Source organism: Aeromonas sobria, from assembly GCF_006243315.1.
In the GTDB taxonomy this organism is placed as follows: domain Bacteria; phylum Pseudomonadota; class Gammaproteobacteria; order Enterobacterales; family Aeromonadaceae; genus Aeromonas; species Aeromonas sobria_A.
Genome location: NZ_NKWE01000023.1, coordinates 297 through 57,967, shown reverse-complemented (window position 1 = coordinate 57,967; position 57,671 = coordinate 297). Strand labels below are relative to the sequence as shown.

Here is a 57,671-nt window from a genome sequence, read left to right as displayed (position 1 = left end):
CCATCCATCACCTTGTTCCACAAAGTAGTGGTCGCCTCGGTGGCATCCGCCAGAAATTGTTCATCGCCTTCATACGGGGTATAGTTTTGCTGGATGAAATCACGAACGTTAATTTCATGTTTCCAGTTTTCACCGGTAAAACCTTGCCACGCCTGGATATAACTATCCTGATCCAATTGCACATCAATTTTCATTCAATAAACCTCATTCACGATTCATGACATTACAGTTGAAATATTCAGACACACTCGGTCTGACGGATCTGTTGACCCAGACGAATGGCATCCAGCGCGATCATTTTCTCTTCATTGGTCGGAATGACCGCTGCAAATATTGTCGAAGAGTGTGTAGAAATAACCCGGCATCCCATGGCATTGGACTGTTTATTTAACTCCCCGCTCATGGCAATGCCAAATACCTGCAGGCGCTCGCACACCAGCTGTCTGATAAAAGTGGAGTTCTCGCCAATACCGCCGGTGAAAATTACCGCATCCAGCTGGCGCAATGAAGTAGCATGGCCGCCGATATGGCGGGCAATACGGTGAACAAAGGCATGGATCGCCAATTTCGCCCCTGGATGACCTTCGTGATAAGCCGCCTCCAGCACTCGCATATCGGAAGAGAGACCAGAAATACCGAGCAAGCCGGAGTGCTTGTTCAAGACCCGCTCAATATCTTCGATGGATTGCCCGGTCTTGCTGGCAATATAGGCCAGCGCGCCGAAATCAATATCGCCGCTACGGCTGCCCATAATCAGCCCCTCCAACGGCGTCATCCCCATCGAGGTATCGACGCTCTTGCCATCCTGTACCGCGCAAATAGAAGCGCCATTGCCCAGATGAGCAATCACCAGACCGGCATCGTTACCATTTAGCCCAAGGAAAGAGACTGCCTGCTCGGCGACATAGCGATGAGAGGTGCCATGAAAGCCATAACGGCGCACACCGTAATCCTGCAAATATTGGTAAGGCAGCCCATAGATATAAGCTTCTGGCTTCAAGGTCTGGTGAAATCCGGTATCAAATACCGCAATCTGGGGTTGCGCCGGAAATAGCTGACGAGCAGCCATCACACCGCTCAGATTGGCGTGATTGTGCAGTGGTGCCAAGGGTGACACCTGCTTTATTTTGGCCAAGACATTTTCGTCAATGATCACCGCTTCGCTAAATTCACTGCCACCATGAGCAATGCGATGACCAACCAGCGCAATGGCATCCAGCAAGTCTCGTTTTTTCAATTCTGCCGCAATGGCAGCCAATGCACAGGTGTGGCTATTTTCGGCTAAGGGAGTGACGGGCTCTTTATCTACTTTCAATTGGGGATGTGCCGTCTCAATACCATCCGCCATACCTGATATCACCACTTCACAGGATTGACTATCCAGTACGGAGAATTTGACCGATGAGGAGCCGCAATTGATAACCAGAACCAACGAATCAAACTTCATTACATTGCCTCGATATAAATAGGGTCGAGTCACTGCAGTCAGGGCATTTCACCATAAACAGAAAGTCAAAAAATGGCGAGCCTTACCCAGGGTCCAAATAATTAGACCAACGAAGAACTGGTTATTGCTCATGTCTGACTGCACCATCCAGACCCCGCTAAGGGGCCTGAATGGTTAATGACTTGCAGAAAAGGTTTTCAGAACAGCTTGGAAACAATATTCAGGATGGTCAGCACACCTATGATGGTGACAAACAGGTTGCTGGCCTGACCTTTATATTTTGCCAGTGCTGGCGTCTTGCTCACCGCATACATCGGCAACAGGCAGAGCAGAGAGGCGATAATTGGCGCACCCATTGCCTCAATCAGGTCAAGGATGTTGGGGTTGACATAAGCGACCAGCCAGGTGGAGCCCATGATGAACAACATACTGATCATGTTCAGCTTTTTCGATGAGACCTTGGTCTTGTCACCTTGATAGCCAAACTTGAGGATCAAGCCGTTTAACCCTTCCAGCGTCCCCAGATAGTGACCAAAGAAAGATTTGAAGATGGCAACCAGCGCAATAATAGACGCCGCATACTCTAGGGTGGTGGCAAATGTAGACTTGCTGCCAGTCATCGAGGAGAAGTGGTTGGCCAGATAGGAGAGCACCGGAATATTCTGGGCCTTGGCCTCTGCCATGTTTTGCGGTGACAGGGTAAACAGGCAGCTGAAGGCGAAGAACATCACCACGGCAACCATCAACATGCTGGCACCGGAGATGATTTTGGAGCAGCGCTTCTCGGTAAAATCGCGACCGAACTCGTGCTCATACTCTTCCCGCTTGGAGACGATGAAAGAGGAGACAATCGGTGAGAAGTTGAAGGAGAAGACCATGATGGAGATGCCAAGCCAGACGGTTACCAGAATACCATCGTGACCCAACAAGGAGATTTCACTCAGATTGACCTGGTCAAATACCGCACTGTTCCAGTAAGGGACCAACGAGAGAGAGATGACAATCAGACTGGCAATAAAAGGAAACACCAGATAGCTCATCACGCGAACCATCAGATCTTTACCGAAATAGATGACGAACGCCATTACTAGCAGGAGCCCAAGGGCGACCACACCCCGATTGAGCGGCACCATTTGCAGTTGATGCTCCCAGAATGCCATAAAGGTATTGGTGATCGTTACACCATATATCCAGAGCAAGGGGCAGATGGCAAAGAAGTAGAGGAAAGTAATGACCACACCGCCCATCTTGCCAAAATGCTCTTCGACGGTCTCGGTGATATTAGCGGAAGGATTACTACCGGAGAGGCACAATCTGGCGAGAGCCCGATGACAATAGAATGCTATCGGATAGGCAAGCACCATCATAATCAATATCGGAATTAAGCCACCATATCCAGCCCGGATGGGGAAAAATAGCACCCCGGCACCGATTGCTGTACCAAATAGGCCCAATCCCCAGGTTGTATCTGTTTTACGCCAAGCGCGGGTATTTTCTTTTTCTTTGCTGCTAGTAACGACACTGTCTAATATCATGACTGCATTCCTTACAGGCTAAATTGACGAATATTGTTCTGTTCGATTATCTCGACTATACGGGTCAGATCGATATTGCCACCCGAAATAATGCAGACGGTTTTTTTACCTTCAACATAATGCTGTAGTTTACCGCTTAGCAGAGCTGCAGAAGCGAGTGCACCGGCACCTTCGGTGATGATTTTATTGCGCTGGATCATATCGACCATGCTGTGACGAATATCATCCTCAGAAACCAGGACAATATCATCAACCAGCTGCTTGACGATTTCAAAGGTCATAGAGCCGGGTCTTGCTACATCACAACCATCTGCCAAGGTGCTGCTGGTTCTATGATTAGTGATGGTGCCGGCATAGAAAGAGGCTGCCATACCGTGCACATTTTCAGATTGCACACCGATAATTCTGATTGTCGGATTGATTGATTTAATCGCCATCGCCACACCGGCAATCAAACCACCACCACCGATCGGGACAATGATGTTATCGACATCATACAGATCTTCGATAATTTCCAAGCCAATGGTTCCCTGGCCTGCAATCACTTTGGCATCATCGAATGGGGGAATAAATACCCGCCCTTCCATTTCTACAATTTCACTGACTTTGGCAATGGTGTCATTGAAACTATTGCCATGGAGGATCACTTTGGCTGAGTAATCACTGGTTGCCGCAATTTTTGATTTGGGGGCACAGCAGGGCATAACCACCTTGGCATCAATACCAAGCATGGCACTGGAGAGTGATACGCCCTGAGCATGGTTACCCGCCGAACAGGCCACAACGCCTTTTTTTCGGTCTTCCAGACTTAATGAACTGAGTTTATTGAAAGCACCACGAATTTTAAAAGAGCCTGTACGTTGCATGTTTTCCAGCTTGAGGTAAACCTCACCATGACAACGTTCACTGATGTAATTTGAGGGTAGTTGCGCGGTCTTGTATATATGATTGGTCAGTCTTTTTTTGGCTTCAGTAATATCATGAAGACCAATGGGCAGATTGCTATACATCTTCATCGCAAATCTCTTTTTATTTATTAATTTGTAGGGTTTTACTTCACAGGACGCAGGGATACTAGGTTTTATAAACTGCAATTAATGTGAGCATCAACACAAAAAAACATGCAAAGAGACTAGCTCATTGTGAAATTATCAAAAAATGTGACAGCAGCAACACTCGAATCCCAAAGGATTAGAAAATATAATCAGGCACACTGAGATTATATAATTAACAACTAGCAAACAATGCATTAAAGATTAGGTTTTTTAATGCAAAAAACGCCCTGCGACTCAATCCATACATATGAGCACAGATATCCTGCTCGCGATGTGTGCACTGCCTGGGTCGCTGGCAAATAAAAAAGGGAGCCAATATGGCTCCCTTTTCAGCGATATGAACACCCGCTTACTCGGCGGCGGCGTCATCCTGCTTGTACTTGGCGGCAGTTTCCTTGATCAGGGCCTGCAACTCACCGGCCTGAAACATCTCAATCATGATGTCACAGCCACCGACCAGCTCACCTTCAACCCACAACTGGGGAAAGGTCGGCCAGTTGGCAAATTTTGGCAACTCGGCGCGGATATCCGGATTTTGCAGGATATCAACGTATGCGAACGGCTCGCCACAGGACATCAGAGCCTGGGAGGCCTGGGCAGAGAAACCACAGCTTGGTAGCTTTGGGGAGCCCTTCATGAAGAGAATGATGGGGTTATCAGCCAGCTGCTGCTTAATCTTTTCAATAGTTTCCATAGGTGCCTCACTAGAGCGATTTCGGCAGTCATTCTACTGCAATCTTGTCCGAGTACAACCCGACAAAGGGCCGACAATGATCGAATTACCCAAAGAACAGACGCGGGCTTGATCGCGATCATGGCGCCAATCAAGAGTTGTTAGGCCATCTTTGATGCTGCTACAATCCCTTGGCTTTGGGCTACCCAGCCCCATCATTTTAAAAACAACTCTTTTCAGATATAGAAAAGAGTATGCAATGTCTTGCAACCGTCGCTTTCGCACGGACCAGCCAATGGAGAGTAGAAAATGGCATTCGAACTTCCCGCTCTGCCCTATGCAATCAATGCTCTGGAACCGCACATCTCCCAGGAAACTCTGGAATATCACCACGGCAAGCACCACAACACCTATGTGGTCAACCTGAACAATCTGGTGCCGGGTACCGAGTTTGAAGGCAAGTCTCTGGAAGAGATCATCAAGACCTCCAGCGCTGGCATCTTCAACAACGCCGCCCAGATCTGGAACCACACCTTCTACTGGCACTGCCTCTCCCCGAATGGCGGCGGTGAGCCCACTGGCGATCTGGCCGCGGCCATCAACAAGGCGTTTGGTTCTTTCGCCGAATTCAAAGATGCCTTCACCAAATCTGCCATCGGCAACTTCGGCTCCAGCTGGACTTGGTTGGTGAAGAAAGCAGACGGCTCTCTGGCCATCGTCAACACCTCCAACGCCGGTTGCCCGTTGACCGAAGCGGGTACTACCCCGCTGCTGACTGTTGACCTGTGGGAGCACGCCTACTACATCGACTTCCGCAACATGCGTCCGAAGTACATGGAAACCTTCTGGACTCTGGTCAACTGGGAATTCGCGGCCAAGAACCTGGCTGCCTAATCAGCCCCTCTTGCCAAAACGCCCCGCTCTGCGGGGCGTTTTTTATGGTGAGTGCCAAGAGACAACCGCGCCATAAATACAAAAGGCGCCCAGCGGCGCCTTGTCTCTTCACTGATCGAGATTACTGATCCAGCTCATCCATATACTCATCGAGATTGGCATCATCAGCCTGTTCTGTCTGCTCTTGCTTGAGCACGCTCTGGCGGCCTGTCACCTTGTTCTGGTTTATCTGCAGATAGAAGTCTTTGGTCAGCGCATAAGGATCGAGGGCATTGTCGATGATCCGCTCCTGATCGATCAGTTTGGCACGCGTCCCCAAGCCATCGAGCATCCAGTGGGTAAATCGCAGCGGCAAGGTCAGCAAGGCATAAGGGAAATAAATGGTATCAATCGTATCGCCGACCAGCTCACGGGTGGTGGTCGGGCCGTAGACTGGCACCATGATGTAGGCACCGTCACCGATATCGGCCTTGCCCAGCACGGTATCCATCTCCAGCTTGTTGCGCTCGAGACCAGCGTGTTTGGCCACATCGAAGATCCCCAGCAGACCGACCGTGGTGTTGACGGTAAAGCGCCCCAGGTTGGTGCCCGCCCCTTTCAAATCGCCAGTGATCAGATGGTTCACCATGCTGCTCGGCTCATTGAAGTTTTCAACCAGATTCTCGATGCCATCCTTCATGCCCACTGGCACATAGCGGGCGTAGCCATGCACGATGGGGCGAGCGACATAGGGCTCCAGCACATCGTAGTTGACCGCCCACATCGCCCGGTTGGCCCCCTGGAATGGGTCACGAGGATCGGCTGCCGTACTGGTAGCGCCCGGATTATTCATGCCGGGATTGAGATCCAGACTCTCTGGGCCTGGTTTCGGGGGGCCACCGGCACACCCAGCCAGCAATAAAGCTGACAGGAGGGTTCCTGAACGAAAATGCATATGGGAGTCCTGACGTTTTATTTTGATTTATCAGAAGTATAGATAACCCGGCCCCATCCAGGGGCCGGGTTATCCAAAGGCATATTAGAGGGCGTGATCGATACGGATGTCAATCGGCGCGGTGGGGATATCAGCCGTCTTGACCGGCACGGATACCCCTTCAAAGGCCCCCTCTTTATTCATTACATTACCGCCTCGGGAGAGACGTGCCTTGAACTGCAGCTCCGGGTAGGCGGCCAACTTGCTGCCTTCCATCATGGCATCGCCATCACCCAGCGAGAGGGTGACCGGCAGCGCTGGTCCGGCGATACGCTTCACCGCGATGGGCATGGGCGGACCATTGGGCACCACCGCAAAGACGAACAGATGGGCATCTTCCGGCATCTGAATACCGGCCGCCAAGGTGATGTGGATGGGGAACTCCCCCTCCTTCACCGCAAACTGCTGCCCTGCCACATCGGGCTCACTGGCTGCGCCAGCGTTTGTCACCTCGATGCCGCGCTGCTTGAGCTGCGCACGGGCATACTCCATGGAGCGCTCGACCATCACGTAGCGAGGGGTTCCTTTCTCCATCAGCGGCAGCATGAGTTGCCAGCGGGTCAATGCTGTCTGGAAATCCTCTTTTTGCAGCGCCATAAAGGCATAGACTGACCGAGCTTCGATGTTGTCCGGATCCTGGGCGATAGCGGCCTGCAACAGGGCATCGGCTTGTGCCTCATCCCCCGTCATCATCAACGCCTGGGCGTAGGGTACCGCCACCAGTGACTTTTGTGGGGCAAGGGTGTAGGCCCGCTCCAGCGCTTCACTGGCCATCTCGGGGTCATTGCCATCGAGCGCCATCCGCCCCAGTAGCAACCAGCCGCGATAGTCATTCGGTTCAGCCTTGAGACGGGTACGCAGCGCCAGCGTGAAATCCAGCAGATCCTGCTCGGTCACCTGGGCATCGCGCTCCACCAGAATACGATTACTGAGCTCGCCAAGACGGCTACTGGCATCTTGCCAGCGGCTCACCTCCTGCCAGGAACCCAGTTTGTAGTAGAGCCCAAGGCTCACCACCACCAGCACCACCACACCGGGGATCCAGATCAGACTCCTGCCACTGCGGGCGGTCTGTTCCACATCGGGAATATCATCCAGCAGGCTTCGCTGCAGCTCGACCAGCGAATCGGACTCTTCAGCCAATACACCCTGCTCGCGCTCTTCGCCAATCTCCAGCAGCCGCTGGCGATAGAGCTGTTTGTTGAGCGCCGAACGACTGATGCTCTGCTTGCCTTCACCACGCCACAGCGGCACCACCAAAACCAGACTCACCAGCACCAACAGGGCCGCGATCACTATCCAAAAGGCGGTCATTGTTTCTCTTCCTCTTTGAGCAACTCGGCCAGACGACGCAGCTCCTCTTCACTAAGGCCATTATCCGTTTTCTTGGTCAACACAGGAGCGCGGCGGCTGCGCATCACGACCACGGCGCCGCCGATCAGGATCACCAGCAAGGGGCCCAGCCACAGGATCAGGGTGGAGGCCATCAGGGGCGGGCTATAGAGAATAAAGTTGCCATAGCGGGCCACCATGTAATCCACTATCTGCTCTTTATCCTTGCCCTCGCGCACCATCTGGTAGGTCTTGTCACGCAAGTCCTTGGCCAACCCCGCATTGGAGTCGGCGATATCCTGGTTCTGGCACTTGGGGCAGCGCAGCTCCTTGGTTAACTCACGAAATATCTGTTCCTGATTATCGCTGTCGAAGGTATAGACATCGATGGCGGCCATGGCCGGGGCTTGTATGGCCAATCCCAACACCAGCAGCAGGGATGCAATCACTACTCTCATCCGGTTCACCTTCACTTCATGGCATCAAAGATGGGTTTGAGGGTCGACGCCCAATTCTCGGGGTTGATATCCCCCACGTGGCGATAACGAATGATCCCCTGACTGTCGATAAAGAAGGTCTCCGGCGCGCCGTAGACCCCCAGATCCAGCCCCAGCATGCCGTCCGGATCATAGAGGTTGACCTGATAGGGGTTGCCCAGCTCTGCCAACCATTTGATCGCCTTGTCGCGCTCATCCTTGTAGTTCATGCCGATGATGGGAACACCCTGCCCCGCCAGCTGCTTGAGGTAGGTATGCTCGCCATAACAGGTCGGGCACCAGGTGGCCCAGACATTGAGCAACATAGGGCGGCCGGTCAGGATGGTGCGATCATGCTGCTTGTCCAGATCATAAATGTCCTGCAGGGTGAACATCGGCACCTCCTTGCCCACCATCACGGATTCGAGCTTGGTGGGATCGGAATAGAGTCCTTTAAACAGAAACACCGCCCCCAGCAGGAATACGATAAAGGGGATCAGGAATAACCAGGTCTTCTTGCTCATGCCTTGGCCTCCTCTTCACGACGGCCGAAACGATAACGCTTGTCGAGCATCGACAGCACCCCACCGATCGCCATAAAGACACCGCCAAACCAGATCCAGCGCACGAAGGGCTTGTAGTAAATCCGTACCGCCCAGGCACCGTTATCGAGCTGCTCGCCGAGCGCCGCATAGAGATCACGGGTGATACCGGCATCGATGGCGGCTTCGGTCATTGGCATTCGCGACACTTTATACATCCGCTTCTCTGGCTTGAGCAGGGCGACCTGCTTGCCATTTTTGTGCACTTCCAGCACGCCCTTGAAGCCATCGTAGTTAGGGCCGTTCTTCTCTTTGATCCCGGTGAAGACAAACTCGTAATCCGCAAACTGCACCCGATCACCGGCCTGCATCCGCAGATCCTTCTCGATGCTGTAGTTTTGGGTGCAAGCGATCCCTATGATGCTGACCGCCAGCCCCACATGACCCAAAATCATCGCCCAGTGGCTGTTACCCAGCTTGCGCACACCGACTGCAAAGCTGTGCTTGTGGGTGGCACGGATCCAGGTCTCCTGCACGCTGGTGATGATGATCCAGGCACCCAGACCAATCCCCACCGCAGCCCACGGCTTGAAGGTCTCGGCAAACGTCAGCGGCAGCACCAGCGCAGTGGCCAGACTCAGCGCCAACGCGAAGATCACTTTGCCTTTGAGCTCCCCCAACTGCTGACGACGCCAGCGGAACAGCGGGCCAACCCCCAACAGCAGGGCAAACGGAATGATCAACCAGCTATAGATGTGGTTGAAGAAAGGTGTACCGATGGAGATGCTGCCCAGCCCCAGCTCCTTGTGGACCAGCGGCAACAGAGTGCCGAGCAGCACGGTCAACAGCGCCGCCATCAGCATGACGTTATTGGCCAGTAGCAGCGTCTCGCGGCTCCACAGCTCGTGCTTGCCGTGGCTCTTCACCTGAGAGCCTTTAAAGGCAAACAGCAGCAAGGATGAACCGACCACCGCCAGCAGGAAGCCGAGAATAAACAGACCGCGGGTCGGGTCAGAGGCAAACGCATGCACCGACACCAGCACCCCGGAGCGCACCAGGAAGGTCCCGAGCAGGCTCAATGAGAAGGCAGAGAGCGCCAGCAGCACAGTCCAGGCCTTGAAGCTGGCCCGCTTTTCGCTCACCGCCAGCGAATGGAGCAACGCTGTACCCGCCAGCCAGGGCATAAAGGAGGCATTTTCTACCGGATCCCAGAACCACCAGCCGCCCCAGCCCAGCTCGTAATAAGCCCACCAGGAGCCCAGCACGATGCCGAGAGTCAGAAACACCCAGGCCGCCATGGTCCAGGGGCGAGACCAGCGCGCCCAGGTCGCATCGAGGCGACCGGTCATCAAGGAGGCAATGGCAAAGGCAAAGGCCACCGAGAAACCCACATAGCCCATATAGAGCATGGGCGGATGGAAGATCAGACCCGGATCCTGCAGCAGCGGGTTGAGGTCGCGACCATCCACCGGGAAATAGGGCAAGGTGCGGGTAAAGGGATCAGAGGTAAACAGCACAAAGGCGGTGAAACCAATCGAGATCAGCCCCAATACGCCCAGCACCCGCGCCACCGCATCCAGCGGTAATTGGCGACTGAACATGGCCACCGCCGCAGTCCAGCCCCCCAGCGTCAGCACCCACAGCAGCAAGGAGCCTTCATGAGCACCCCACACCGCCGAAATACGATAAGCCAGTGGCAGCAAGCTGTTGGAGTTAGTGGCCACATACTGCACGGTAAAATCGTTGTCGATAAAGGCCCAGGTCAGGCAGAGAAACGACAGCAACAACAACAAAAACTGGGCATAGGCGAGCGGGCGGGCCGCCGACATCATGCCAAGGCGTCCCCAGCTGGCGCCAAGCAGCGGATAGCTCCCCAGCAGCAGGGCGGTAGCAAAGGAGAGGATCAGCGCAAACTGACCTAATTCCGGGATCATGACGGGATTCCTTTCAATTGAACGGTGACAACAGCCGCATCACGAACGGCAAGCAGAGCAGAAAAGGCAAACACCGCAGGGATCACGGCTTGGCCCCCTTCAACTGCGCCTCGGTATATTCGGGCTTGAAATGCATGCCATTGGTGGCATCGGCCACTTCCGGCGGCATGTAGTTCTCATCATGCTTGGCCAGCACCTCGAACGCCTCCACGGTCGTGGCATCCTTGAGGGTGCCCTGCGCGACAATGCCCTGCCCTTCGCGGAACAGATCCGGCAGGATGCCGTCAAACTCGACGGTCACCAGATGACCACCGTTATCCACCAGCTTGAACGCCACCTTGAGGCTCTGGGGATCCCGCTGCACCGAGCCCGGCACCACCAGTCCGCCAATGCGCAGACGCTGCCCCTCTTCCGGCTTGATCTTGTCCGGTCCCTTGCCTTGCACCAGCTCGCTCGGGGTATAGAAGAGGTCGATATTCTGGCTGAGGGCATAGAGGATCAGCCCAATCACCAGGGCGCAACCTGTGCTGATCGCCAGAATAATAGTGAGGCGTTTTTTGCGTCTCGGGTTCATAGGGTGTTCTCCATCTGCCGGGCCGCCATGCGACGAGCCTCACTGGCCTGTTTGCTACGCAACTCCCCCAGCAGGCTGCGGGTCTTGATACGAGTCGAAATGATGATGCCGATCAGGCAAGCGAACGTGACACCAAACGATAACCAGACATAAAAGGCGTAACCGCCCATCGCCATAAAGTCACTGAAAGAGGCAAAGTGCATGCTTACTTCTCCTGCTCGGCAAGCTGTTTGACCCAGGGGCGGTGCCACTCCCGCATCAGCAGCTCATTGCGAAACCGCATCAGGGTCAGGGCGCCAAGAAACGCGGCAAACGCCAGGATCATGATCAGCAGCGGCCACAGCATCTCGGGGGAAATGGAGGGTTTATCAAACTTGGTGATGCTGGCCCCCTGATGCAGGGTGTTCCACCACTCCACCGAGTAGTGAATGATCGGCAGATTGATCACCCCCACCAGTGCCAGAATGCCAGCAGCACGGCCTGCGACCACCTTGTCACTAAAGGCGTTGTAGAGGGCGATGACCCCCAGATAGAGGAACAACAGAATCAGTTCGGAGGTCAACCGTGCGTCCCACACCCACCAGGTGCCCCACATGGGCTTGCCCCAGGCGGCACCGGTAAAGAGAGCGATAAAGGTGAACACGGCGCCGACCGGCGCAATGGCCGCCACCGTCATATCCGCCATCCGCAGTTGCCACACCAGACCGATAAAGGCAGCCACCGCCATGGTGGAGTAAGCCCCCATGGAGAGAATGGCGGAAGGCACATGGATATAGATGATCCGGAAGGAATCCCCCTGCTGGTAATCCGCAGGCGCAAACGCCAATCCCCAGACGGTCCCTATCACAAACGAGAACAGACTAATCACCGCAAACCAGGGCAACAGAGTACCGGCCAGCTGATAGGCCCGCTCCGGTTTGGCATAAGGGTGCAACCATTTCCACATAGCTCACAAAACCTTTTGTTATTAATCGTTTGGCGAGGCCTACCATACCGACCACGGGGCGGCATCAAATACCCCGAAAGCAATAAGCGGCACTATCCTTGATCCATCGCAACTTTATTTTTCAGAACAATGATCCGTACGGAGCCACCTCTCTCTTGGCCAACCCATCATCAGTTGAGACTGACCCGCAATGCCGCCGACACGGCCAGCGGCGTCAGCGTCAGGGCGCCAACCAACATGGCTGCCAAGATGGCAAGTTGTCCGCCATAGGGCAAGTGCATTCCCGCTGCATCGATGGCAGAGGTAGCAAAAATCAATACCGGAATATAGAGCGGCAGGATCAGCAGGCTCAGCAAGACACCGCCCTTGCGCAATCCAACCGTCAGGGCAACGCCCACCGCCCCCAGCAAACTCAGCACCGGCGTGCCCAGTGCCAGCGTCGCGACCACCGCCAGATAGGTGTTCATATCCAGCGACAGCAAGATCGCCAGCAAGGGTGAGATCAGCAGCAGCGGCAATCCCGTCAGCAGCCAGTGAGCGACCACTTTCGCCAGCGCCAGCAATCCCAGCGGGTGCGGCATCAACATCATCTGCTCCAGCGCGCCATCACTGAAGTCATCGCGAAACAGCCGCTCCAGCGACAACATCGCCGCCAACAGCGCCGCCACCCAGATAATGCCGGGGGCAATGCGAGCCAACAGCTTGGGCTCCGGGCCAATTCCTAACGGAAACAGGGTAATAACGATGAGGAAAAACCACAGCGGATTGAGAATGTCGGAACGCTGGCGCAGAGCCATCAACAGTTCACGGCGGATCAGGTGCATTGCGGCGCGCAACATAGGGTTACTCCTGCAACAAGGGCGTCAAGGAGAAGGGGGTCAGCGACAGGGTTTTCAGCCGTCCCTGCATCAGGGTCAGATCCTGATGGGTAGTGAGGATCACCATGCCGCCCCGATCTGCGTGGGCCAAAAACAGCTGTTCCAGCACCTTGACCCCCTGCTTGTCGATGGCGGTAAAGGGTTCATCCAGGATCCAGAGCGCCGGTTTGGCTGACAACCAGAGCCGCGCCAAGGCCACCCGACGTTGCTGACCAGCGGAAAGCTGTCCGGTTGGATGCTCTTCAAAACCGGCGAGCCCAACCCGTGCCAATATCTGCCACAGGTCGGCATCCGCATCTGCAGGATGATGTAACTGCTGGTAGAAGGTCAGGTTTTCAAAGGGCGTCAGGGCCGCTTTGACACCGGGCTGATGGCCCAGATAGAGCAGATCGGCATGATACTCATCACGACAGTGACGAATATTCTCCCCATTCCAGCACACCTCACCGGCAAACGGCTGTGACAGCCCGGTCAACAACCGCAACAGGCTGGTCTTGCCAACCCCGTTGGGGCCTTCAATTTGCACCAGATCGCCGGGTGAAACCGAGAAAGAGAGATGTTCAAACAGAGTGCGATCTTCGCGCACGCAGCTCAGATTGTGAACTTGAAGCAGCATGGGGATAGTTTCAGAGACAATGAAGCGGCCTGCATCTTAACACAGTATTGAGATACGTCTTTTCAAAGATGCAACAATTGAGCGGACTGGCGATCAGGATCACAAACCAAAATGCCCCCGCCACCAGCCACTTAACGCGACCAGAAACAGGGCCGATCCCGCCATGCAGATCCGCCTTTCTGACTCCTCACCCGCCATCTTGGTGTGGAGTGGTTGGGGGCTGGATGGGGGAAGTTGGATGGGGAGAGCTGGCATATCCGGATGCAAGCGTGTGTAATAGCCGTTTGTTTTCAGCAGGCGCGCGCACTTCATGCAACTCAAACCCCTTCTCAAGGGCCGCTTTCAGCCCCACTGGCAGGCCAGCCACGATCTTATCGTGCAGGTAGTTCAATCCTGCATCACGGAGTGGCGCCTTATCCCCGAGGGGGAGCCTCTTATGCATCAGGGGGAGCTGTTGCGGGATCTGGTGCTGGTGCCGAGCGGCCGCATCGCCATGGGCCACACCGCCATGAACGGCCGCCGCTTTCAGCTCGGCACCCTGGAATGCGACAATCAGTTGTTTGGCGAGATGGAGTTCTTCACCGGCTATCGCTGCCAGCTCGACATCATCGCCGAGGAGCCTCTTGAGGTTGCCCGCATCGACGGCGAGCAGCTGGAGCAAGCGCTGGTTGCCCACCCCAAGGTGGCGCTCTTTTTTGCCACCGCCATTGCCATCGACTATCAGGACACTGTGGATATCTTCACCTGCCGCATGCTCTACCCCATCAGCTACAACATTGCCCTCGACCTCTATCACAGCCACTGCCACGACAACCCGGTGAGCGGCTTTCGCAAGGGGTATCAGGAGGCAGAACGCTTCGGCACTACGGACAGGGTCTACCGGCGAGCAGTAAAGGAGCTGATGGATCAGGGGCTGGTGGCGCGCGGCGAGGAGGGATTACAGATCCGTGATCTGGCGGGGCTCAAAGCGTTTCTGGAGCAGCCATAAACAAAGCAGGCAACGCCCGTCAACAAGTCGCAATAACAGGATAAAAAGAGGGGCGGTCGACACCGCCCCTCTTGCTGTTTACTCTCCCGCTCAGGCCAGACAGGGCTGGGGCCGGGCCATCCGCAGCGAAGCCACCAGCATGGCGAGGATCACGCCATAGATAAGCGGGATGGCGTACATCACTGCCTGTAAGCCAATCACCTGCTCGAACAGGGCGCTGATGGCCGGGCTGAACATAGCCCCCGCACTGCCGCTAATGAGGATATAGGAGACGTTCTTGCTCGATGCCTGGCGCACAAACGATACCCCATAGGCGATAAAGGCGTTGTAGAGCGCCGCGCAGACAAAGCCGTAACCATAGGTGAGGTAAGGCAGCTGACTTAGATTGTCGGTGGTAACGATCAGGGCCGTCATCCCCATCGCCAGGGTGATGATCACCAGCAGGAAGGTGCGGATCGCAATGCGGGTCACGATAGCGGTCGAAACCAACGCGCCGAGCAGGGCCGCCGTCCAGTACTGGGTGATGATGTTGCCCGCCTCCTCGAAGGGGATGCCAAACTTGTTCTTCACGAACATGGGCGCCCAGGTAAGGAAGGTGTAAAGCGCCAGCATGCCGAGAAAGAGTCCCAACCCACCGCTGATGATGCCAAGATTCCACTCGGAGTGCTCGTTACCGGCACTCTCGCCGCCCGCCTCGCAGCTGCGGAAATTGGTCAGCACCGCCACCAGCATGGTCGCCAGCGCCACCACGCCGACCGCCAGATAGCTCCAGCTCCACGCCATGGCGTGGGTCAGGGTGTAAGTGGTGATGAGCGGGAAGACCACCCCGGCCACGTTGAAGGTGGCATCCTGCACCACCAACATGGTGCTCTGCATCCGCTCCTTCCAGACGCTCACCACCAGGGTGCCCGCAATGCAGAGCCCCACCCCGCCACACAGGCCAATCACCGTCATTGCCGCCATCACCACATAGAGCGAGCCGGTCAGATGGAGCGATGCCGCTGCCAGCGCGATCAGGCCATAGCAGAGCAGCGTCATCCGCTTGAGCCCCACCTTCTCGATGAGGAAGAAGGCGGCTATGGTGCCCGCCAGCGCCCCGCCGTTAAGCAGGGAGAAGATGGAAGCCACCTGATTGACATCGGCGCCAAACTTGGCGGCGATGGGTTCGATCAGCATGCCGAACTGAGTCGCAAAACCGGCCATCACAAAGTTGGCCAGGAAGCTGATGGCAGTGAGGGAGAGCTTATTGTTCATATTGGATCTCTCATAAGGTACAGGGTGCGGGCAGGGCTGGCTGAGCGGCGGCGCTTACAGCGCGGTATGCAGCGCCAGCTCGATCATCTGGTTGAAGGAGAGCTGCCGCTCTTCGGCCGTGGTCTCTTCACCGGTCAGGCAATGGTCGGAGACTGTCAAGATGGCGAGCGCCTCGATCCCTTGCTGATGGGCCAGCCCGTAGAGACCGGCCACCTCCATGTCGATCCCGAGCACGCCGAACTTCTCCAGCGCCGGAATGAGGTTTTCGTCCGGATCGTAATAGAGATCACCGGTGAAGATATTGCCCACCTTGACCGGAATGGACTTCTCCTGCGCCATGGTGAACGCCTTATGCAGCAGGGCGAAGTCGGCCGAAGTAGCCATCTGGTAACCGGCGCTGCGCTTGGCATTGGTGGGGGAATCGGTGCCTGCCGCCTGCGCCAGAATGACGTCACGCATCTGCACGTGACGCTGGGTCGCCCCCAGACTGCCGATGCGGATGATGCGCTTGACCCCGAAGTCATTCACCAGCTCGTGGGCGTAGAGCACCATGGAGGGGATCCCCATGCCATGGCCCATCACAGAGATGCGCTGGCCATTGTAGTAGCCGGTGTAGCCCAGCATGTTGCGCACATTGGTCACCTCGCGCGCATCGGTCAGAAACGTCTCGGCGATATAGCGGGCCCGCAGCGGATCCCCCGGCATGATGACGGTCTCGGCGAAATCGCCCGGGTTGGCATTGATATGAGCGGTCATTATTGTTGTGCTCCAGTTTGACTCGTGTGGATGGGCGCATCCTAGCCCCCGCCCGGTCTCCCCTTGCAGGACAAAAGTCCTGTTGCCCCGATCGAGATCCCAGTTCCAGCAACTTGTTGTCTGCTACGTTGCATGCCGCATGCTTTTAGACGTTGCTTGCTACGGCTTGCCCATCACTGTCACCCGCCATTCCTGACATACCGGACAACCAGTATAAAAAAGCGGGAGGGCGACTGCCCTCCCGCTCGATAGCCCCTGCTACTGACGCAACAGGCCGATGACATTGTTGGTTCTGCCGGTTAGCACCCGCACAGCGCCAACAATGGGCCGGGTAGCTAGCTCAGGTCATGCAGCGCCTTGCCAAGGGGAGGCGTGAGGCGCAAGTCAGAGAAGTGCACCGCCAGCCCCTGTCGTTCGGGGGTGCAGCACATCACCCCGATAAAGCAGCCCTCGCTTGGCGGGAACGGGGCGAGGCGCAGCAGCGGCCACACCTTGCCATCGGTGGAGTATTGCAAACGCAGGCAGTCGGCCAGCCGGGTCAGCCGCAGCCAGAAGCGGCGCGGATTGCCGCTGAAAATACCGGTGGCCCAGTCAGAGCGCGGATTAGTCAGCACGCTGCCGATCATCGGCTGGGCATCGTTGTATTCGATCCCCGCTTTCAGCCAGTGCGCATCGTCTTGCAGCAACATCAGCCCCGCCTGATCGTAGAGGGTGGTGAACTCCCCCTCGACGCAGACCTGAAAGGTAAACTCCCCCGCCACCTCACAGCCATAGAGATGCCCACTGTGGCGCTCGAAGCCATACCAGGTGCTGCGCCAAAAATCGGTCTGCTGGTCTGTCACCACCTGCAAACCGTCGCTGGTCTGGTGCCACTCGGCCGGTTCATTGAGCCAGCGCCACTCTTGCTCTTCCATCATCCTGCTCTACTCCCTTTTATCCCGCGTACTCCCGCACAAATGCAGCTCGCCAACCCCTCGTCCGGTAACGACAGGTTATGGCTGCGCCGCTGCGGAACCCATAAAAAGGAGTCAATAGTGTCGCTATTGCAGCCCCGATACAAGCTTCGTGCACCCACCCTGCATCTGGCTTGGCAATCGGGCAACAAAAAGGGGAGCCATGCTCCCCCGTTGCAAACCGTGGCGCCGTTACTTGCTCTTTTTGAACAACATGGCGGTGTATTTGCTCTCTTTGGTACGTGGAAAGTAGCGATCCTTGTAACACTGCTTTTCACTGCTCTCGCAGTGCACACCATTGCTCAAGGTGTAGCTGCCCATATCGACCCCGTCGGTCGAACCGAACATTTTCACCAGTTTGTCTTGCGCTTTGTCGCCCAGATGGACCTGGGTCAACCCCATGGAGATCCCCTGAGTGTCAGCACAAAAACCCGCCTTCTTGTCGCACAACACACCCGACTCGGGGGAGAAAACCACAGGAGCAGCCTGAGCGGCCCCGGTCAGCAGCAGAGCGATTAGCGCTACAGATACATTTGTCATTTAAACGTCTCGATTAACCTTATAAATCAAAGTGTTAATCTATCACCCAAATCCAATAGCAACCAGCTATGCTGCCCCGCCATCCACCCAGTGGAATAACCGACAGAGCCGCCATCTGCAAGTACCCCCCGGCAAAGTGCCAACCAGCACCACTGCCACTCGTTTATGGCGCTGGTACATAGCGCGCGGATGCTCAGATAGCTACGTCACGTTGTGACCGGTGAGGCCAGAAAATGTCATTGCAAGAGCAGCGGTAAAGCCTATTGAACCAGCCGTGAGGTCCATCTTGATGGTCCATGGCACATATTGGATGCAGTTATCCATGGGCGGTAGCCTGGGTTTTCGTGGGATGACGTAGTGATCAAAAAGGTGGGTGTCCCATTTTTCGCCAACCCCAATAAAATCAAGGGCCATGGGAATCCTGCGCCTTGCCACAGCGATTTATTGAGCCAGCGCATAAAACATGAATTTTCCGATAGTTACGTCACTCTTTGACTGGTGAGACAAGACTCGATTGGCTTAACATGGCCATCCGGTGTCTACTCATCTGCGATGGGCCACTGCCCTCGCTGGTTAATGGAGCATATTGGAAGCTGTAATCCACGGGCGGTAGCGTGGGTTTTGGTGGCGTTACGCCTCCCCCAAAAAGGTGGGTGTCCCAAATTTAAAATTTCGGTTCCAAATTTCGGTTAATATAAATAAGGATTATTAAAATGATTTTTGAAGAAAAAGATATGAGAGATTTGGAGAAAGCAGTAAATTTATTGGAGCAAGATACAATCACAGAAAAAATGACTCAGGTTGTTGGAAAACCAATAGATTACTTGATGAGTAAGCTCCCTAAAGGTACTGAAAAACAAATTCACAACCTAGTAGAAAAAGCACTTCACAAGGCTGCAGACGCGGCTCTGGGGAGCTTAGACAATGAGCCAAATCGCGAAGCATCAACTAAAACAAATAAGCTTTTTGCTGCTGTTTCTGGGGCTGTAGGTGGAGCTTTCGGCTTTACTGCACTAGCTATTGAACTACCAATTTCAACGACAATCATGCTTCGTTCAGTTGCTGACATAGCGAGAAGTGAAGGTTTTGATTTAGAAAAAGTAGAGACGAAGCAGGCTTGTCTAGAGGTGTTTGCCTTAGGTGGGCCATCTGAGGGGGATGATGCTGTCGAAGCTGCATACTATGCAACAAGAAGCTTTACCGCTGAGGCTATGCAGATACTGTCCAAAGAACTTGCAGAGATCGCTGCAAGACAAGCATCAGCAAATGCATTTAAAAAATTAACACCAGCACAAACAGGGAAGTGGCTAGCTTCTTTAATAGAAAAAATTGCTGCAAGGTTCGGTGTGGTCATCACAGAAAAGGCGGCAGCACAAGCAGTACCGATTATAGGTGCTGTTGCAGGAGCTACATTAAACGCAATGTTCACCGACTATTACCAAGATATGGCTCGTGGTCATTTTATTATTAAACGGCTTGAAAATAAGTATGGCTTTGAGCTGGTGAAAGCTGAATATACAAGAGTTTCAAGTCTTGCTATGGCCTAACAAATGCATCAAGAGGGGCTGCACGTAGGCTCGATTAGCGAAGCGTAATCGGACGCTCGCGATACAAATATTTCGTGATATTGCCAGTTGCCTTTAGATACCGACTTTCACCCACAGAAATCCCCCATTACTGGGGGATTTTTATTTCTATCTGTTATCTCAACTCGGCGGCTCAACTCACCAAAAACGCCCTTAACCGGGCAAACTCCGCAGGCAAATTAACGGAGAGCAGCGGCAGCTCGGCATGCTTGGCGAGCGGGCCGGGCAGCGGCACATCGAGATGCAGGATCTCGTCCACCGACTCCTTGAACTTGGCGGGATGGGCGGTGCAGAGGAACACCCCCACTTCGTCCTCGGCCAGCTGTTCCCCCAGCAGATCCCAGGCAATGGCGCCGTGGGGTTCGCACAGATAATCCAGCTGGTGCAGCCGTTTAAGGGCATCACGGGTCTGGGCGTCGTCACGCATGCCGGAGCCCAAAGTCTCCAGTGCCCAGCCCTTGCGGCGGCAGAGCTCTTCCACCCGTGGCCAGTTGTTGGGGCGGCTCACGTCCATGGCATTCGACAGGGTTGCCACTGTCTGGTGCGGCTCCCACTGACCGGTTTTCAGATAGCGCGGCACGGTATCGTTGGCGTTGGTGGCGGCGATAAAGCGCTTCACCGGCAGCCCCAGCGCCTTGGCGATAAGGCCCGCAGTGAGGTTGCCAAAGTTGCCGGACGGCACGCTGATCACCGCCTTGGCACGGTCGGCTTTGGGCAGCTGGGCCACCGCTTCGAAGTAGTAGCAAACCTGCGCCAGCAGACGGCTGATATTGATGGAGTTGGCGGAGTTGAGGCCAATGGCCTTTTTCAGCGCCTCGTCGTCGAAGGCATCTTTCACCAGCGCCTGACAAGCATCGAAGTCGCCGTCGATGGCGATGGTGCGGATATTGCCGCCGAGGGTGCAGAAGAGCTTCTCCTGCAACGGGCTGATCTTGCCCTTCGGGTAGAGAATGACCACCTCGATCCCCTCCAGCCCGTAGAAGGCGTGGGCCACGGCGGCGCCGGTGTCGCCGGAGGTGGCGGTGAGGATAGTGATCTTGTCGTTGGTTCTAAAGGCAGCGAGGCACTGGGCCATAAAGCGGCCGCCGAAATCCTTGAACGCCAGGGTCGGGCCGTGGAACAGCTCGAGGGCATAAGTGCCATCTTTCAATTTGACCAGCGGCGCCGGGAAGGTGAAAGCAGCGTTGATCAGCTCGCTCACCTTGGCTGCGGGCACTTCATCCCCCAGCAGGTGGCTGATGATGCGGGCAGAGCGTTCGGCCAGCGGCAAGTCCAGCAGGGCATCCACATCGGCCAGTGGCGCAATCACCTCGGGGAAGAAGAGCCCCTGATCGCGGCCCAGACCCTGACGCACCGCCTGCGCGAAGCTCACCTGTTCGCTGTTGTCCTTGATATTGTAAAGATTCATAGCTCGCTTCCTGTTACCCGTGCCCCGGCCATGTCCAGTTTGCAGACCCGGGCAAATCCATCTTCGTTCTGCACGAAATGTGCTTCCATCCAATCTTTCATCCGCTCGGCCTGCGCCAGATCCTTCATCACCACAAACACGGTGGGACCGGAACCGGAGATACCGGTGGCCAGCGCCCCGTTCTGGGCCGCCTGCGCCCGCACCTCGGTGAAGCCTTCAATCAACGCCGCGCGGTAGGGCTCGGCAATCACGTCTTTCAGTACGCTGGCGGCCAGCCCCTCCTGCCCGGTGTAGCTGGCGTGAACAAAGGCAGCCAAGCGGCGGCCATAGGTGAGGCAATCCTGACGGCGATATTGGGCCGGCAGGATGGCGCGGGCGGCGGCGGTAGAGACCACGGTGCCCGGGTAGCAGACCACCCAGTACCACTGCTCGAACACCGGAATGCCCTGACTGATGACGCCGTGCTCTTCCAGCACCAGCTGCATGCCGCCGAGATAACAGGGAGCCACGTTGTCGTAGTGGACGGAGCCGGAGATGCGCCCTTCCATCTCCCCCATCAACAGCAGCATGTCGTGCTCATTAAGCGGCGCGCCGTGGAAGGCGTTGAGCCCTTCAAGGGCCGCCACCACGCTACAGGCGCTAGAACCCAGACCCGAACCGACCGGCAGGTTCTTCTCCAGCACCATTTCGAGCGGCTTGAGTGTCAGGCCGCGCTTCTCCAGCGCCTCGCCATAGGCCACCCAGCAGTCGAACAGGATATTCTTTTTCGGATCGTCCGGCAGCTTGTGGGCGTAGCGGCCCACGGATGAGAGCGCAAACGCTACGTCAGCCGCTTTCACCTGCACCCGATCGCCGAGCAGAGAGCCATCCACGGGGGCGAGCGCCGCCCCCAGTACATCGAATCCCACGCTCAGGTTGGCGCTGGAGGCGGGAGCGTAGGCGACCACGCTGCCGCTGTCCGTCATATAAGAGGGGTACATGTCTGAACTCATGCTTATAGCTCCTGCTTCCAGTTCTGGGTGCGCAGCACGTCGGCAAAGACGCCAGCGGCTGTCACTTCGGTACCGGCGCCATAGCCACGCAGCACCAGCGGGATCGGCTGGTAGTAGGTGGAGAAGAAGGCGAGCGCGTTCTCGCCGTCTTTGACCTTGAACAGAGGCTCATCGCCACCGACCGCCTTGATGGCCACCTTGCACTTGCCACCTTCGATGGAACCCACATAGCGCAGCACCTTGCCTTCACGCTGCGCGGCGGCGAACTGATCGCGGAACCAGCCGTCGGCTTCGGGCAAACGGGCCATAAAGGCTTCCACGTCGCCGCTCACATCAAAGCCGGGTGGCAGCGCCTGCTCGACCTCGACATCGGAGAGCTCCAGCGCCATACCTGCCTCGCGAGCCAGAATGAGCAGCTTGCGCGCCACATCCATGCCGTTGAGATCATCGCGGGGATCCGGTTCGGTAAAGCCGTTGCCACGAGCGATGTTGGTCGCCTCGGAGAAGGCCATCCCTTCGTCCAGCTTGCCGAAGATAAAGGAGAGCGAACCGGAGAGGATGCCGTCAAAGGCACGCAGCTTGTCACCGGCCTTGATCAGGTTCTGCAGGTTCTCGATAACCGGCAGACCCGCGCCGACGTTGGTTTCATACAGGAACTTGCGGCGAGTCTGGCGGGCGGTGCGGCGCAGCGCCTTGTAGTAATCGAGCGAGCCGGTGTTGGCCTTCTTGTTCGGAGTGACCACATGGAAACCGGCGGCCAGGAAGTCGGCATACTGGACGGCCACCGCCTCGGAGGAGGTGCAGTCGACGATCACCGGGTTGATGATGTGGCTATCTTCCACCAGCTTTTTCACCCCTTCCAGCGAGAAGCTGTCGCGCGCTTCCACCAGCTGTTCACGCCAGTTGGCGAGGTTCAGGCCATCCTTGTTGACCGCCATCTGGCGGCTGTTGGCGATGCCAACTACCCGCAGGCCAGTGCCCTGCTCGGCCAGCACCGGTTGCTGGCGGGCAATCTGATCCACCAGCGCCGCGCCGACGCCGCCGACCCCGACCACGAACAGATCGATAAACTGCTGGCTGCCAAAGAAGTTCTGGTGACACGCCTTGATGGCTTCCGCCACCTTGCGATCCCGCACCACGGCCGAGATGGAGCGCTCGCTCGACCCTTGGGCGATGGCGACGATATTGATGGAGGCTTGCGCCAGCGAGGTGAAGAAGCGGGCCGCCATCCCCTTGCTGGTGCGCATGCCGTCACCGATCAGGGAGATGATCGCCAGATCGCTGATGATATCCAGCGGCTCCAGCAGCTGGTTTTTGAATTCCAGCTCGAACTCACGCTCCAGCACCTTGCGGGTCTTCTCCTGGTCGTAGCTGTGGATACAGAAGCTGACGCTGTACTCGGAAGATGACTGGGTGATCAGCACGATACTGACCCCGGCACGGGAGACGGCGGAGAAGATGCGACCGGCCATGCCGACCATCCCCTTCATGCCGGGGCCGGAGACGTTGAACATGCACATGCCGGACAAGTCGGAGATGGCCTTCACTTTCAGGTCATCGTCGCCGCTCTCGGGACCGATCAGGGTGCCCGCCCCTTGCGGGTTGAAGCTGTTCTTGATGAGGCAGGGAATGTGGAACTGGGCCACAGGCGCGATGGTTTTCGGGTGCAGCACCTTGGCGCCGAAGTAGGAGAGCTCCATCGCCTCCTTGTAGGAGAGGGTTTTCAGCAGATAGGCATCCGGCACCAGACGGGGGTCACAGCTGTAGCAGCCCTCGACGTCAGTCCAGATCTCGCAGCACTCGGCATCGACACAGGCGGCCAGTACGGCGGCGGAGTAGTCGGAGCCGTTGCGGCCCAGTAGCACGGTTTCACCCTTGTCGCTGCCACCGGTAAAGCCCGGCATCAGGTAGAGACATCGCTGCTTTTCTGCCACAACAGGACGTAAGCCCTTGGCGGCAAAGCGCACCCGGGAGGCTTCGATATCGACGTGAGCTTCCAGATAGCCGCCGTCGGTGGCCAGCAACTCTTCCGGCACGATCAGATCCACTTCCAGACCGCGCACCCGCAGCAGCTCGTGCATAAAGGCGATGGAGAGGTTCTCGCCACGGCTCAGGATGCGCGCCTGCACGTTGTCCGGGCAGAGACCCAGCAGACGAATGCCCTGCATCAGCCGCTCAACCTGATCCAGCTCGGCAGTGAGACGGGCCAACAGCGCCTTGTCATCCAGCGCCGGATAAGCCGCCTTCAACCCGGCCAGCAGGCGGGAGAAGATGCCATTGACTTCAAACAGGGTAGAACTGGCATCCATGCCGCGACTGGTCTGTTCCACCAACGCCACCAGATGATTGGTCACCTTGGCAGGCGCAGACAGCACCAGGGCTACCTGAGATTGGCCGTGGGTGTTGACCGCGATATCGGCCACCCGTAAAAAACGCTCTGCATCGGCCAGTGAAGACCCGCCAAATTTCAACACTCTCATCGCTTTCTCTCCCTGTAAATCTATGAAATTCAATCTAAAAACCAATCCAACAAAAAGGCCCGTACTGGGTGGGTACGGGCCTTTTTTGATTTCTGTGCTTGTTCGTCAGCGCATCAACCGGCCCCAGTGCCACCTGTGGTGGTACCGGTAATAATGGTGGTAGTGATGACGTTGGTGAATAACTGCATGACGAACACTCGTTGACGAAGCTGGCTTTTAGCAATACCGCGGCGGGCCTTGGGCTGTCAACTTAAACCTCTTTGCTACTTGCGCCCAAATCGGCGCGCAAGGTCTTTGCAGAGCAGGTGGAGCATGTTCAAATCCCGCTGCGGCAGCATGGGTACTCGGTCCATCACCCACTGATGCAGTTTTTCATCCTGCGAAACTCCGAGTTCACCCAGCAATTCTGCTGTTTTGCTTTTCAGCACTCGAACCTGCCCGGCGTTATCAAAATTTTCTGCTACCGCAGCGGCGCAATCGGCGTTCAGCTCATCCATCAGCTGACTCATCTCGTAGGCGTAGAGCATGATCGCCTGCCCCAGATTGAGGGACGGGTAGCTCACCTTGAGGGGCAGATAGCTGATGAGATCGACCTCGGCCAGCTGCTCGTTGGAGAGTCCTGACTCCTCGCAGCCAAAGACGATGGCCACCTTGCCGAGGGATGGCTTGGCGCGGATCTGCTCGCGGATCTCCCCCGGCGTGAGGTAGTGCTGGTAGCGACCGCGCTCACGGGCGGTGGTGGCGATCACCAGATCCATATCCGCCAGCGCCTCGGGCAGGGTGTCGAACGCCTCGGCCTGAGTCAGGATCTCTTGGGCGCCGTGAGCCACCCAGCTCGCCTCTTCCTCTTCATGTACCCGGCTCGCTACCAGTCGCATGGCATCGAATCCCATGGTTTTCATGGCGCGGGCAGCAGCCCCCACATTCGCAGGGCGGGCAGGTGCCACCAGGACAAAATAGAGCTTCATCGGGTTTCCTCACAGGCCGGACGGCCTCTCAAACAGACAGCAAACAGTCGCTAAACCATCAGCAAAACAGGGGCGCAATCTACCGTTTATCCCCGAAAATTGCCACTTGAACAGACGTTTGAATGTTGCGATAGTGGCCTGACGTGTGAACGAATTACACGCAATCCTTCGCGCTATCGGCCCGACAGATCACAAGGAAGAGAGAGATGCAGCAGCCATTGGAACAGGCCGTCGCCGAGACTATCTTGCAACGCTTCGAGTCGTTTTACAGCCGGTTTCTCGAGATAACCCAGGGCAGCAAGAGCCGCTTCGAGAACAGTGACTGGCTGGGGGTACAGCTCGCGGGACGCGAGCGTATTCGCCTCTATGACCACCATGTGGGGGCCACCGCCAGCTCCATCCGCCAGATGATGGGGGAGCACCACGCCACCCAGGAGCTGCTCAAACGGGTCAAAAGCGCCTTCAGCGATCTGCTGCCCCGTTGTGACAACTTCGAGGTGGCGGAGTCCTTCTTCAACTCCGTCTATCGCCGGATCTTTCGCCATCGCAACATCCGCGACGAGAACCTCTATATCCACCCCTTTGTCAGCCGTGGCGACAAGCCCGATCTCAGCGCATTGCTGCGCATCTATCGCACCGATCTGGCCCACCTGCCGCAGACCTTGAGCCAGCTTTTGGGGGATTACAGCTTCACCCTCCCCTACGAGGACAAGCAGCGGGATATTGTCGACATCCACCGCCATCTTGCCGAGAACGGCCCGCAAATCCTCCATGACGAGCCGTTTGCCATCGAGCTATTGAAAGAGGTGTTCTACCGCAACAAGGGGGCCTATCTGGTGGGACTGATCCGGGCCAGGGATCAGGTGTTCCCCTTTATCCTGCCCCTGCTCAGCACCGGCCACAGCATCTATGTGGATACCGTTATCTTCGAACCGGATCTCGCCTCCATCGTGTTTGGTTTCGCCCGCGCCTACTTCATGGTCTATGCCCGCGAACCGGCACTGTTTGTCGCCTTCCTGCGCCAGATCATGCCCCACAAGCCCGATTACGAGATCTACAACGCCATCGGTTGCCAGAAGCATGGCAAGACCGAGCTCTATCGCCACTACCGCCACCATCTGGCCCAGAGTCGGGATCAGTTCATCATCGCCCCCGGCATCAAGGGGATGGTGATGAGCGTGTTCACCCTCCCCTCCTACGATGTGGTGTTCAAGGTGATCAAGGACGAGTTCACTCCCCCCAAGGATGTGAGCCACGAGCAGGTGAAGGCGAAGTATCGGCTGGTCAAACAGCACGATCGGGTTGGCCGCATGGCCGATACCCAGGAGTTCACCAACTTCGAGTTTCCGCTGGATCGCATCTCGCCGGAGCTGTTGGCCGAACTCAAGACGGTGGCGCCGTCGGCCCTCACCATCAGCGATGACAAGCTGGTGATCAAGCACCTCTATACCGAGCGCAAGATGATCCCGCTCAACCTCTATCTGGACAAGGCGGACGAGCAGCAGACCCGCCTCGCGCTGGAGGAGTACGGCAACGCCATCAAGCAGTTGGCGGCAGCCAACATCTTCCCGGGGGACATGCTGTTCAAGAACTTTGGCGTCACCCGTCACGGCCGGGTGGTGTTCTACGACTACGACGAGATCTGCTACATGACGGAGTGCAACTTTCGCCAGATCCCGCCGCCCCGCTACCCCGAGGATGAGCTGTGCGCCGAGCCCTGGTACTCGGTGGCCCCCAACGACATCTTCCCCGAGGAGTTCGCCACCTTCCTGCTGCAAAAGCCACTGGTGCGGGAGATCATGTTGCAACTGCACAAGGAGATGTTCGACGCCAACTACTGGAAGATGCTGCAGAGCAACATCAAGGTGGGGGTGTTCGAGGATGTCTATCCCTACCGGCGCAAGAAGCGCTTCAAGTACCAGCGCGGCGGCTGATCCCGCAGAGCCCGCGCAAATGGCAGCAACGAAAACGGGGTGGCCCAAGCCACCCCGTTTTGCTGACCGCTCTGCGACTTAACTGCTGCGACGGCGGATCACCCCTTCTTGCATGGTGCTCGCCACCAGCATGCCATCACGGGTAAAGAACTGGCCACGTACCAAACCGCGACCGCCGCTGGCGCTCGGGCTGTCTACCACGTAGAGCAGCCAGTCGTCGAAGCGAAAATCCCGGTGGAACCACATGGAGTGGTCGATGGTGGCCACCTGCATCCCCGGCTCCCAATACGACACCCCGTGGGGCTGCAGGGAAGTGAGCAGGAAGTTGAAGTCGGAGGCATAAGCCAGCAGGTATTTGTGGATCCGCAGATCGTCCGGCATCTGGCCGTTGGCCTTGAACCAGACGTGACGCACCGGATCCTGCACCGTCGGCCGAATAGGGTCGACCAAAGTGACCGGACGCATCTCGATGGGCTGCTCGCAGAGGATCTTGTCGCGCAAGGAGGCCGGGATCAGGTTCTCGTAGGGGCGCACCAGCTCCAGCTCGCTCTTGAGCTCTTCCGGCGGGGTGATGCCGGTGGGCATCTGCGCCTGATGCTCGAAGCCATCGGCGGGCACCTGAAACGAGGCGTTGAGGTAGAAAATCGGCTTGCCGCCCTGAATAGCCTTGACCCGACGGGTGGAAACGGTCTGGCCGTCGCGGATATTCTCCACGTCGTAGACGATGGGGCGGGTCACATCCCCCGGACGCAGGAAGTAGGAGTGAAAACTGTGAACCTGACGGCCGCTCTCGACCGTCTGCTTGGCGGCTGACAAGGCCTGCCCCATTACCTGTCCGCCAAACACGGCCCGCAGACCGAGATCCTGGCTCTGGCCCCGAAACAGGCCCTCCTCGATTTTTTCAAGCGCCAGCAACGCCAGCAGCTCATCAAGTACCTTACTCATCGTTCACTCCTCTATCAGAGCCGCACAGGCTAGCAAGACCTCATCCATGGCGCAATCTTTTGGCTGACGGTTAATGACACCCTAATACAAGAAAGGAGGCTCAATAGCCTCCTTGGTTTATTCACGACTCAACCAGACATAATAATTGTCAGTTATTTGAGAAAAGAGCCTTGGTTATTCCCATTTCCAATCCCCTCACTTCGGCCAGCCCTTTAAGACGACCAATACATGAGTATCCCGGATTTGTTTTCTTTTTCAGATCATCAATCATCTGATGACCATGATCTGGCCGCATGGGGATAAGTCTATTATCACCATCTTTCAGCCGACGCTGTTCTTCACGAACTATTTCCAATACCACATTATACATATCGACATCTCCATCAAGGTGAGCCGCTTCGTGGAATGTCTTGGGGTTATCTTCACGTTTGGTGGAACGTAGATGTGTGAAATAGATACGATTCCCGTAACGCTTGATCATATCAACCAGATCATTATCCCCACGAACACCATACGAACCGGTACACATGGTAATACCATTGACCTGACTGGGAATTCGGTCAACCAGCCACGCAATATCCTCAATGGTGGAAACAATACGCGGCAACCCCAAGATCGGGCGGGGAGGATCATCCGGATGGACAGCTAAGCGGACGCCTGACTCTTCACACACAGGTACGATTTCATCGAGAAAATAGGCCATGTGCTCCCGCAAACGGTCTTTGTCGATATCCTTGTATTTATCCAAATGTACCTGAAATGCCTCCAGAGTATAGCCCTCTTCGGCACCAGGCAAACCTGCGATAATATTGCGAGTGAGCGTCTCTATTTGCTCCACGCTCATACCGTGAAAATAGCTCAGCGCTTGTTGTTGTTCTTCCTGAGAGTATTCATGAGTCGCGCCAGGACGTTTCAGGATATAGAGCTCAAAAGCAGCAAATGCGATATGATCGAAACGTAGTGCACGGGAACCATCCGGCATCTCAAACTCAAGGTCTGTTCGGGTCCAATCCAGCACCGGCATAAAGTTATAGCAAATAGTATCAATACCACAGGCGGCCAGATTACGGATCGACACTTTATAATTATCAATCCATTGCTGATACTGGCCTGAATGTGTCTTGATCTCTTCATGTACTGGCACACTTTCTACCACAGACCAGGTCAAACCATTTTCTTCGATTAAGGTTTTGCGAGTTAGGATCTCATCCTTACTCCAAATCTGACCATTGGGTATATGGTGCAATGCAGTCACAATGCCCGTTGCGCCAGCCTGTTTTATATCGTTCAAGGTTACCGGGTCATCAGGACCATACCAGCGCCATGTTTGTTCCATATAATAAAACCCTCATATCTTTGTTTAAATTATTTCGTCAAATTAATTGGATAGGATGAAAATAAAAAACCATCAAACTCAGGAGCATCTATATCAGAAAGTTCCATTAATCGTATTTTTACATTTTCGAGATGTGACCACATCGCATATTTAGCTGCAGATGAATTTTTTCTCTGCATTGCAGATAATATTTTTTTGTGATCATCCAACCATTCCAATTGATACTCATTGGTAGCTATTCTGTTGTGCAAATGCTGCCACATGGGGTTATTCACTCGACATTCCCATGCTTGTCGCCATAGCGCTACCAACATTGAATTATGCGTTGCCTCTGCGATTGCTTGATGAAACTTCATATCACCATCTTCATTTTTACCCATCTCAAGACCTTCAATCTCCATCTCAAGTGCAGCCTTCATTACCTTTATATCAGAAGGTGTGGCTTGGAGTGCGGCAAATTCAGCTATATTACTTTCTAAAAGTTGCCTGGCTTGTATTAATTCAAAAGGCCCTATGAGATGTATAATTTCACTATCATTATCTCTTGAGTTTGTAGAAATAACATAAATCCCAGAACCTTTTTTTACCTCTACATAACCTTCGATTTCCAACATTATGAGTGCCTCTCTAATCACAGAGCGTCCAATTGAAAAGCTCTCAGCAATATCCCTCTCTGGTGGCAATTTATCCCCAATACAATATTTGCCAGAAATAATTTCACTCTTTATTATTTCACCGATCTCTCGATACTGGCGTTTAGACTCATCAGTCATATCTTTCTCACAAGCTTTTGTTAATTGAAAAGACCATAATTCAAAAGATACTGATATGTCAATTAAATAGTTTTAATAAAACGACATCAACCTATTAACTAAAGTAATTCATCGGTACAATTACAATATCAGGAAGGATGATAAATAATGCTAGCAGCGCTATATAAACCATCAAAAATGGAAATACACCTTTAGATACGTCATACACTGTTGTTTTAGAAATACTTGACCCTACATATAGAACAGTCCCTATCGGTGGTGTAATCAGTCCAACTGACAAATTGATAACCATAAGGATACCAAAATAATTTGGATCAATCCCATACATTTTTATAATTGGCATTAGGACTGGAGTGAAAATCAATATCGCAGGAATTAAATCCATAACGCAGCCAACTATTAAAAGAAATAGCATAATGAGAGCCAAAATAATTTTAGGGCTTTCAGTTACATCAGCTAAATTTGCCGCTATTTCTGTAGGGATCTGCGCAACTGTAATTGCAAATGCGGAAACCATCGCAGCAGCTGCTACAAACATCACAACACCAGTCGTTCTAACCGTATTGGAAAAAATGTCAAGAAGAGTCGCCTTATCCAGTCCTTTCCCATAAAAACTAATAATTGCAGCATAGATCGCTGCGACGACGCCAGCCTCCGTTGGCGTGAATATACCACCTCGTAAACCTACAATAAGGATAACTGGCAATAGTAACGCCCAAAATGCATCTTTAAATGCTGCCCAGCGCTCTTTTCCAGATTTTTTGTACATCACAGGCATATCTGTGTTTCTATACAAGAATTTCCACATTAGCCAAAGTGCGCCAGCCATTAACAAACCGGGAACCATTCCTCCCATAAATAATTTTGTAATTGAAACCCCCGCAGTCACTCCAAACACAATCATAGGGATACTTGGTGGAAGAACAACAGCAATAATACCAACTGCACAAACAATACCTGTGGATGTATTTATATTATATCCTCGGGAAGCCATCATTGGTATTAATATAGCGCCCAATGCTGCGGTATCTGCAATTGCAGAGCCAGACAATCCGGCAAAAATTAAACCAGAAATGATAACAACATAGCCTAAGCCGCCTTTTATGTGGCCGACCATACTCATCGCAAAATCAACGATCCGCAACGACAACCCACCATTTTTCATTATTTCACCGGTAAGAATGAAAAATGGAATTGCCATTAATGGAAAGCTATTAACCCCCATTGTAAAGTTTTCTGTTATTATCTGTGGATCAAACATACCCATTGCAAATAACAAAACTATTGCACTAAGCATCATTGATATTCCAATTGGAACGCCAATAAATAATGCGCCAAACAAGACTGAAATAAAAGTCAATAGCATTATAAATATCCTCCCATCATGGCTTGATTGTATTTTTAATAGCCGAACAAAAATATATGCTAGCAGCGAAAGCTGGAGCAAAATATAGCCATGCTGATGATAATTTTGTTGCGGGCATTTGCTGGTCATAAGTCAACATAATAAGATTATATGCTCCAACAAACAAAACCCCCATGACCCCCATACATATACAATTAGAAAATATAGATATAATTTTATTAATTTTTACTGGCAAGATATTAGTAATAATATCGACTTTTAGGTGATTCTTTTCCTTCACACCAATAACAATACCAAAACATACTGTGTAAACAAAACATATCCGAGCAAGCTCTTCAGACCAAGGTAATCCGGAGTTTAAAAAATAACGCATTAATACATTTACAAAAACCAACAAAACCATCAAACTTAACGAAAGTACCGAAATAACTTTAAACAACAAATTAAAATCTATTTTTTTTGTCATAACAACTCTCCTAGCAGAGTTAGCATTAATTTTGCTAACTCTGCTACACATAATAAATTATCAATCAGTATTTTTTGCTAAATTAATACTTTCAATCATAGGCTTAGCCCAAGTGTATGTATTATAATAGTTATCATAGATTGGCTTAGCAGCTGTTCTCATCTCTTGAGAGAATTTCTCATCTGGATATATAATCTCCAACCCTTTATTTTTCAAAAAATCTTTATTCTCTTTCTCAGCAGAGATAGCTAACTCCCACTCCTTCTCTTGGAAGACATTTGCTGCCTCTTGGAAAATGGCCTGATCCTCTGGGCTCATTTTATTCCACGTTTTCAAGCTAAACATAAGCATGCCAGGGGAAAATGAGTGATTGGTTTCCACAATATATTTCTGCACTTCATATAATCCTGACTCTTTGAGCAAGGAGTACGGGTTTTCCTGACCATCAATTACTTTTTGTTCTAATGCTGTGAATACTTCACTTAGTGGCATTGCTTGAGGATTTGCGCCCATCGCTTTTCCCCATGTAACAAACATATCATTATTCGGTACGCGTAATCGAAGACCTTTAAAGTCCTTAAACTCTGCGACACGAACATTTGATGAGGTCACGCGAAAACCATTCACACCCGTAGCCAGAACCTTCACTCCATATTCTTGATATTTCTCTCGAATATCTTTAGCTACATCAGACTGGGTCAATATTTTTTTTGCTTCTTGATTATCTTTAAATAAAAATGGCCATTCCCAAATACCAAAAATTGGATTGGTATTTTGCATCAACAACCCAACAACCCCACCTTCAATGGTTCCTCGCCGAACACCATTGAGTACCTGCTCCTCACCACCAAGCTGATTGTTAGGATAAATTCTTATTTCATATCGACCTTGTGTTTTATCCTCTACTATTTTCTTAAAATAGTTAGTTAGTGCTACGCTTTGCGGATGTGTGTCAGACATAAAATGTCCAATTTTTATCACTTGAGCTGCATGTACTGCACCACTGAACAGAAAGCTGAATACAGCAACGGCGCTAAGTGTTTTTTTATAATTCATTTAACTCACCTCAAAAGGTAGAAATCTTAAAAAATGGTACAGCTGTATGAATCAATTATGATGTTATTATGGCATTTACTTTTAGATATTTTTCCGGGTATTCAGATAGTTCCTTCACTAACGCCGGGATGTCTTCTAATGATACAACCTTACTAATCACCTCTGAAGGTTCAATAATATTTTCAGAAAGAATAGTCAACGCCTCATCAAATTCCCCAACACTAGTTCTTGACCCACTAATGGTCAGCTCCTTATAAGTGATGAGGTTGGTTTTTAGTGGGGTTTCTGTTTTAGGCCATCCCGTCAAAGCAATTCGTCCAGAAAATGCGGCCAGTTCGAGAGAAAGTTGAATTGAGGCATTTGCTCCTGATGCTTCAATTACTACCTCAGCCATTCTCCGGTTAGTTATTTTACTAATCACAGCTACAACATCTTCATTCTTGGCATTAATAACATGAGATACACCAAGATTTTTAGCATGCTGCAAACGGGTATCCACTATATCAACTAAAATAGGGATTGCTTCGTACTTACGCATGGCTGCAAGGGCTGCAAGCACACCTATCGCCCCCGCCCCAATTATTACTACATGCTCACCATTTTTTAGTTTTGTTTGATGAATTGCGTGTAGAGCTATTGTTAACGGCTCTGCTAATGGAACCGAGTCAACAGATAACGTTTCAGGTACTTTATGCAACATATGTGCAGGGTGTGATATAACCTCTTGCATTCCCCCATCTATGTGAACACCTATAACTTTTAATTGTTCACAACAGTTTGTTCTACCTATACTACAGGGATAACATGAACCACAATAAATATATGGATCAAGAATAACTCGGTCTCCCAAGTTAATCGTCGGTAACATTCCATCACCAGTTTCAATCACACGACCAACAATTTCGTGTCCTATTATTCTTGGATAAGTTACCAGAGGATTAACCCCTCTATATGCGCCAATATCAGATCCACAAATCCCTACTGATTCGACTCTGATTAACACCTCGCTACTTTTCTTTTTGGGGTAAGGGACTTCCTGAATCGCAATATGACTTGGCGAACATAGCTTTACACATTTTACATACGACATAAGATTCGACTCTCTCCAAGAATAAATGCATGTGCTTCATCCTTGACTACCGCCCAAAATTGGTCAACCAACGTATGGCTTTTTTGTAGGCACCATCACAAACACAGTATGTAAATCGACCAGTCGTGTTATTAAGATCCCATTTTTAGATCGCTTCTTGTGCGCGATCATTGACTATGCTGCCTGATAAATGTCCTACTTTAGGTTCAACCTCACAATTGGTTGACCAAATCAATCAGCATTCACAGCTTGCTTTTGAGAGGAAACAGTTGGCATGAAAACAGCTTCAAACAACATAAAACACATTAAATTTCAAAGAGATATACTAGAAACACGTATGCTTCATATCGGATTTGGAGCATTTCATCGAGCCCATCAGGCCTTGATCACTCACGAGACAGTCATGGTAGATGGCAGTGACTGGGGGATCTGTGAGGTCAACCTGTTTGGTGGAGAGGAATTGATTCGCTCCCTCAGAGCGCAGGATCACCTCTACACCGTCCTAGAGAAGGGCGCTGAGAGCGTACAACCTAAAGTGATTGGTTCTGTGGTTGAGTCACTACATCCAACCTTTGACGGCATTTCCGCCATCCTCGAGAAGATGGCAGAACCGCAAGTAGCCATTGTATCCATGACGATCACTGAAAAAGGCTATTGCGCAGACCCTGCTACCGGGCAGTTCAACCCGCAAAATCCGTTGATCCAGCACGACTTGCAGCACCCTGATGCCCCCACTTCCGCCATCGGCTGCATCGTTGCCTCCCTGCGCCTGCGCAAAGAGCGTGGACTCCCTCCCTTTACAGTCATGTCTTGCGACAACGTGCAGGAAAATGGTCATGTTGCACGTCAGTCAATTCTGGGATTTGCCGAACTACTCGATGGAGACCTGGCATCCTGGATCCGTGAGCAGGTCACCTTCCCTTGCACCATGGTCGACCGCATCGTACCTGCTGCCACCCCGGAGACGCTGGCAGAGATTGAGCAAGCCACGGGCGTTTATGACCCCTGCGGCATCGCCTGCGAACCATTCCGGCAATGGGTAATTGAAGATAATTTCGTCAACGGCCGCCCCAACTGGAATCTGGCTGGTGCCGAATTTGTCAGCAATGTCGTGCCCTTTGAAGAGATGAAATTGCGCATGCTGAACGGCAGCCACTCATTCCTGGCCTATCTCGGCTATCTCGGGGGATACGCTCATATCGCAGACACCATGACCAATCCGGCCTACCGCCAGGCAGCGCTTGAGCTGATGCTCAATGAACAGGCGCCGACCCTGAACATGCCTGTTGGTACGGATCTCGATGGATATGCCCAACAACTGATCGCACGTTTCACCAACCCCTCGCTCAAACACCAGACCTGGCAAATCGCCATGGATGGTAGTCAAAAACTGCCACAACGTATGGTCGACTCCGTCCTCTTCCATCTGAAGAACGGCAGTGATTACCGCCATCTGGCATTAGGCATCGCCGGATGGATGCGTTATGTCAGCGGTAAGGGGGAAAACGGTGAGGTGATCGATGTCCGGGATCCCCTGTTCCACCGCTTCCAGGCTATCTATGCAGAGCTCGGTCTCAGCAGCAAGGTGGTCAAGCCACTGCTAGCCATTGAATCTATTTTCGGGACGGAGCTGCCGCAACATAATGGGTTTGTCGATGCGGTGACGCAGGCCTATGAGCAGTTACTTACCTACGGTTCTCGCCACTGTGTCGCGGCGTTGTAAATACATTAATTCAACAATAGTAAGAGGGATGAATGAAGTCTTTACTATGCAGTGATTGTTTGTTGAATAGCGAATCAGCACACAATTCAGATGGCAGTGCATCAAGTAGTACAAACGGAGATCTCACATGAAACGGATTGCCCTGCTCGGGGAGTGCATGATTGAGCTCAATGGCAAGCCCTTTGGCGACATGCAGCAGGCATTTGGGGGCGATACCCTCAATACCGCCATCTATCTCGCGCGAGCCTCCCAACGCACCGATATTCAGGTGCACTACCTGACTGCCATGGGCCAGGATCCTCTCAGCCAGCAAATCATCGCGCGCTGGCAACAGGCCGGGATCGACACCAGTGCGGTGCTCATCGATCAACAGCGTCATCCCGGCCTCTATCTTATCCAGCTTGATGAGCAAGGCGAGCGCACCTTTCTCTACTGGCGCAACGATTCGGCTGCCCGCTATCTGATGCAGCACCCGCACTTACCACAGCTCCAGCAGGCCGTCAGCAGTGTGGATGCGATCTATCTCAGCGGCATTTCGCTGGCGATCCTGCCAGCGGCAGATCGGCAGGCTCTGCTGCAGTGGCTGGGTGAACTGCACCGGGCGGGCGTCGAGATCATTTTTGACAGCAATTATCGTCCCGCCTTGTGGCAGAGTCCGGCCGATGCCCGTGCCTGTTACCAGCAACTGCTGGCCATCACCGAGCTGGCACTGGTCACCGATGACGATGAACAGGCCCTGTGGGGAGATAAGGATGTGGCGCAGACCCTGCAGCGGCTCAAGGTTGCCGGGGTGCAGCAGGCCGTAGTTAAACAGGGGGCAGCCGGTTGTTGTTATCAAGCCCTGCACACAGGGCTCCCTGCCATCACCATCCCTACCCAAGCCGTCAGCAAGGTGGTTGATACCACCTCGGCCGGTGACTCCTTCAATGCCGGTTTTCTGGCTGGCTACCTGCAAGGACGGGCAATCGACGAATGTGCCCGCATGGGCCACCGACTGGCGGGGATCGTCATTCAGCACAAGGGGGCAATTATTCCGGAAAGTGCCACCCGCAGTGTCACCGACAGCTTCATCAGGCCACAGGCCAGCCAACCGGCATCACACTAAACGAGGTCAACCGAATGTCATCCATTACTGAACAACTGCAAGCCCTGAAAGTGATCCCGGTGATCGCCATCGAGCAGGCTGAAGACATCATTCCATTGGGGGCGGCACTGGCCAATAACGGTCTGCCGGTTGCCGAGATCACCTTCCGCTCCGCCGCCGCGGTCGATGCAATTCGGCTGCTGCGCCAGAGCCAACCAGAGATGCTGATTGGCGCAGGCACAGTGCTTAATCGCGAGCAGGTGATCGCAGCCAAAGAGGCGGGTGCCACCTTTATCGTCTCGCCCGGCTTTAACCCCAATACGGTCAAGGCCTGTCAGGAGCTAGACATCCCGATCATTCCGGGGGTCAATAACCCCAGCACCATTGAAGCTGCGCTGGAGATGGGGCTGACAACCTTGAAGTTCTTCCCGGCCGAAGCATCGGGTGGCGCTGCGATGATCAAGGCGCTGCTGGCACCCTATACCCAGATCAAGCTGATGCCCACCGGAGGGATCTCGACTCACAATATCAATGAATACCTGGCCATCCCGCGGGTCATCGCATGTGGTGGCTCCTGGATGGTCGACAAGAAACTGATCGCAGAGAAGCAGTGGGAAGAGATCGGCCGACTTACTCGTGAAGCGGTGGCACAGGTCCAATAGTATTGCCACATGGCAACGCACTTACAAAAAAGGCCCGCACCATCTGGTGCGGGCCTTTTGCTTGGCCGACTGCGCGCTCTTTGTCAGCGCGCAGTTCGCAACGCATTGCAGCTTACTTGCTGCCGGTACCCGAGTTGCGGGTAGAGGCTTGTGGCTTGCGACGGGCGGTGGTGCTGCGGGCGCGCGGCTCCATGCCTTGCATATCCTTGTGACGCTTGACGGCACGGCGGATCTGGGCGGCCTGCTTGTGACGACTGGTTTTGCCATCTTGTTGCAGGTCAACCTTGGATTCGGTCTCCGGCTGCAGATGCACCAGACCACGCAGGTAGTTCACTTCCGGCAGTTTCAGCTCCTGCCAGCCACCACGGGGGATGCCACGATCCAGGGTCACGTCACCATACCGGATCCGCATCAGGCGGCTCACCTGCACTTCCTGTGATTCCCACAGACGGCGCACTTCACGGTTGCGACCTTCGGTCAGGGTGACGTTGAACCACTGGTTCAGACCTTCGCCGCCAGCCGGTTTGATCTTGTTGAACTTGGCGGTGCCATCTTCCAGCTGCACGCCTTTGCGCAGGCGCTGCAGCATGGCTTCGGTGATCTCGCCAAACACACGTACCGCGTATTCACGCTCTACCTGGTGGCTCGGGTGCATCAGACGGTTGGCCAGCTCACCGTCGGTGGTGAACAGCAACAGACCGGAGGTGTTGACGTCAAGGCGGCCAACCGCAATCCAGCGGGCACCTTCCATCTTGGGCAGACGATCAAACACGGTGGGACGACCTTCCGGATCGTGACGGGTACACATCTCCCCTTCCGGCTTGTGATAAGCCAGCACGCGGCAGATGACCTCTTCCGCGGCACGGGTCTTGATCTGGTGACCATCTACCCGGATCACGGCGTTCACTTCGACGCGATCCCCCAGTGTGGCGACCTTGCCATCCACACTGACCCGACCTGCGGTGATCAGGGCCTCCATCTCACGACGGGAGCCGTGACCCGCGCGGGCCAACACTTTTTGCAGTTTTTCACTCATCGGGGTTACCTGATTGTTGATCGCTGCCACCCTCCGCCATTGGCATGGGGGGCAACGGGGGTTGCAGATCCGGATCCAGCTCGGGGAGCTGTTCCAGACTCTGCAGATTAAAATAATCCAGAAACTCTCTGGTGGTGGCGAGCAGCTCGGGGCGGCCTGCCACCTCTTTGTGGCCGATGCTGCGCACCCAACCACGTTCTTTCAAGGTATTCACTATCTGGCTCGACACCGCCACCCCGCGGATCGCTTCGATCTCGGCACGGGTGATGGGCTGGCGATAGGCGATCAACGTCAGCGTCTCCATCACGGCGCGGGAATAGCGGGGCGCCCGCTCGCTCCAGAGCCTTGATAGCTCCTCGGCATACTCCTGACGCGCCTGAAAACGCCAACCGGAGGCGACCTCTTTGAGCTCGACCCCCCGCGTACTGTAATCTTGCCTGATCTCGGCCAACAGCAGCTGAACATAGCGGCTGGTCACCGGATAATCCGCCAGCACGCTGCTTTTCAGCTCGCTGACGTTGAGCGGGCGACCGGCCACAAACAACGCCGCCTCGATCAGGGTTTTTAAACGTTCAGTGGGCAGCGCCATGGTTGCCCTCCTCACGCTGGCTGGCCAATGCAAAATAGATTTGGCCCAACGGTTGGGCTTGCAGGACCCAGATCAGCTGTTCCTTGCACAGCTCCAGCAGGGCCAAAAACGTCACCAACACGCCCATGCGTCCCTCTTCGGCACGCAGCACCTGCTCAAGGCGCAAGGTTTGGCCCAACGAGAGCATGGCGAGGATCTCCGCCATGCGCACCCGGGTCGGGATCTGTTCGCGGCGGATCTGGTGATGTTCGAAATGAGTCGCGCGTTTTACCACACTTTGCATATAAAGAGCGAGCTCAACCAGCGAAACATCGGGCGCCAGTGGTTTGAGAGCGCCAAAATCGGGGGGCAAGGCGGTGGCGATAAAGATCTCCCGCTCCACCCGTGGCAGCTCATTGAGCCGCTCGCCCCCCACTTTGAACCGCTCGTACTCCTGCAGGCGACGAATAAGGGTAACCCGCGGGTCTTCCCCCTCCTCCTCATCTTCCAGCTCCGGCGCTTTGGGCAGCAGCAGGCGGGATTTGATCTCTGCCAGCCAGGCCGCCATCAGCAGATACTCTGCCGCCAGCTCAAGGTTGAGCCCCTGCATCAGCTCCACATACTCCATGTACTGGGCAGTGATCTGCAGGATCGGCAGGTTGAGAATATCAAGCTGCTGGCGCCGGATGAGGTAGAGCAGCAGATCGAGCGGCCCCTCGAAGGTATCGAGGAACACCTCAAGCGCATCGGGCGGGATGAACAAGTCCTGGGGCAGCTCGTGATAGGGCTGCCCCAGTACCCGCGCGATGGGGGATGGGATGGCTTGGGGGAGAACGGACTCCCCCGCTGACTCCGCGATATGTGCGCCCACCTGGGGCGTGACCGTCACGGAGACAGGATCAGCAGACTCACTCAAACGGGGTCGGATCTCCGGCACCGCGACGACGCAGCACCGGCTCGTCGTCAGAGAAATCCACCACTGTGGTGGGCTGCTCGCCCAGATAACCGCCGTTGACCACCAGATCGATCTGCTTGCCCAGCTTGTCGAAGATCTCTTCCGGATCGAACTCGGCCATCTCGGAGTCCGGCAGGATCAGGGTAGTGGAGAGCAGCGGCTCGCCGAGCGCCTCCAGCAGTGCCTGGGCAATCAGGTTATCCGGCACCCGAATACCAATGGTCTTCTTCTTCTCGTTCATCAGGCGACGTGGCACCTCTTTGGTCGCCTTGAAGATGAAGGTGTAGGCGCCCGGGGTGTTGTTCTTGATCAGGCGAAACGCGCCATTGTCCACTTTGGCGTAGGTGGCGATCTCGGAGAGATCACGGCACACCAGGGTGAAGTCGTGGTTGGCATCGAGGCGACGGATGCGGCAGATGCGCTCCAGCGCCCCCTTGTCACCCATCTGACAACCCAGCGCATAGCCGGAATCGGTCGGGTAGACGATGACGCCACCGTTCTGGATGATCTGTACCGCCTGACTGATCAGACGGGCCTGAGGATTTTCCGGATGTACGTAAAAATGCTGACTCATAGCTTGTTCTCGCAATGGGGGCAGCAATACCTGCCCGCTCGTATGGTCACGGGTTCCAGACCCATGACACTACCTTAACCTGTTTGTGGCCACTTCACCTGCTTGCGGCCACTTCGCTAGCGTCGTTAGCGACTCGCCAGCAGCTCTGCGTGTTGCTCGGTGGTGAGTCCAAAGTGACCGGGATAGGCCAGCCACAATATGGCCATTCCCTCTTGCCCGTTTTGTTTCCTATTGCGCTGGTGCCATTAGCGGCTCGCCAGCAGCTCTGTGTGTTGCTCGGTGGTGAGCCCAAAGTGACCGGGATAGGCCAACCAGACCGGCATGCCCTCTTTGGGCAACCAGAGGTGGCGACCCAGCTCGGTCCAGTTGGAAGGGAAGTGAAAATCCGATCCCACCGAAATGCACAGGTCGTGATCCTTGGCCCACTGACCGAGGTTGGCCCGCTCCTGCGGGCTCTGCTGGGGCAACGACACCTCCATGGCATCACCACCGGCCGCCTTGAAGGCCACCAGCAAGCGCTTGATCCACTTGGCGGTGAGACCATAACGGCTGGGGTGAGCCAGAACCGCCAGCCCGCCAGCGGCGTGAATGGCGCTGATCGCCTCGCTCATCTCTGGCCATTCGGCCGGCACATAGCCTTTATTTCCACGGCTCAGGTACTTCTTGAATACCTTCTGCATGTTGTCGGCCACCCCGCGCGCCACCAGCACCCGGGCAAAGTGAGCACGGGTCACGGCGGCGTCACCGGCCAGCGCCTTGGCCTCTTCATAGGTGCCGGGGATCAGGCACTTCTCCAGACGACGCCCTATTTCCAATGCCCGCGCCTCGCGACGAGCCCGTTGGCCAGCTAAAAATGCCACCAGTAGCGGATTTTTTTCATCCACCCCCAGCGCCACGATATGGATCTCGTGGTGCTCCCAGCCAGTGGAGATCTCGACCCCGCTCACCAGTCGCAGCGGCAGTTGCTCACTCTCGATGGTGCGGCGAACTTCATCAAGGCCATCAAGGGTGTCGTGGTCAGTAACCGCTAACACCTCGACCTGTTTCTCGGCGGCGCGGCGCACCAGTTCGGCCGGGCTCAGCACCCCGTCGGAGGCAGTGGTATGACAGTGCAGATCGAATCTCATCAGGTAATTCCGCTCTCGTGGTCAGGTCACCATTCATGGCAAATCGGTGAAAGAAGGCTAAAAAGCGACTTGACTTGGCCGCGGCTTTATCGTTTTCTGTAGGCACTTCATTGCAAACATCTTTTTACAGGATTTTATCATGCAAACGACAATCACCCTGAAAGCAAGCTGGTGGTGGCACACTCCCTGACATGCGGGCGTGTGGTCGTTGCTGTATCTGTAATCTGACAGCAAATTAAGAACCCAAATAAAAAGCCCGCTGACCCCAGCGGGCTTTTTTATTATCCGGCAAATGGACCTGTGATGAAACCGAGAATTCAGACAAGAACACTGACCTGGCGATGGCGCCCCTGATGAAACCGCCTAAACCAATTTAATTTTCAAGGAATTCAATGTCATGAACATCGGTAAAACGCATCACACGCAAGGGAACGCACTATGACAGCCACTCATCGCCTTCCTCTGGGTGAATTCGATACCCTCAAACTCAACGCCCCCTACGTGGCTGATCCGCTGGCGCTCTATACCCGCCTCTGTCAGGGTCGCCCCAACAACCTGCTGCTGGAATCAGTCGAGATCGACTCCAAGGCGGGCAAACAGAGCCTGCTGCTGGTAGATGCCTGCCTGCGCATCGAGTGCCATGGCCGCACCGTGCGGGTGCGCACCCTCAACGACAACGGCGCCCAGTTGCAGAGCCTGCTGGCCGAGCGGTTGCCTGCGGTGGTTGCCCGCTCGCTAGTAGATGGCGAGTTGCAACTCGACTTCCCGGCCTCCGATCGGGAGCAGGATGAAGACTCCCGCCTCAAGGGGAGCAGCGTACTGGACGTGCTGCGCACCCTGCAACAAGAGCTGCAGTGCCAGCTGGGCTCTCTTGACGCTAGCGCGAACAGCGAGGCGCTGTTTATGGCGGGCAGCTTCGCCTACGACCTGATCGCCTCCTTCGAGGATCTGCCAGAGGTGCCGGAGGGGAGCAACAACTGCCCCGACTACTGCTTCTATGTGGCCGAGACCCTGATCACCATCGACCATATCGAGCGCTCTACCCAACTGCTGGCCTGCATCTTCGGCGGCGATAGCGACGAGAGCCAGGTGGATGACAGATACACCCGCCTGAGCGAACGGCTCACCGACTTCAAACAGCTTTGCCAACAGCCCCTGAGCGCCGAGCTGGCCACTGCGGCCCTCACCGGCGGCATGAGTGTGGACAAGAGCGACAAGCAGTTCTGCGCCGAGGTGGAGAAGCTCAAGGGCTTTATCCGCCGTGGCGACATCTTCCAGGTGGTGCCGTCCCGCTGCTTCTCCCTGCCTTGCCCTAGCCCCTTGGCCGCCTATCGCCGCCTCAAACAGACCAACCCCAGCCCCTACATGTTCTACGTGCAGGATGAAAACTTCACCCTGTTTGGTGCCTCGCCGGAGAGCGCGGTGAAATTCTGCGCCGCCAGCCGCGACGTCGAGATGTACCCCATCGCCGGTACTCGCCGCCGCGGCTTGAACCCGGATGGCAGCATCAACCGGGATCTCGACGGCCGCATCGAGCTGGAGCTGCGTCAGGACGAAAAAGAGGTGGCCGAACACCTGATGCTGGTGGATCTGGGCCGCAACGACATCGCCCGCATCTCGGAGCCCGGCACCCGCTACGTCAAGGAGCTGCTGAAAGTGGATCGCTACAGCCACGTGATGCACCTGGTCTCCAAGGTGGTCGGCACCTTGCGCTCTGATCTGGACGCCCTGCACGCCTATCAGGCCTGCATGAACATGGGCACCCTCACCGGCGCCCCCAAGATCCGCGCCAGCGAGCTCATTCGCATGGTGGAGGGCAAACGTCGTGGCAGCTACGGCGGCGCCGTTGGCTATATCAACGGCGCAGGCGAGATGGATACCTGCATCGTGATCCGCTCGGCGTTTGTCAAAGATGGCGTGGCCCATGTGCAGGCCGGTGCCGGGGTGGTCTATGACTCCAAACCGCAAGCCGAAGCGGATGAAACCCGCGCCAAGGCAGCCGCCGTATTGGCCGCCATCGCCGCCAGCCATGGCACCTCCCTGCAAGCCCTGAGCGCCCAGCAGGAGCAACATAAGGACGTGAGCCATGACTAATATCTTCCTGCTCGATAACTTCGATTCGTTTACTTACAACCTCGTCGACCAGTTCCGCTCCCTCGGTTATCCGGTGCGGATCTACCGCAACAGCCTGCCGGCGAGCCGCATCATGAGCGAAATCGCTGCCTGCGAAGGGGATGCGGTGCTGGTGCTCTCGCCGGGGCCGGGCGCGCCCCATGAAGCGGGTTGCCTGATTGACCTTATCAAGCTGGCCCGCGGTCAGGTGCCGATCCTCGGTATCTGCCTCGGCCATCAGGCCCTGTGCGAAGCCTACGGCGGCACCGTCGGTGCGGCGGGTGAAATCGTCCACGGCAAGCGATCCCTGATTGAGCACAACGGCCACGGCGCTTTCGCCGGTCTGCCGAGCCCGCTGCCGGTGGCCCGCTACCACTCGCTGGTCGCTACCTATGTGCCGGAAGAGCTGACGGTGATTGCCCACTATCAGGGCATGCCCATGGCCATAGAGCAGCAGGACGACAGGGTGCTGGGCTTCCAGTTCCACCCGGAATCCATCATGACCTCGGAAGGGGCCCGCCTGCTGACTCAGGCACTCGCCCATATCACCCGCCCAGAAAGCATTTTTTCGACACGCGGCGCGCGTTAAGGTAAGGAGACCAACATGCATCAACATCTCAACACCCTCTATCAGGGTCAGTCTCTGAGCCGTGAAAGTACCCGCGACGCCTTCGGCCAGGTGGTACGTGGCGAAGTGGATCCCATAGTGCTCGCAAGCCTGCTGACCGCCCTCAAGATCAAGGGAGAGACCCCGGAGGAGATCGCCGGTGCCGCCGAAGCGCTGCTGGCGGAAGCGCGCGACTTCCCGCGTCCGGACTACGAGTTCTGCGACATCGTCGGCACCGGTGGCGATGGTCTCAACACCATCAACGTCTCCACCACCTCGGCGCTGGTCGCCGCCGCCTGCGGCCTGAAAGTGGCCAAACACGGCAACCGCTCGGTCTCGAGCAAGTCGGGTTCGAGCGACCTGCTCGACAAGATGGGGATCAAGCTCGACATGAGCCCGGTGCAGGCGCGCCACTGTCTGGACGAGCTTGGCATCTGCTTCCTGTTCGCCCCCCAGTATCACGCCGGAGTGCGCCACGCAATGCCGGTGCGTCAGGCCCTCAAGACCCGCACCCTGTTCAACGTGCTGGGGCCGCTCATCAACCCCGCCCGCCCCACCTATCAGCTGATGGGGGTCTATGCCCCCGAGCTGGTGCGCCCCATCGCAGAAACCCTGCTGGCACTGGGGCTGAAAACCGGTATGGTGGTGCACGGTGCCGGGCTGGATGAAATTGCCATCCACGGCCCGACCCAGGTGGCCCAGATCCGTGACGGCGAGATCCGCGAATTCATGATCACCCCGGCTGACTTTGGCCTCGATACCTATCCGGTCAGCGCCATTCAGGGAGGGGAACCGGAAGAGAACCGCGCCATCACCGCCGCCATTCTGGCAGGGCAAGGCACTCCGGCCCACAACGCCGCCATCGCCGCCAACGTGGCCCCGCTACTGCTGATGGCGGGCAAGGCGGCGGATCTCAAGAGCGCGGCGGCACAGGTGCTGGCAGTGCTGGCCAGCGGCAAGGCAGCAGAGCTGGCCACCCAACTGGCCATTCTTAGCCATCAGGAAGCGGGCCATCAGGAGGCATGATGTCAGCCACCACATCGCACAGCAGTCATTCAGAACGCCCGCAGGGCAAGAGCCAGTTTCGCAAGGATAACGAGATGTCAGACCTTATCGCCCCCCATGCTTTTCTGAACATGGCCTCCATCAGCCAGACCATTCTCGGCAAGATCGTGGCGGCCAAGCAGGAGTGGGTTGCCGCCCGCAAGCTGGCCCAGCCGCTGGAGAGCTTCCAGAGCGCGCTGACCCCAAGCGATCGGGATTTCGTCGGCACGCTCAAGGCAGGCTCTACCCGCTTTATTCTGGAGTGCAAGAAGGCCTCCCCCTCCAAGGGGCTGATCCGCAACGATTTCAGCCCGGAGGCCATCGCCGACATCTATGGCAAATACGCCACCGCCATCTCGGTGCTGACTGACGAGAAGTTCTTTCAGGGGGATTTCGCCTTTTTGCCGCGGGTGCGCGCCCGCGTTCAGCAGCCGGTGCTCTGCAAGGATTTCATGATTGACCCCTATCAGGTCTATCTGGCCCGCCACTATCAGGCGGACGCCATCCTCTTGATGCTCTCGGTGCTCACCGACGAGGGCTATCGCACCCTGTTCGCGGTGGCCAAAGAGCTGGGCCTTGGCGTGCTCACCGAGGTGAGCAATGAAGAGGAGCTGACCCGCGCCATCGCCCTGGGCGCGCCGGTGATCGGCATCAACAACCGGGACCTGCGGGACCTGAGCGTCGATCTCAACCGCACCAAACAGCTGGCCAAAGACATTCCCGCCGATCGGGTGGTGATCAGCGAATCCGGCATCAACCACCGCGCTCAGGTGGCAGATCTTCGCCCCTACGCCAAAGGCTTTTTGGTGGGCTCATCCTTGATGGCCGAGCCGGATCTGGAAGCAGCAGTGCGCAAGCTCACTCTGGGTCAGAACAAGGTGTGTGGCCTGACCCGCGCCGAAGATGCCGCTGCGGCCCATCAGGCGGGCGCCGTGTTTGGCGGCCTGATCTTTGTGGCGAAAAGCCCGCGCTACGTGGACATTCCCACCGCCCGTACCGTGATGGCGGGTGCGCCGCTCTCCTATGTGGGGGTGTTTCGCAACGCCCAGCAAGAGACCATCGCCAAAACGGTGGAGGCGCTGGGGCTCGCCGCGGTGCAACTGCATGGGGATGAGGATGCCGCCTATATCGAGGCGCTGCGTCCGCTGCTGCCAGCTGGCTGCCAGATCTGGAAAGCCGTTGGAATCACAAGCGGCGAGCCGCTGCCCGCCCTCGACTATCCGGCGGATCGGCTGCTGCTGGATACAAAAGTGGGCAGCCAGAGCGGCGGCACGGGTCAGGCGTTCGACTGGGCAATGCTGGCCCATCTCGACAAGAGCAAACTGATGCTGGCGGGGGGCCTGAATCCCGACAACGCCCTGCAAGCCGCTCAAGTGGGTTGCCTCGGCCTTGATTTCAACTCGGGGGTAGAGAGTGCCCCGGGCCAGAAAGATGACCACAAACTCGCCGCCGCCTTCGCCGCCCTGCGCGCGCTCTAAGGCGGCCACTGGATCTCTGTATCGTTTTTGATGTTCCGTTTTTGACTCAAGGTATAAGGAAGAAACCATGACCCTGCTCAACCCGTTTTTTGGTGAATTTGGCGGTATGTATGTACCCCAAATCCTCATCCCCGCCCTGCTTCAGCTGGAAAAAGCCTTCGTCGATGCCCAGGAAGACCCGGCCTTTATCGCCGAATTTCAGGAGCTGCTGACCGAGTATGCCGGTCGCCCGACCCCGCTCACCCTGACCCGCAATCTGACCAAGGGCACCAAGACCCGCCTCTATCTGAAGCGTGAAGACCTGCTGCACGGCGGCGCCCACAAGACCAACCAGGTGCTGGGTCAGGCGCTGCTGGCCAAGCGGATGGGCAAAACCGAGATCATCGCCGAGACCGGCGCCGGTCAACATGGCGTCGCCACCGCACTGGCCTGCGCCCTGCTCGGCCTCAAGTGCCGGGTCTACATGGGGGCCAAGGATTGTGAGCGCCAGAAGCCCAACGTGTTTCGCATGAAGTTGATGGGGGCCACCGTCATTCCGGTGCACTCCGGCTCCAGCACCCTGAAAGATGCCTGTAACGAGGCGCTGCGCGACTGGGCTGCCAACTACGACACCGCCCACTACCTGCTCGGCACCGCCGCCGGTCCGCACCCCTTCCCCACTATCGTGCGGGAGTTCCAGAAGATGATCGGCGAAGAGGCCAAGGCCCAGTGCTTCAAGAAAGAGGAGCGGCTGCCCGATGCGGTGATCGCCTGTGTCGGCGGCGGTTCTAACGCCATCGGCATGTTTGCCGACTTCATCGACAACAAAGAGGTGCGCCTGATCGGGGTCGAGCCGGGTGGCCACGGCATCGAGAGTGGCGAGCACGGTGCGCCGCTGGGTCACGGCAGCAAGGGGGTCTTCTTTGGCATGCACTCCTACCTGATGCAGGACAAGCAGGGGCAAATTCAGGAGTCCTACTCCGTCTCGGCGGGGCTCGACTTCCCCTCTGTCGGCCCGCAGCACGCCCATCTGGCCTCCATCGGCCGCGCCGAGTATGTCTCCATCACCGACAAGGAGGCGCTGGACGCCTTCCAGGAGCTGGCCAAATCCGAAGGGATCATCCCGGCGCTGGAGTCCTCCCACGCGCTGGCCCACGCCCTCAAGATGGCCCGCAGTGAACCGGAAAAAGAGCAGGTGCTCATCGTCAACCTCTCCGGCCGTGGCGACAAAGATATCTTCACCGTTGCCGATATCTTGGAAACAGAAAGCTTTGAGAAAGAAGGAACCTGCAAATGAACCGTTACGCACAACTTTTCTCCCGTCTGGATGCGGTCAATCAGGGCGCCTTTGTGCCGTTCGTGATGCTGGGTGACCCCACCCCCGAATTGTCACTGGCCATCGTCGATGCGCTGGTCGAAGGGGGCGCCGATGCCCTCGAACTCGGCATTCCCTTCTCCGATCCGGTGGCGGACGGCCCCACCATTCAGGGTGCCGCCCTGCGCGCCTTCGAGAGCCACACCACCCCGGACGACTGCTTTGAGCTGCTCGGCCGCATCCGCGCCAAGTACCCGCAGCTGCCCATTGGCCTCTTGGTCTACGCCAACCTGGTTTATGTGCGCAAAATTGACGGCTTCTACGAGAAGTGCCAGCAGGCGGGCGTGGATTCGGTGCTGGTCGCCGATGTGCCGGTACAGATGTGCACCCCCTACAAGGCGGCCGCCGACAAGTTCGGTATCGACAGCATCTTTATCGCCCCGCCCAATGGCGATGCCGAGACCCTGAAACAGGTGGCGGAGCTCGGCAGTGGTTACACCTATCTGGTGAGCCGCGCCGGTGTGACCGGCGCTGAGACCAAGGCTGGCATGCCTGTGGATGGCCTGATCAACACCCTGCGCGAGTTCAAGGCGCCCCCCGCCCTGCTCGGCTTTGGCATCAGCGAACCAGCTCAGGTGCGTGAAGCCATTGCCGCTGGCGCCGCCGGTGCCATCTCCGGCTCCGCCGTGGTGAAGATTATCGAGACACACCACCAGAACCCGGAGCATATGCTCACTCGCCTGAAAGAGTTTGTGGAAGGGATGAAGGCCGCGACCAATCGATAAGGGGCGGCATTGACCAAATGCCATTGGCCATGTCTGCGAAAAGGGAGCCTGATAGGCTCCCTTTCTATTTTTTGCTTGTTGCCGCCCCAACGTCTTTGTCCCCTCTCCCCTTGGGAGAGGGTCAGGGTGAGGGAACCCATAATCCCCCGGAATTATCGAATCGTAGGTTCGAATAGCGAAGCGTATTCGGACGTTCGCGATCCAGGCGGAGTTAATCCGAACGCCCGATCTAGCGGATATTCCTGATGGCATGGCTTTAGCACGCAGGACGCGAGGGCGCTGCCCTCGACGGAGTTTCGCCCGCCCTACGGGCTGGGGCGAGTGACTTTGGAAAGACCCAAAGTCACCAAAGGTCTTCTCCCCCGCTTATTCGCCCGACTGACGTCGGGTACCTTCGGCTCACCCTCTTGTCCAACGGCACGCGCCGATGGGCCATCCATGGCCCAGCGCCGCTCGCTCGGCATCCTGCCTCGCGGCCTGGACAAGAGGTCTCGCCTCAGCGAATAAGAGGGGGATCAAAACCGTGCCCGCCTGAGGCTACCGTGCAACAGTGAACAAGCCCCCTCTCCCCTTGGGAGAGGGCTGGGGTGAGGGTATCTTCGCATTCACTAGCAAAGCGAGTGATCACCCAGCACTGGGTGCAATGACTAATTTGTTGATCCAGCACAGATTCCCGCTAAACCCCTCTTCTCAACCCGCCAGGCTCCCCCTTAAGATAGCCAAACGACAATCAACCTCTCGGGAACACTATGGCAGCGATTGTTGATATCTCGCGGGTTAAAAGCAGCGAACTGGGGGCTGTCACTCAGGGGCGGTAGCGTGGTTTTGTAGGTTGATGCAGCGTGTAGCAAAGCCCAGCAGGCGAGCATCATTGCGCCAACCAGAGCGGGATAAACAAGGATGTACCAGATCCGTAAAACAGATTTACAGGTATATTTCGCGGTAAACGTTGGGCTTCACTCCGTTCAGCACCAACCTACGATTTTTAGCCCAACATACGAGATGGAATTATATTCATACATGTATAAAAATAGTCATTAAAAATGCCCCCCGGATAAAATCAAATAAACTCACTTGGTGACTTTATTTTAAGCAATTAAGTCACTTACTACATTTACAGAAATGTATATTTCTATGTTGGAGTATTTATGGATGAAAAATTACTAGAGACTATAGTATCAACACTTGTCTCCGATCTAATTTCCAATGGTAAGTCAATATTCAATGAGCTTGTGGATGAAGGCAATGCATTATTAAAGACGGGAATAAAAAGATATTTAGAAAAGCAACTTGAACGGTACTCACATTTAAAAACCTTATTAAAGGGTAACACTCCTGTTTACATATATGATATCTATTACCCACTAAAACTCTCTCTAAATAATGAGGTATTAAAAACAGACTATATTAGTGATGTATTTAAAAACGTTAATTTTATTACTGTGATTGGTGATGCAGGAAGTGGCAAGAGCACGTTGGTAAAACATTTATTTATAAACTCCATACGACTTAAGTATGCTATACCAATAATGATTGAACTACGATATCTAAATGGAAAATCAGGTAGTTTAAAAGAGCACATTATTGAAAAAATTTTCGAGAATAAAATTTCAGAAAATGAAAGGATAATTGAACGCCTATTACACTCTGGAAAGTTCGTCTTTTTTCTAGATGGTTTCGATGAATTAAATAGCAATAGCAAACAAATAATTGCCAATGAAATAAATGATTTTTGCCATACGTTCTCAGATAATAAATATGTGCTAACTAGTAGACCATACTCAAATATAGAGAATCTGCCATTATTCCATAATTCCTTTATACAGAAACTATCTATAGATAGTGGCGATATTGATGGCTTTGTCTTCAAACAACTTAAAGATGAGGCTGAACTCGCGCAGAAAATAGTTACCTCTATTAGAGAAAACTCAAACTCACATATACAAAGCTTTCTTGCTAACCCGTTGCTATTATCACTTTACATTCTAACATTTCAAAGTAATGCATCAGTTCCAAATAAGAAGTGTATATTCTACAGAAGAGTTATAAATGCATTGTTTTCTGAACATGATAGTAAAACAAAATTAGGTTATGTAAGAGAAAAAGTTAGCGGGTTAGATCAGGAGCAATTCGAAGAGATACTTAAAAAGTTTTGTTTTTTATCTTATTTTGACTCGAAATATGACTGGGATTTTACTTACATTCAATCACAGCTAAAAGTTGTGTCAGGGAAAATTGATTTTGAATTTTCACCATCTAAATTAGTCAACGATCTAAAATCAGCAATTTGTTTATGGGTTGAGGATAATGGAATATATGGATTTGCACATAGATCTCTTCAAGAATACTTTGCTGCATTATTAATTTCCAGCCTAAACCCCGACGATAAAAAACGCATGTATGAAAAGATAATATTGAAACTATCGAAAGCTAGAAGTAGTGAAGCTCATAATTTCCTATCCCTTTTAGAAGAAATGGATAATTTGTATTTCAATAAATATTATACTATTCCCCTGTTAGAGGAAGTGAGACATCATATTAAAAATAACAATGAGCATGAATTAGTTGAAAGCTTTATAAAGTTTTTTATAGATGGACTCAGTGTACCATTGGCAAAGAAAAACAAAAATTATCTCGGCAGAACGAGACTTTTCAGAATTAACATAAATGAGTCATTGGTCTATAAATCTATGTACTTTCATTTGCCCTATACTCGTCCATTGCATGAAGCTCTATCATCAGTAACAGAGAAAAAAGTCGAAAATATTATTTATAATGGTATCACTAAAACTAAAAACAAGGTAAGGAGTCACACAGTAGAGATAAAAGACAGTGTTCCCACATTCTTTTTTGAAGAGTGCTTTGAAAAAGTACTGCCGATTGCAATAACATTTGATTCCTACATTGACAATGCAATTGAAAAAGCGAGAAGTATTATTTCATCCAATGAAACAACCGATAGAGAGTTAGTTGATTTAATATAAATCAATATAAGTCAAATTTAAAAAATTGGATGTCGTACCACTTTACCCACAGCTTAATAAATAACTATTGGTCGACATCCAATAGGTTAAAGATTTACTTACTCCACGTAAAAAATCAAATCTGGGACACCCACCTTTCTGAGCCAGACATGGCATAGCCAACATTCAAAAAAATGGGTGTCCCAGCTCTGCTGCATCTCAGCCCCAAAAGTTAGCCTTGGAAGATTTGATACGTTGCATGACAAAAATCAGCCGAAAAACAAAACAACTGGCCACCCTCTGCTTTTCCCTGTTTCTGTTAAGACTCGGATTTCGCGCCTTTGGCTATGACCTGCTTTATCACAATCCTAATGATCCCTACGGTATATCGGATTTAATTGAAGTGGCGTTAGCTCTCATATATCTGGTGAGCTTGGGTCTCTGCATACTGCATGCCCTGTGGATATTGCTCCGGCACTGGGAACAAGGCGCCTTGGAGGCATCAGCCCTGCTCGCCCTCTGCGCCACCCAGTGGCACAGCTATGACTCTCTTCATCATTTGGCCGCCAGTCTCCGCATCCCCTAGGACCCCTTCCCCACACCCGCCACCCCATCAATATCAGCATCAATACAACCCCCGGCAGCCAGACCCAGTAGAGCTCGGAGAGGATCACAGCTTCGCCTCGGGCGGTGAGATAGGCCTCCAGCTTGAAGGGAGCGACCCGGATCACCTGCCAGGGGGCAAAGAAGCGCTCGTCACACCACGGCCAGAGCCAGCCAACCCCCTTGCCGCCGGTGGTGAGGGAATCGAGCAAGCTGTGGGAGAGCAGAGAGACCAGCAGAAATGACCAGACGGTGACGGCACTGGCCTTAAGCTGGCGGTAAAACAGCATGACCAGAGTGGGCAGAGCAAAGGCGAACAGCAGGGAGTGAGTAAAGCCGCGGTGGCCAAAGACATGGCCATAGGCGACCCCCAGTTTGAAGGCGAGCACATCGGCATCGGGCAGCATGGCGATGGCAACCCCCGCCAGCAGCAGGCGCGGCGGAATAATCCGGCTGCCAAGCCCGAGCCCAAGGCAGAACGGTACGGCGGCGTGAGTGACTATGGTAGGCATATCATAAAGCTCCAACTGAAAACCTGTGCTTACCCTACCCCCGCTCGGTGAAGTGAAGGTGAAGTGCTCTGCCGAATCGATAGCGCCCTCTCATCGTTATCAATGAGCCATAAAAAGACCCCCTCTTGCCTAACGACAAGAGGGGGTCTTTTGTTTTTACCGCTGACTAACCGGCTATCGGGTCAACCATCAGGCCAGTGAGACAAAGATCCCGGCCAGGGTAGCGCTCATCAGGTTGGCCAGAGTGGCAGCCAGCACCGCCTTTAAACCCATATTGGCCACATCGTGGCGGCGCTCCGGTGCCATGGTGCCGATAGAACCAATTTGCACCGCAATAGAGCCCAAATTGGTGAAGCCACAGAGGGCAAAGGTGATGATGATCTGGGTATGGGCACTCAAGCCATCCTTGATCTGGACAAAGTCCAGATAGGCGACGAACTCGTTCATGATCACCTTCTGACCAATCAGCGAACCTGCCGCCATCATCTCGCTGGCAGGCACACCAATCAGCCAGGCCACCGGGGCAAACAGATAACCCAGCAGCTGTTGCAAGGAGAGATCGGCCCAGCCGAACCAATCACCCACGGTAGTGAGACCGGCGTTGATCATGGTGATCACGCTGACAAAGGCCAGCAGGATGGTGCCGATGGCCACGGCGATCTTCATGCCGTTCATGGCACCACCCGCCAGCGCATCGATGGCGTTGCTGTAATCGCTCTTGTCCAACGGGATCTCCTCTTGATCGCACACTTGCTGCTGCTCGGGCACCAGCAGTTTTGCCATCAGCAGACCACCCGGCGCCGCCATAAAGGAGGCAGCAATCAGGTATTTGAGATCTACGCCCAGCGCGGCGTAACCGCCCAGCACCGAGCCAGCTACCGAGGCCATGCCGCAGGTCATCACCGCAAACAGTTCGGAGCGGGTCATGCTGGCGAGGAAGGGGCGAATAAGTAGCGGTGACTCCCCCTGCGAGAGGACGATATTGCCGGTGGCCACCAGAGATTCAGCACGGCTGGTGCCGAGCAGGCGGTGAATACCGCCCCCCAACACCCGGATCACCCACTGCATGATGCCGAAGTGATAGAGCACTGCGATCAGGGAGCTGATAAAGATCACCAGCGGCAGCACCCGCACCGCGAAGATAAAGCCGTTGCTGGCCAGATCGCCAAACACGAAGCTTATCCCGCTATCGGCAAAACCGAGCAGGGCAGAGACGCCATTGCTCATGGCACCAAGAATGGCTTGGCCGGGGGGGAAATAGAGTACCAGCGCGGCAAAGCCGGTCTGCAGGGCGAGCGCACCCAATACCGTTCGCCAGCGGATAGCGCGGCGGTTTTCACTGGCCAGCCAGGCAATAAACATCAGGGCCAGTATACCGACCAGACTCAATAACAGTGTCATCTTGCACCTATGAAGAGAGGAGTTTCATATGGCAAGTCTGCAGACAGGTATCGCGGAAGATCGGACGGGAGAGGTGCCGACCCACGCGACACGCAGACCACAAACCTACAGGTTAGTGGCGGGTCCCATCCTGGGGTCATTCACGTTCCGGGTGACAGCATGTATCGGGTGACGCCAGCGCCGTCGCAGGGGGGAGATGCGGCCGGGTGACAGGTCGGGCGGCGATGGTACAGTGATCTCCATCACATAAAAAGCGGAAAACGATTAGCAGAATAACTTTTTCCATTCGACAGATAGAAATGCTCAAAGATGCAACGATCAGCTCGTCTAATACGGGCCTGAGCAGGCTGAAGATGGGAAATATTCGCACCCGTTCTGAAAGCAACCCATAGGAGCGATATGCAACAGCCAGCGACAGAAGATACTGTTACAAGATACAGATCAATGTGTTACCAGCCCACATCCTACTGCATAGTAGTATTAACATTCACACTTCTGACTACATATTCATACCATCAACACGATGGCCATGCGGATTAAAAACTTATTTTTTCTGGATCGTTGCCACTATGTAAACGAACAATTAAAACACTTCACTTTCTTTCACATCCTCACCATGGAAAACCACGTAAACGCCGGTAAAAATGACGATTACTTATAATAAAAACCTATAATACTGATATGTAAGTGAATTTCACCCCGCTATCATGGCATCGTTATCGACGATGAAATCGTTTTCCAATTAAACACCTTTAAATTTCTTTATTCTCATTAAAAATATATATGCGCTTACATAATGAGCACCTAAAATGTCTGGGTCCAGATTCCAGATATGAACTGGCAACAATAAAAACAGTTAAATAACAATAAACATAATGTAAACACGTTTGGAGTAAACGTTATGCTCTACTTTCTCCCGCAGAGAATGAATGTATAACAAACTCATTGCTAATAAACCATCCTATTATTCCATGCACTCTCCTTAGCGCATTGGAAGGCACAGATCTCTTTTAAAATTATAAATTTATCAGTTCAGACTATTAGGAACACACGCAACATGCACAAAATCCTACTCGATCAAGCAATGGAACTTACTCAAGCCCAAGGAGAGTGCTGGATCATTTTAAAAGATGGCTCAATCAAAGCCGTTAATGTCGGCGATATGCTTCCTAAGGGTGTGATACTGGTATCCCCTTCGGAGGTAGAACTGTCACCGCCTGCAATGGAGAGTGTGGATAACCATATTCCCAGCGAAACCACCCCCTCCGATCAGGGAGCAATCGACCCCACGATTGAGCAGGAGCTGGCTGCCATCCAGCAGGCCATTCAGGATGGGCAAGATCCGACCGACCTCGCCCAGGCAACCGCCAGCGGCGGTGCGACCGCTACCGGCAATACCGCTGGCATTCAGGGTTCCGGTAATGCGGGCTCCATCGTGACCGAGCGAACCGCCAGAGCAACAATTTCAGAAGCGGGTTTTGATACGACCCATAACAGCCGTGACCCGCAACGCCAGGATGCGCTGCCGGGTGATGAGATCGCCGGCAAGATAGAGCATCCCCCGGTTGCCTTTGATCAGCAGCAGATCATTTCGGAAGATACACAAACCCTGTTCGCTCAGGTTCCGGCGGCACGGGATATCGATAGCGACGGCATCAATCCCCAGGGTTACACCTTGGTGAGCGGCGTGCAGAGCGGTCAGCTGACCCTCAATGCCGATGGCAGTTACCAATATATTCCCTCCCCCGAGTTTCAATCCCTGCGAGAGGGTGAGACGCGACAGGTCTCCTTTACCTATATTGCAACCGATCCGAGTGGCAACCAGAGTGCCCCGGCCACAGTGACCATCACCATCACCGGCACCAACGACATCGCCACCATCGGCGTTGCCACACCGGGCGCTGACCAGGGTGCAGTCAAAGAGGATGTCACCCTCACCACCGGCGGCAAGCTGGTCACTACCGATGTCGACAACGGCGAAGCGGTGTTCCAACCCCAGACTCAGGTAAAAGGCGCACACGGCACCTTCACCATCGACAAAGAGGGCAACTGGACCTACGCGCTCGATAACAATGACCCGCTGGTGCAGGCCCTCAAAGAGGGCGAGTCCCTGCCCAGCGAAACCTTCGTGGTCAAGAGTGCTGACGGCTCCGCCCAGCACACCGTCACCGTCGCTATCACCGGCACCGATGACACCGCCACCATCACCGGCGCTGACCAGGGTGCCGTCAAAGAGGATGTCACCCTCACCACCGGCGGCAAGCTGGTCACTACCGATGTCGACAACGGCGAAGCGGTGTTCCAGCCCCAGACTCAGGTAAAAGGCGCACACGGCACCTTCACCATCGACAAAGAGGGCAACTGGACCTACGCGCTC

Annotated in this window: 51 protein-coding genes and 2 pseudogenes (1 of these 53 only partly in view); 15 read left to right on the top strand and 38 right to left on the bottom strand. The window is 54.5% G+C overall.

What is annotated here, in order from left to right:
• From pflB to CF137_RS07390, 5 genes are all read right to left on the bottom strand, one after another.
• Nucleotides 1–194: the 5' portion of a formate C-acetyltransferase gene (gene pflB, locus CF137_RS07410; protein ID WP_139718552.1), read on the bottom strand. The gene continues 2,101 nt to the left of window position 1, outside the view; 194 of the gene's 2,295 nt are visible here — the first part of the coding sequence; its start codon is at nucleotides 192–194; the stop codon falls past the left edge of the window.
• Between the two features lie 44 nt (nucleotides 195–238).
• Entirely contained in the window at nucleotides 239–1,447 is a 1,209-nt protein-coding gene (gene tdcD, locus CF137_RS07405) for a propionate kinase (RefSeq protein WP_139718551.1), read from the bottom strand.
• A 197-nt stretch (nucleotides 1,448–1,644) separates the two neighbouring features.
• Nucleotides 1,645–2,982 (bottom strand): threonine/serine transporter TdcC, encoded by a 1,338-nt coding sequence (gene tdcC / locus CF137_RS07400; RefSeq protein WP_139691349.1) that lies wholly within the window; start codon nucleotides 2,980–2,982, stop codon nucleotides 1,645–1,647.
• 11 nt (nucleotides 2,983–2,993) lie between these two features.
• Nucleotides 2,994–3,998, bottom strand: a complete 1,005-nt coding sequence (tdcB, locus tag CF137_RS07395) for a bifunctional threonine ammonia-lyase/L-serine ammonia-lyase TdcB (RefSeq protein WP_139718550.1) — start codon at nucleotides 3,996–3,998, stop codon at nucleotides 2,994–2,996.
• A 388-nt stretch (nucleotides 3,999–4,386) separates the two neighbouring features.
• Nucleotides 4,387–4,731, bottom strand: a complete 345-nt coding sequence (locus CF137_RS07390; RefSeq protein WP_042020708.1) for a Grx4 family monothiol glutaredoxin — start codon at nucleotides 4,729–4,731, stop codon at nucleotides 4,387–4,389.
• Between the two features lie 288 nt (nucleotides 4,732–5,019).
• Here CF137_RS07390 and sodB point away from each other — a divergent pair, with 288 nt between their 5' ends.
• Nucleotides 5,020–5,604, top strand: coding sequence for a superoxide dismutase [Fe] (gene sodB, locus CF137_RS07385; protein WP_068977052.1), 585 nt, complete (start codon nucleotides 5,020–5,022; stop codon nucleotides 5,602–5,604).
• A 121-nt stretch (nucleotides 5,605–5,725) separates the two neighbouring features.
• On the opposite strand, the gene CF137_RS07380 is transcribed toward sodB, so the two are convergent.
• From CF137_RS07380 to ccmA, 10 genes are all read right to left on the bottom strand, one after another.
• Nucleotides 5,726–6,538 carry an MlaA family lipoprotein gene (locus CF137_RS07380; RefSeq protein WP_162515884.1) on the bottom strand — a complete coding sequence of 271 codons (813 nt, stop codon included), beginning with the start codon at nucleotides 6,536–6,538 and terminating at the stop codon, nucleotides 5,726–5,728.
• Between the two features lie 84 nt (nucleotides 6,539–6,622).
• Nucleotides 6,623–7,891 carry a c-type cytochrome biogenesis protein CcmI gene (gene ccmI, locus CF137_RS07375; protein WP_139718549.1) on the bottom strand — a complete coding sequence of 423 codons (1,269 nt, stop codon included), beginning with the start codon at nucleotides 7,889–7,891 and terminating at the stop codon, nucleotides 6,623–6,625.
• Nucleotides 7,888–8,367: a cytochrome c-type biogenesis protein gene (locus tag CF137_RS07370; protein WP_139718548.1), complete on the bottom strand. Its 480-nt coding sequence runs from the start codon at nucleotides 8,365–8,367 to the stop codon at nucleotides 7,888–7,890. The genes ccmI and CF137_RS07370 overlap by 4 nt, the downstream gene beginning before the upstream one ends.
• A gap of 11 nt (nucleotides 8,368–8,378) precedes the next feature.
• Nucleotides 8,379–8,909, bottom strand: coding sequence for a DsbE family thiol:disulfide interchange protein (locus CF137_RS07365; RefSeq protein ID WP_139691345.1), 531 nt, complete (start codon nucleotides 8,907–8,909; stop codon nucleotides 8,379–8,381).
• Nucleotides 8,906–10,861: a heme lyase CcmF/NrfE family subunit gene (locus CF137_RS07360; protein WP_139691344.1), complete on the bottom strand. Its 1,956-nt coding sequence runs from the start codon at nucleotides 10,859–10,861 to the stop codon at nucleotides 8,906–8,908. Before CF137_RS07360 ends, CF137_RS07365 begins: the two co-directional genes overlap by 4 nt.
• Before the next feature lie 82 nt (nucleotides 10,862–10,943).
• Nucleotides 10,944–11,435 carry a cytochrome c maturation protein CcmE gene (gene ccmE, locus CF137_RS07355; RefSeq protein ID WP_098968855.1) on the bottom strand — a complete coding sequence of 164 codons (492 nt, stop codon included), beginning with the start codon at nucleotides 11,433–11,435 and terminating at the stop codon, nucleotides 10,944–10,946.
• Complete coding sequence (ccmD, locus tag CF137_RS07350) at nucleotides 11,432–11,638, bottom strand: heme exporter protein CcmD (RefSeq protein ID WP_101317281.1); 207 nt, start codon at nucleotides 11,636–11,638, stop codon at nucleotides 11,432–11,434. Before ccmD ends, ccmE begins: the two co-directional genes overlap by 4 nt.
• A gap of 2 nt (nucleotides 11,639–11,640) precedes the next feature.
• A complete protein-coding gene (locus tag CF137_RS07345; RefSeq protein WP_139718547.1) occupies nucleotides 11,641–12,381 on the bottom strand; it encodes a heme ABC transporter permease in 741 nt (246 codons plus the stop codon).
• A gap of 170 nt (nucleotides 12,382–12,551) precedes the next feature.
• Entirely contained in the window at nucleotides 12,552–13,220 is a 669-nt protein-coding gene (gene ccmB, locus CF137_RS07340; RefSeq protein WP_042020690.1) for a heme exporter protein CcmB, read from the bottom strand.
• Between the two features lie 4 nt (nucleotides 13,221–13,224).
• Nucleotides 13,225–13,875: a cytochrome c biogenesis heme-transporting ATPase CcmA gene (ccmA, locus tag CF137_RS07335; protein WP_042020688.1), complete on the bottom strand. Its 651-nt coding sequence runs from the start codon at nucleotides 13,873–13,875 to the stop codon at nucleotides 13,225–13,227.
• 310 nt (nucleotides 13,876–14,185) lie between these two features.
• On the opposite strand from ccmA, the gene CF137_RS07330 reads away from it, so the two are divergent.
• Entirely contained in the window at nucleotides 14,186–14,863 is a 678-nt protein-coding gene (locus CF137_RS07330; protein ID WP_139718546.1) for a Crp/Fnr family transcriptional regulator, read from the top strand.
• Nucleotides 14,864–14,953: 90 nt separating this feature from the next.
• Here the strand turns inward: CF137_RS07330 and tsgA are convergent, their stop codons facing one another.
• The 5 genes from tsgA to CF137_RS07305 form a co-directional block, all read right to left on the bottom strand.
• Nucleotides 14,954–16,117 (bottom strand): MFS transporter TsgA, encoded by a 1,164-nt coding sequence (gene tsgA / locus CF137_RS07325; protein WP_139718545.1) that lies wholly within the window; start codon nucleotides 16,115–16,117, stop codon nucleotides 14,954–14,956.
• A 54-nt stretch (nucleotides 16,118–16,171) separates the two neighbouring features.
• Nucleotides 16,172–16,873, bottom strand: coding sequence for a purine-nucleoside phosphorylase (gene deoD / locus CF137_RS07320; protein WP_139718544.1), 702 nt, complete (start codon nucleotides 16,871–16,873; stop codon nucleotides 16,172–16,174).
• A gap of 335 nt (nucleotides 16,874–17,208) precedes the next feature.
• Nucleotides 17,209–17,790: a DUF1349 domain-containing protein gene (locus tag CF137_RS07315; protein ID WP_139718543.1), complete on the bottom strand. Its 582-nt coding sequence runs from the start codon at nucleotides 17,788–17,790 to the stop codon at nucleotides 17,209–17,211.
• 228 nt (nucleotides 17,791–18,018) lie between these two features.
• Nucleotides 18,019–18,366, bottom strand: a complete 348-nt coding sequence (locus tag CF137_RS07310; RefSeq protein WP_139718542.1) for a YcgJ family protein — start codon at nucleotides 18,364–18,366, stop codon at nucleotides 18,019–18,021.
• A 201-nt stretch (nucleotides 18,367–18,567) separates the two neighbouring features.
• Nucleotides 18,568–18,780, bottom strand: a complete 213-nt coding sequence (locus CF137_RS07305) for a hypothetical protein (protein ID WP_139718541.1) — start codon at nucleotides 18,778–18,780, stop codon at nucleotides 18,568–18,570.
• A gap of 299 nt (nucleotides 18,781–19,079) precedes the next feature.
• On the opposite strand from CF137_RS07305, the gene CF137_RS07300 reads away from it, so the two are divergent.
• Nucleotides 19,080–19,913 carry an EcsC family protein gene (locus CF137_RS07300; RefSeq protein ID WP_139718540.1) on the top strand — a complete coding sequence of 278 codons (834 nt, stop codon included), beginning with the start codon at nucleotides 19,080–19,082 and terminating at the stop codon, nucleotides 19,911–19,913.
• Between the two features lie 172 nt (nucleotides 19,914–20,085).
• Here CF137_RS07300 and thrC read toward each other — a convergent pair whose 3' ends face one another.
• The 4 genes from thrC to CF137_RS07275 all read right to left on the bottom strand — a co-directional run bounded on the left by thrC (nucleotide 20,086) and on the right by CF137_RS07275 (nucleotide 25,800).
• Nucleotides 20,086–21,360, bottom strand: a complete 1,275-nt coding sequence (gene thrC, locus CF137_RS07295; protein WP_139718539.1) for a threonine synthase — start codon at nucleotides 21,358–21,360, stop codon at nucleotides 20,086–20,088.
• Complete coding sequence (gene thrB / locus CF137_RS07290; RefSeq protein WP_139718538.1) at nucleotides 21,357–22,352, bottom strand: homoserine kinase; 996 nt, start codon at nucleotides 22,350–22,352, stop codon at nucleotides 21,357–21,359. Before thrB ends, thrC begins: the two co-directional genes overlap by 4 nt.
• 2 nt (nucleotides 22,353–22,354) lie before the next feature.
• The gene (gene thrA / locus CF137_RS07285; RefSeq protein ID WP_139718537.1) at nucleotides 22,355–24,832 is read right to left on the bottom strand and encodes a bifunctional aspartate kinase/homoserine dehydrogenase I; all 2,478 of its coding nucleotides are present in this window, start codon (nucleotides 24,830–24,832) and stop codon (nucleotides 22,355–22,357) included.
• Between the two features lie 263 nt (nucleotides 24,833–25,095).
• Complete coding sequence (locus CF137_RS07275; RefSeq protein ID WP_139718536.1) at nucleotides 25,096–25,800, bottom strand: tRNA/rRNA methyltransferase; 705 nt, start codon at nucleotides 25,798–25,800, stop codon at nucleotides 25,096–25,098.
• A gap of 206 nt (nucleotides 25,801–26,006) precedes the next feature.
• Here CF137_RS07275 and aceK point away from each other — a divergent pair, with 206 nt between their 5' ends.
• Nucleotides 26,007–27,734: a bifunctional isocitrate dehydrogenase kinase/phosphatase gene (aceK, locus tag CF137_RS07270; protein WP_139718535.1), complete on the top strand. Its 1,728-nt coding sequence runs from the start codon at nucleotides 26,007–26,009 to the stop codon at nucleotides 27,732–27,734.
• A 78-nt stretch (nucleotides 27,735–27,812) separates the two neighbouring features.
• Here the strand turns inward: aceK and tesB are convergent, their stop codons facing one another.
• The 7 genes from tesB to CF137_RS07235 form a co-directional block, all read right to left on the bottom strand.
• Nucleotides 27,813–28,679, bottom strand: coding sequence for an acyl-CoA thioesterase II (gene tesB / locus CF137_RS07265; RefSeq protein ID WP_139718534.1), 867 nt, complete (start codon nucleotides 28,677–28,679; stop codon nucleotides 27,813–27,815).
• A 148-nt stretch (nucleotides 28,680–28,827) separates the two neighbouring features.
• Nucleotides 28,828–30,015 carry a mannonate dehydratase gene (gene uxuA / locus CF137_RS07260; protein ID WP_139718533.1) on the bottom strand — a complete coding sequence of 396 codons (1,188 nt, stop codon included), beginning with the start codon at nucleotides 30,013–30,015 and terminating at the stop codon, nucleotides 28,828–28,830.
• Nucleotides 30,016–30,044: 29 nt separating this feature from the next.
• Entirely contained in the window at nucleotides 30,045–30,788 is a 744-nt protein-coding gene (locus CF137_RS07255) for an FCD domain-containing protein (protein ID WP_139718532.1), read from the bottom strand.
• Between the two features lie 94 nt (nucleotides 30,789–30,882).
• Nucleotides 30,883–32,154 (bottom strand): TRAP transporter large permease, encoded by a 1,272-nt coding sequence (locus CF137_RS07250; RefSeq protein WP_139718531.1) that lies wholly within the window; start codon nucleotides 32,152–32,154, stop codon nucleotides 30,883–30,885.
• Nucleotides 32,155–32,170: 16 nt separating this feature from the next.
• Nucleotides 32,171–32,620 carry a TRAP transporter small permease gene (locus CF137_RS07245; protein ID WP_162515883.1) on the bottom strand — a complete coding sequence of 150 codons (450 nt, stop codon included), beginning with the start codon at nucleotides 32,618–32,620 and terminating at the stop codon, nucleotides 32,171–32,173.
• A 60-nt stretch (nucleotides 32,621–32,680) separates the two neighbouring features.
• Nucleotides 32,681–33,676: a TRAP transporter substrate-binding protein gene (locus CF137_RS07240; RefSeq protein WP_139718529.1), complete on the bottom strand. Its 996-nt coding sequence runs from the start codon at nucleotides 33,674–33,676 to the stop codon at nucleotides 32,681–32,683.
• A gap of 55 nt (nucleotides 33,677–33,731) precedes the next feature.
• Nucleotides 33,732–34,766 (bottom strand): alcohol dehydrogenase catalytic domain-containing protein, encoded by a 1,035-nt coding sequence (locus CF137_RS07235; RefSeq protein WP_139718528.1) that lies wholly within the window; start codon nucleotides 34,764–34,766, stop codon nucleotides 33,732–33,734.
• Between the two features lie 274 nt (nucleotides 34,767–35,040).
• Between CF137_RS07235 and CF137_RS07230 the strand changes: the two genes are divergently transcribed.
• From CF137_RS07230 to CF137_RS07220, 3 genes are all read left to right on the top strand, one after another.
• Complete coding sequence (locus CF137_RS07230) at nucleotides 35,041–36,489, top strand: fructuronate reductase (RefSeq protein ID WP_139718527.1); 1,449 nt, start codon at nucleotides 35,041–35,043, stop codon at nucleotides 36,487–36,489.
• Nucleotides 36,490–36,616: 127 nt separating this feature from the next.
• On the top strand, nucleotides 36,617–37,594 hold the full coding sequence (locus CF137_RS07225) for a sugar kinase (RefSeq protein WP_139718526.1): 978 nt from the start codon (nucleotides 36,617–36,619) through the stop codon (nucleotides 37,592–37,594).
• 14 nt (nucleotides 37,595–37,608) lie between these two features.
• The gene (locus tag CF137_RS07220; RefSeq protein ID WP_139691327.1) at nucleotides 37,609–38,235 is read left to right on the top strand and encodes a bifunctional 4-hydroxy-2-oxoglutarate aldolase/2-dehydro-3-deoxy-phosphogluconate aldolase; all 627 of its coding nucleotides are present in this window, start codon (nucleotides 37,609–37,611) and stop codon (nucleotides 38,233–38,235) included.
• A 112-nt stretch (nucleotides 38,236–38,347) separates the two neighbouring features.
• Here the strand turns inward: CF137_RS07220 and rluB are convergent, their stop codons facing one another.
• The 5 genes from rluB to rnm form a co-directional block, all read right to left on the bottom strand.
• Complete coding sequence (rluB, locus tag CF137_RS07215; protein ID WP_042020669.1) at nucleotides 38,348–39,271, bottom strand: 23S rRNA pseudouridine(2605) synthase RluB; 924 nt, start codon at nucleotides 39,269–39,271, stop codon at nucleotides 38,348–38,350.
• Complete coding sequence (gene scpB / locus CF137_RS07210) at nucleotides 39,264–39,860, bottom strand: SMC-Scp complex subunit ScpB (RefSeq protein WP_042020667.1); 597 nt, start codon at nucleotides 39,858–39,860, stop codon at nucleotides 39,264–39,266. The genes rluB and scpB overlap by 8 nt, the downstream gene beginning before the upstream one ends.
• Nucleotides 39,844–40,698, bottom strand: coding sequence for a segregation and condensation protein A (locus CF137_RS07205; RefSeq protein WP_162515891.1), 855 nt, complete (start codon nucleotides 40,696–40,698; stop codon nucleotides 39,844–39,846). Before CF137_RS07205 ends, scpB begins: the two co-directional genes overlap by 17 nt.
• 49 nt (nucleotides 40,699–40,747) lie before the next feature.
• Nucleotides 40,748–41,368: an L-threonylcarbamoyladenylate synthase gene (locus tag CF137_RS07200; RefSeq protein WP_042020663.1), complete on the bottom strand. Its 621-nt coding sequence runs from the start codon at nucleotides 41,366–41,368 to the stop codon at nucleotides 40,748–40,750.
• Nucleotides 41,369–41,613: 245 nt separating this feature from the next.
• Nucleotides 41,614–42,495 carry an RNase RNM gene (gene rnm, locus CF137_RS07195; RefSeq protein ID WP_101325294.1) on the bottom strand — a complete coding sequence of 294 codons (882 nt, stop codon included), beginning with the start codon at nucleotides 42,493–42,495 and terminating at the stop codon, nucleotides 41,614–41,616.
• A gap of 438 nt (nucleotides 42,496–42,933) precedes the next feature.
• Here rnm and CF137_RS07190 point away from each other — a divergent pair, with 438 nt between their 5' ends.
• The 7 genes from CF137_RS07190 to CF137_RS07160 all read left to right on the top strand — a co-directional run bounded on the left by CF137_RS07190 (nucleotide 42,934) and on the right by CF137_RS07160 (nucleotide 52,799).
• Complete coding sequence (locus CF137_RS07190) at nucleotides 42,934–44,589, top strand: anthranilate synthase component 1 (RefSeq protein ID WP_139718524.1); 1,656 nt, start codon at nucleotides 42,934–42,936, stop codon at nucleotides 44,587–44,589.
• Nucleotides 44,582–45,196: an aminodeoxychorismate/anthranilate synthase component II gene (locus CF137_RS07185; RefSeq protein ID WP_139691323.1), complete on the top strand. Its 615-nt coding sequence runs from the start codon at nucleotides 44,582–44,584 to the stop codon at nucleotides 45,194–45,196. The genes CF137_RS07190 and CF137_RS07185 overlap by 8 nt, the downstream gene beginning before the upstream one ends.
• A 15-nt stretch (nucleotides 45,197–45,211) precedes the next feature.
• Complete coding sequence (gene trpD / locus CF137_RS07180; protein ID WP_139718523.1) at nucleotides 45,212–46,240, top strand: anthranilate phosphoribosyltransferase; 1,029 nt, start codon at nucleotides 45,212–45,214, stop codon at nucleotides 46,238–46,240.
• The gene (gene trpCF / locus CF137_RS07175) at nucleotides 46,240–47,736 is read left to right on the top strand and encodes a bifunctional indole-3-glycerol-phosphate synthase TrpC/phosphoribosylanthranilate isomerase TrpF (RefSeq protein WP_162515882.1); all 1,497 of its coding nucleotides are present in this window, start codon (nucleotides 46,240–46,242) and stop codon (nucleotides 47,734–47,736) included. The genes trpD and trpCF overlap by 1 nt, the downstream gene beginning before the upstream one ends.
• Nucleotides 47,737–47,803: 67 nt before the next feature.
• Complete coding sequence (gene trpB, locus CF137_RS07170; RefSeq protein ID WP_139718522.1) at nucleotides 47,804–49,012, top strand: tryptophan synthase subunit beta; 1,209 nt, start codon at nucleotides 47,804–47,806, stop codon at nucleotides 49,010–49,012.
• The gene (gene trpA, locus CF137_RS07165) at nucleotides 49,009–49,815 is read left to right on the top strand and encodes a tryptophan synthase subunit alpha (protein ID WP_139718521.1); all 807 of its coding nucleotides are present in this window, start codon (nucleotides 49,009–49,011) and stop codon (nucleotides 49,813–49,815) included. The genes trpB and trpA overlap by 4 nt, the downstream gene beginning before the upstream one ends.
• Before the next feature lie 1,148 nt (nucleotides 49,816–50,963).
• Nucleotides 50,964–52,799, top strand: a complete 1,836-nt coding sequence (locus tag CF137_RS07160; RefSeq protein ID WP_139718520.1) for an NACHT domain-containing protein — start codon at nucleotides 50,964–50,966, stop codon at nucleotides 52,797–52,799.
• Between the two features lie 566 nt (nucleotides 52,800–53,365).
• On the opposite strand, the pseudogene CF137_RS07150 reads toward CF137_RS07160, so the two are convergent.
• A pseudogene (locus CF137_RS07150) lies at nucleotides 53,366–53,893 on the bottom strand (metal-dependent hydrolase); the annotation flags it as partial.
• Between the two features lie 189 nt (nucleotides 53,894–54,082).
• Nucleotides 54,083–55,294 (bottom strand): NupC/NupG family nucleoside CNT transporter, encoded by a 1,212-nt coding sequence (locus tag CF137_RS07145; RefSeq protein ID WP_042020650.1) that lies wholly within the window; start codon nucleotides 55,292–55,294, stop codon nucleotides 54,083–54,085.
• A 1,057-nt stretch (nucleotides 55,295–56,351) separates the two neighbouring features.
• Between CF137_RS07145 and CF137_RS07140 the strand changes: the two are divergent.
• Nucleotides 56,352–57,662: pseudogene (locus CF137_RS07140) on the top strand (retention module-containing protein); the annotation flags it as partial.
• Nucleotides 57,663–57,671 lie beyond the last annotated feature (9 nt).

Coding starts and splice junctions, on each gene's coding strand:
- tdcD (WP_139718551.1), bottom strand. CDS start 1,447: ATGAAGTTTGATTCGTTGGTTCTGGTTATCAATTGCGGCTCCTCATCG.
- tdcC (WP_139691349.1), bottom strand. CDS start 2,982: ATGATATTAGACAGTGTCGTTACTAGCAGCAAAGAAAAAGAAAATACC.
- tdcB (WP_139718550.1), bottom strand. CDS start 3,998: ATGAAGATGTATAGCAATCTGCCCATTGGTCTTCATGATATTACTGAA.
- CF137_RS07390 (WP_042020708.1), bottom strand. CDS start 4,731: ATGGAAACTATTGAAAAGATTAAGCAGCAGCTGGCTGATAACCCCATC.
- sodB (WP_068977052.1), top strand. CDS start 5,020: ATGGCATTCGAACTTCCCGCTCTGCCCTATGCAATCAATGCTCTGGAA.
- CF137_RS07380 (WP_162515884.1), bottom strand. CDS start 6,538: ATGCATTTTCGTTCAGGAACCCTCCTGTCAGCTTTATTGCTGGCTGGG.
- ccmI (WP_139718549.1), bottom strand. CDS start 7,891: ATGACCGCCTTTTGGATAGTGATCGCGGCCCTGTTGGTGCTGGTGAGT.
- CF137_RS07370 (WP_139718548.1), bottom strand. CDS start 8,367: ATGAGAGTAGTGATTGCATCCCTGCTGCTGGTGTTGGGATTGGCCATA.
- CF137_RS07365 (WP_139691345.1), bottom strand. CDS start 8,909: ATGAGCAAGAAGACCTGGTTATTCCTGATCCCCTTTATCGTATTCCTG.
- CF137_RS07360 (WP_139691344.1), bottom strand. CDS start 10,861: ATGATCCCGGAATTAGGTCAGTTTGCGCTGATCCTCTCCTTTGCTACC.
- ccmE (WP_098968855.1), bottom strand. CDS start 11,435: ATGAACCCGAGACGCAAAAAACGCCTCACTATTATTCTGGCGATCAGC.
- ccmD (WP_101317281.1), bottom strand. CDS start 11,638: ATGCACTTTGCCTCTTTCAGTGACTTTATGGCGATGGGCGGTTACGCC.
- CF137_RS07345 (WP_139718547.1), bottom strand. CDS start 12,381: ATGTGGAAATGGTTGCACCCTTATGCCAAACCGGAGCGGGCCTATCAG.
- ccmB (WP_042020690.1), bottom strand. CDS start 13,220: ATGTTGCGCGCCGCAATGCACCTGATCCGCCGTGAACTGTTGATGGCT.
- ccmA (WP_042020688.1), bottom strand. CDS start 13,875: ATGCTGCTTCAAGTTCACAATCTGAGCTGCGTGCGCGAAGATCGCACT.
- CF137_RS07330 (WP_139718546.1), top strand. CDS start 14,186: ATGCAACTCAAACCCCTTCTCAAGGGCCGCTTTCAGCCCCACTGGCAG.
- tsgA (WP_139718545.1), bottom strand. CDS start 16,117: ATGAACAATAAGCTCTCCCTCACTGCCATCAGCTTCCTGGCCAACTTT.
- deoD (WP_139718544.1), bottom strand. CDS start 16,873: ATGACCGCTCATATCAATGCCAACCCGGGCGATTTCGCCGAGACCGTC.
- CF137_RS07315 (WP_139718543.1), bottom strand. CDS start 17,790: ATGATGGAAGAGCAAGAGTGGCGCTGGCTCAATGAACCGGCCGAGTGG.
- CF137_RS07310 (WP_139718542.1), bottom strand. CDS start 18,366: ATGACAAATGTATCTGTAGCGCTAATCGCTCTGCTGCTGACCGGGGCC.
- CF137_RS07305 (WP_139718541.1), bottom strand. CDS start 18,780: ATGGCCCTTGATTTTATTGGGGTTGGCGAAAAATGGGACACCCACCTT.
- CF137_RS07300 (WP_139718540.1), top strand. CDS start 19,080: ATGATTTTTGAAGAAAAAGATATGAGAGATTTGGAGAAAGCAGTAAAT.
- thrC (WP_139718539.1), bottom strand. CDS start 21,360: ATGAATCTTTACAATATCAAGGACAACAGCGAACAGGTGAGCTTCGCG.
- thrB (WP_139718538.1), bottom strand. CDS start 22,352: ATGAGTTCAGACATGTACCCCTCTTATATGACGGACAGCGGCAGCGTG.
- thrA (WP_139718537.1), bottom strand. CDS start 24,832: ATGAGAGTGTTGAAATTTGGCGGGTCTTCACTGGCCGATGCAGAGCGT.
- CF137_RS07275 (WP_139718536.1), bottom strand. CDS start 25,800: ATGAAGCTCTATTTTGTCCTGGTGGCACCTGCCCGCCCTGCGAATGTG.
- aceK (WP_139718535.1), top strand. CDS start 26,007: ATGCAGCAGCCATTGGAACAGGCCGTCGCCGAGACTATCTTGCAACGC.
- tesB (WP_139718534.1), bottom strand. CDS start 28,679: ATGAGTAAGGTACTTGATGAGCTGCTGGCGTTGCTGGCGCTTGAAAAA.
- uxuA (WP_139718533.1), bottom strand. CDS start 30,015: ATGGAACAAACATGGCGCTGGTATGGTCCTGATGACCCGGTAACCTTG.
- CF137_RS07255 (WP_139718532.1), bottom strand. CDS start 30,788: ATGACTGATGAGTCTAAACGCCAGTATCGAGAGATCGGTGAAATAATA.
- CF137_RS07250 (WP_139718531.1), bottom strand. CDS start 32,154: ATGCTATTGACTTTTATTTCAGTCTTGTTTGGCGCATTATTTATTGGC.
- CF137_RS07245 (WP_162515883.1), bottom strand. CDS start 32,620: ATGACAAAAAAAATAGATTTTAATTTGTTGTTTAAAGTTATTTCGGTA.
- CF137_RS07240 (WP_139718529.1), bottom strand. CDS start 33,676: ATGAATTATAAAAAAACACTTAGCGCCGTTGCTGTATTCAGCTTTCTG.
- CF137_RS07235 (WP_139718528.1), bottom strand. CDS start 34,766: ATGTCGTATGTAAAATGTGTAAAGCTATGTTCGCCAAGTCATATTGCG.
- CF137_RS07230 (WP_139718527.1), top strand. CDS start 35,041: ATGAAAACAGCTTCAAACAACATAAAACACATTAAATTTCAAAGAGAT.
- CF137_RS07225 (WP_139718526.1), top strand. CDS start 36,617: ATGAAACGGATTGCCCTGCTCGGGGAGTGCATGATTGAGCTCAATGGC.
- CF137_RS07220 (WP_139691327.1), top strand. CDS start 37,609: ATGTCATCCATTACTGAACAACTGCAAGCCCTGAAAGTGATCCCGGTG.
- rluB (WP_042020669.1), bottom strand. CDS start 39,271: ATGAGTGAAAAACTGCAAAAAGTGTTGGCCCGCGCGGGTCACGGCTCC.
- scpB (WP_042020667.1), bottom strand. CDS start 39,860: ATGGCGCTGCCCACTGAACGTTTAAAAACCCTGATCGAGGCGGCGTTG.
- CF137_RS07200 (WP_042020663.1), bottom strand. CDS start 41,368: ATGAGTCAGCATTTTTACGTACATCCGGAAAATCCTCAGGCCCGTCTG.
- rnm (WP_101325294.1), bottom strand. CDS start 42,495: ATGAGATTCGATCTGCACTGTCATACCACTGCCTCCGACGGGGTGCTG.
- CF137_RS07190 (WP_139718524.1), top strand. CDS start 42,934: ATGACAGCCACTCATCGCCTTCCTCTGGGTGAATTCGATACCCTCAAA.
- CF137_RS07185 (WP_139691323.1), top strand. CDS start 44,582: ATGACTAATATCTTCCTGCTCGATAACTTCGATTCGTTTACTTACAAC.
- trpD (WP_139718523.1), top strand. CDS start 45,212: ATGCATCAACATCTCAACACCCTCTATCAGGGTCAGTCTCTGAGCCGT.
- trpCF (WP_162515882.1), top strand. CDS start 46,240: ATGTCAGCCACCACATCGCACAGCAGTCATTCAGAACGCCCGCAGGGC.
- trpB (WP_139718522.1), top strand. CDS start 47,804: ATGACCCTGCTCAACCCGTTTTTTGGTGAATTTGGCGGTATGTATGTA.
- trpA (WP_139718521.1), top strand. CDS start 49,009: ATGAACCGTTACGCACAACTTTTCTCCCGTCTGGATGCGGTCAATCAG.
- CF137_RS07160 (WP_139718520.1), top strand. CDS start 50,964: ATGGATGAAAAATTACTAGAGACTATAGTATCAACACTTGTCTCCGAT.
- CF137_RS07145 (WP_042020650.1), bottom strand. CDS start 55,294: ATGACACTGTTATTGAGTCTGGTCGGTATACTGGCCCTGATGTTTATT.